The 57671-nt window shown below is 42.0% G+C and carries 51 protein-coding genes, 1 pseudogene and 1 riboswitch (2 of these 53 cut by a window edge); of the genes and pseudogenes, 36 read left to right on the top strand and 16 right to left on the bottom strand.

Annotation, left to right across the window (positions count from 1 at the left end; translation table 11 throughout):
- A protein-coding gene (locus tag IEW76_RS03000; protein ID WP_188650790.1) for a type 1 glutamine amidotransferase domain-containing protein crosses the window boundary here: on the bottom strand, positions 1-231 show its start. The gene continues 438 nt to the left of window position 1, outside the view; the window shows 231 of its 669 coding nt (coding positions 1-231); its start codon is at positions 229-231; the stop codon falls past the left edge of the window.
- Between the two features lie 216 nt (positions 232-447).
- Between IEW76_RS03000 and IEW76_RS02995 the strand changes: the two genes are divergently transcribed.
- Together IEW76_RS02995 and IEW76_RS02990 are read left to right on the top strand one after the other, a co-directional pair.
- On the top strand, positions 448-639 hold the full coding sequence (locus IEW76_RS02995; protein ID WP_188651116.1) for a YwbE family protein: 192 nt from the start codon (positions 448-450) through the stop codon (positions 637-639).
- 32 nt (positions 640-671) lie between these two features.
- Complete coding sequence (locus IEW76_RS02990) at positions 672-2573, top strand: ABC-F family ATP-binding cassette domain-containing protein (RefSeq protein ID WP_188650788.1); 1902 nt, start codon at positions 672-674, stop codon at positions 2571-2573.
- Positions 2574-3088: 515 nt separating this feature from the next.
- On the opposite strand, the gene IEW76_RS02985 is transcribed toward IEW76_RS02990, so the two are convergent.
- Entirely contained in the window at positions 3089-4252 is a 1164-nt protein-coding gene (locus tag IEW76_RS02985) for an ABC transporter permease (protein ID WP_188650786.1), read from the bottom strand.
- The gene (locus IEW76_RS02980; protein WP_188650784.1) at positions 4249-4992 is read right to left on the bottom strand and encodes an ABC transporter ATP-binding protein; all 744 of its coding nucleotides are present in this window, start codon (positions 4990-4992) and stop codon (positions 4249-4251) included. The genes IEW76_RS02985 and IEW76_RS02980 overlap by 4 nt, the downstream gene beginning before the upstream one ends.
- 162 nt (positions 4993-5154) lie before the next feature.
- On the opposite strand from IEW76_RS02980, the gene IEW76_RS02975 reads away from it, so the two are divergent.
- The 6 genes from IEW76_RS02975 to IEW76_RS02950 all read left to right on the top strand — a co-directional run bounded on the left by IEW76_RS02975 (position 5155) and on the right by IEW76_RS02950 (position 11023).
- Positions 5155-5856, top strand: coding sequence for a LytR/AlgR family response regulator transcription factor (locus tag IEW76_RS02975; protein WP_188650782.1), 702 nt, complete (start codon positions 5155-5157; stop codon positions 5854-5856).
- A gap of 11 nt (positions 5857-5867) precedes the next feature.
- On the top strand, positions 5868-6851 hold the full coding sequence (locus tag IEW76_RS02970) for a sensor histidine kinase (RefSeq protein WP_188650779.1): 984 nt from the start codon (positions 5868-5870) through the stop codon (positions 6849-6851).
- A gap of 73 nt (positions 6852-6924) precedes the next feature.
- Positions 6925-8196, top strand: coding sequence for a kynureninase (gene kynU / locus IEW76_RS02965; RefSeq protein WP_188650777.1), 1272 nt, complete (start codon positions 6925-6927; stop codon positions 8194-8196).
- Positions 8197-8238: 42 nt separating this feature from the next.
- Positions 8239-8943, top strand: coding sequence for a tryptophan 2,3-dioxygenase family protein (locus IEW76_RS02960; protein WP_188650775.1), 705 nt, complete (start codon positions 8239-8241; stop codon positions 8941-8943).
- A gap of 263 nt (positions 8944-9206) precedes the next feature.
- Complete coding sequence (locus IEW76_RS02955) at positions 9207-9725, top strand: acyl-CoA thioesterase (RefSeq protein ID WP_188650772.1); 519 nt, start codon at positions 9207-9209, stop codon at positions 9723-9725.
- Between the two features lie 650 nt (positions 9726-10375).
- On the top strand, positions 10376-11023 hold the full coding sequence (locus IEW76_RS02950) for a hypothetical protein (RefSeq protein WP_188650770.1): 648 nt from the start codon (positions 10376-10378) through the stop codon (positions 11021-11023).
- 92 nt (positions 11024-11115) lie between these two features.
- Here IEW76_RS02950 and recQ read toward each other — a convergent pair whose 3' ends face one another.
- A complete protein-coding gene (gene recQ, locus IEW76_RS02945) occupies positions 11116-12903 on the bottom strand; it encodes a DNA helicase RecQ (RefSeq protein WP_188650768.1) in 1788 nt (595 codons plus the stop codon).
- A gap of 357 nt (positions 12904-13260) precedes the next feature.
- Between recQ and IEW76_RS02940 the strand changes: the two are divergent.
- The 5 genes and pseudogenes from IEW76_RS02940 to IEW76_RS02920 form a co-directional block, all read left to right on the top strand.
- Positions 13261-14772 (top strand): annotated as a pseudogene (locus IEW76_RS02940) (BCCT family transporter); the annotation flags it as partial.
- A gap of 153 nt (positions 14773-14925) precedes the next feature.
- Positions 14926-15201: a hypothetical protein gene (locus IEW76_RS02935; protein ID WP_188650764.1), complete on the top strand. Its 276-nt coding sequence runs from the start codon at positions 14926-14928 to the stop codon at positions 15199-15201.
- 49 nt (positions 15202-15250) lie between these two features.
- Positions 15251-16198, top strand: a complete 948-nt coding sequence (locus IEW76_RS02930) for an NADP-dependent oxidoreductase (protein WP_188650762.1) — start codon at positions 15251-15253, stop codon at positions 16196-16198.
- 494 nt (positions 16199-16692) lie between these two features.
- A complete protein-coding gene (locus IEW76_RS02925; RefSeq protein WP_188650760.1) occupies positions 16693-18549 on the top strand; it encodes a cation:proton antiporter in 1857 nt (618 codons plus the stop codon).
- Positions 18550-18735: 186 nt separating this feature from the next.
- Positions 18736-18903: a hypothetical protein gene (locus IEW76_RS02920; RefSeq protein ID WP_188650758.1), complete on the top strand. Its 168-nt coding sequence runs from the start codon at positions 18736-18738 to the stop codon at positions 18901-18903.
- Between the two features lie 43 nt (positions 18904-18946).
- Here the strand turns inward: IEW76_RS02920 and brnQ are convergent, their stop codons facing one another.
- From brnQ to IEW76_RS02905, 3 genes are all read right to left on the bottom strand, one after another.
- Positions 18947-20305, bottom strand: coding sequence for a branched-chain amino acid transport system II carrier protein (brnQ, locus tag IEW76_RS02915; protein WP_188650756.1), 1359 nt, complete (start codon positions 20303-20305; stop codon positions 18947-18949).
- A gap of 344 nt (positions 20306-20649) precedes the next feature.
- Entirely contained in the window at positions 20650-21846 is a 1197-nt protein-coding gene (locus IEW76_RS02910) for an MFS transporter (RefSeq protein ID WP_188650754.1), read from the bottom strand.
- A gap of 139 nt (positions 21847-21985) precedes the next feature.
- A complete protein-coding gene (locus IEW76_RS02905; RefSeq protein WP_188650752.1) occupies positions 21986-23062 on the bottom strand; it encodes an AI-2E family transporter in 1077 nt (358 codons plus the stop codon).
- A 406-nt stretch (positions 23063-23468) separates the two neighbouring features.
- Here IEW76_RS02905 and IEW76_RS02900 point away from each other — a divergent pair, with 406 nt between their 5' ends.
- The 6 genes from IEW76_RS02900 to IEW76_RS02875 all read left to right on the top strand — a co-directional run bounded on the left by IEW76_RS02900 (position 23469) and on the right by IEW76_RS02875 (position 29691).
- Complete coding sequence (locus IEW76_RS02900; protein ID WP_188650750.1) at positions 23469-24728, top strand: EAL and HDOD domain-containing protein; 1260 nt, start codon at positions 23469-23471, stop codon at positions 24726-24728.
- Between the two features lie 137 nt (positions 24729-24865).
- Positions 24866-25615: a MurR/RpiR family transcriptional regulator gene (locus tag IEW76_RS02895; protein WP_188650748.1), complete on the top strand. Its 750-nt coding sequence runs from the start codon at positions 24866-24868 to the stop codon at positions 25613-25615.
- A 12-nt stretch (positions 25616-25627) separates the two neighbouring features.
- Positions 25628-27367 (top strand): phospho-sugar mutase, encoded by a 1740-nt coding sequence (locus IEW76_RS02890; protein ID WP_188650745.1) that lies wholly within the window; start codon positions 25628-25630, stop codon positions 27365-27367.
- Positions 27368-27852: 485 nt separating this feature from the next.
- Positions 27853-28635 carry a TerC family protein gene (locus tag IEW76_RS02885; RefSeq protein WP_188650743.1) on the top strand — a complete coding sequence of 261 codons (783 nt, stop codon included), beginning with the start codon at positions 27853-27855 and terminating at the stop codon, positions 28633-28635.
- 223 nt (positions 28636-28858) lie between these two features.
- Positions 28859-29053: an SE1561 family protein gene (locus IEW76_RS02880; protein ID WP_188650741.1), complete on the top strand. Its 195-nt coding sequence runs from the start codon at positions 28859-28861 to the stop codon at positions 29051-29053.
- Positions 29053-29691: a hypothetical protein gene (locus IEW76_RS02875; protein ID WP_188650739.1), complete on the top strand. Its 639-nt coding sequence runs from the start codon at positions 29053-29055 to the stop codon at positions 29689-29691. The genes IEW76_RS02880 and IEW76_RS02875 overlap by 1 nt, the downstream gene beginning before the upstream one ends.
- A 66-nt stretch (positions 29692-29757) precedes the next feature.
- On the opposite strand, the gene IEW76_RS02870 is transcribed toward IEW76_RS02875, so the two are convergent.
- Both IEW76_RS02870 and IEW76_RS02865 read right to left on the bottom strand, forming a co-directional pair.
- Positions 29758-30783: a cytochrome d ubiquinol oxidase subunit II gene (locus IEW76_RS02870; protein WP_188650737.1), complete on the bottom strand. Its 1026-nt coding sequence runs from the start codon at positions 30781-30783 to the stop codon at positions 29758-29760.
- A gap of 3 nt (positions 30784-30786) precedes the next feature.
- Positions 30787-32118, bottom strand: a complete 1332-nt coding sequence (locus IEW76_RS02865; RefSeq protein ID WP_036780747.1) for a cytochrome ubiquinol oxidase subunit I — start codon at positions 32116-32118, stop codon at positions 30787-30789.
- Positions 32119-32273: 155 nt separating this feature from the next.
- Between IEW76_RS02865 and IEW76_RS02860 the strand changes: the two genes are divergently transcribed.
- A complete protein-coding gene (locus tag IEW76_RS02860; protein ID WP_188650735.1) occupies positions 32274-32576 on the top strand; it encodes an EthD family reductase in 303 nt (100 codons plus the stop codon).
- Between the two features lie 168 nt (positions 32577-32744).
- Here the strand turns inward: IEW76_RS02860 and IEW76_RS02855 are convergent, their stop codons facing one another.
- Entirely contained in the window at positions 32745-33665 is a 921-nt protein-coding gene (locus tag IEW76_RS02855; protein WP_188650733.1) for a hypothetical protein, read from the bottom strand.
- 165 nt (positions 33666-33830) lie between these two features.
- Between IEW76_RS02855 and IEW76_RS02850 the strand changes: the two genes are divergently transcribed.
- A complete protein-coding gene (locus tag IEW76_RS02850) occupies positions 33831-35030 on the top strand; it encodes an MFS transporter (protein ID WP_188650731.1) in 1200 nt (399 codons plus the stop codon).
- Between the two features lie 21 nt (positions 35031-35051).
- Here IEW76_RS02850 and IEW76_RS02845 read toward each other — a convergent pair whose 3' ends face one another.
- Positions 35052-36521, bottom strand: a complete 1470-nt coding sequence (locus IEW76_RS02845) for a phytoene desaturase family protein (protein ID WP_188650729.1) — start codon at positions 36519-36521, stop codon at positions 35052-35054.
- A gap of 265 nt (positions 36522-36786) precedes the next feature.
- Between IEW76_RS02845 and IEW76_RS02840 the strand changes: the two genes are divergently transcribed.
- The 6 genes from IEW76_RS02840 (at position 36787) to IEW76_RS02815 (ending at position 42304) form a co-directional block, all read left to right on the top strand.
- The gene (locus tag IEW76_RS02840) at positions 36787-37233 is read left to right on the top strand and encodes an OsmC family protein (protein ID WP_188650727.1); all 447 of its coding nucleotides are present in this window, start codon (positions 36787-36789) and stop codon (positions 37231-37233) included.
- A 213-nt stretch (positions 37234-37446) separates the two neighbouring features.
- Positions 37447-37591: riboswitch (FMN riboswitch) on the top strand.
- 148 nt (positions 37592-37739) lie between these two features.
- On the top strand, positions 37740-38831 hold the full coding sequence (ribD, locus tag IEW76_RS02835; RefSeq protein ID WP_188650725.1) for a bifunctional diaminohydroxyphosphoribosylaminopyrimidine deaminase/5-amino-6-(5-phosphoribosylamino)uracil reductase RibD: 1092 nt from the start codon (positions 37740-37742) through the stop codon (positions 38829-38831).
- A 10-nt stretch (positions 38832-38841) separates the two neighbouring features.
- The gene (ribE, locus tag IEW76_RS02830; protein ID WP_188650722.1) at positions 38842-39492 is read left to right on the top strand and encodes a riboflavin synthase; all 651 of its coding nucleotides are present in this window, start codon (positions 38842-38844) and stop codon (positions 39490-39492) included.
- Positions 39493-39517: 25 nt separating this feature from the next.
- A complete protein-coding gene (locus tag IEW76_RS02825) occupies positions 39518-40711 on the top strand; it encodes a bifunctional 3,4-dihydroxy-2-butanone-4-phosphate synthase/GTP cyclohydrolase II (RefSeq protein WP_188650720.1) in 1194 nt (397 codons plus the stop codon).
- 18 nt (positions 40712-40729) lie between these two features.
- A complete protein-coding gene (ribH, locus tag IEW76_RS02820) occupies positions 40730-41200 on the top strand; it encodes a 6,7-dimethyl-8-ribityllumazine synthase (RefSeq protein WP_188650718.1) in 471 nt (156 codons plus the stop codon).
- A gap of 111 nt (positions 41201-41311) precedes the next feature.
- The gene (locus IEW76_RS02815) at positions 41312-42304 is read left to right on the top strand and encodes a DUF4003 family protein (RefSeq protein WP_188650716.1); all 993 of its coding nucleotides are present in this window, start codon (positions 41312-41314) and stop codon (positions 42302-42304) included.
- 46 nt (positions 42305-42350) lie between these two features.
- On the opposite strand, the gene IEW76_RS02810 is transcribed toward IEW76_RS02815, so the two are convergent.
- Both IEW76_RS02810 and IEW76_RS02805 read right to left on the bottom strand, forming a co-directional pair.
- Positions 42351-42452 carry a YjcZ family sporulation protein gene (locus IEW76_RS02810; protein ID WP_188650714.1) on the bottom strand — a complete coding sequence of 34 codons (102 nt, stop codon included), beginning with the start codon at positions 42450-42452 and terminating at the stop codon, positions 42351-42353.
- Positions 42453-42542: 90 nt separating this feature from the next.
- Positions 42543-43538 (bottom strand): YeiH family protein, encoded by a 996-nt coding sequence (locus IEW76_RS02805; RefSeq protein ID WP_188650712.1) that lies wholly within the window; start codon positions 43536-43538, stop codon positions 42543-42545.
- A 106-nt stretch (positions 43539-43644) separates the two neighbouring features.
- Here IEW76_RS02805 and IEW76_RS02800 point away from each other — a divergent pair, with 106 nt between their 5' ends.
- From IEW76_RS02800 to IEW76_RS02780, 5 genes are all read left to right on the top strand, one after another.
- Positions 43645-44523, top strand: a complete 879-nt coding sequence (locus IEW76_RS02800) for a LysR family transcriptional regulator (protein WP_229721105.1) — start codon at positions 43645-43647, stop codon at positions 44521-44523.
- 194 nt (positions 44524-44717) lie between these two features.
- The gene (locus tag IEW76_RS02795) at positions 44718-46160 is read left to right on the top strand and encodes a cryptochrome/photolyase family protein (RefSeq protein WP_188650708.1); all 1443 of its coding nucleotides are present in this window, start codon (positions 44718-44720) and stop codon (positions 46158-46160) included.
- Positions 46161-46295: 135 nt separating this feature from the next.
- Positions 46296-47537 (top strand): aminopeptidase, encoded by a 1242-nt coding sequence (locus IEW76_RS02790; RefSeq protein ID WP_188650705.1) that lies wholly within the window; start codon positions 46296-46298, stop codon positions 47535-47537.
- A gap of 392 nt (positions 47538-47929) precedes the next feature.
- Positions 47930-48373, top strand: a complete 444-nt coding sequence (locus IEW76_RS02785; RefSeq protein WP_188650703.1) for a YueI family protein — start codon at positions 47930-47932, stop codon at positions 48371-48373.
- Positions 48374-48437: 64 nt separating this feature from the next.
- Entirely contained in the window at positions 48438-49670 is a 1233-nt protein-coding gene (locus IEW76_RS02780; protein ID WP_229721104.1) for a Glu/Leu/Phe/Val family dehydrogenase, read from the top strand.
- Positions 49671-49754: 84 nt separating this feature from the next.
- Here IEW76_RS02780 and IEW76_RS02775 read toward each other — a convergent pair whose 3' ends face one another.
- Positions 49755-50513, bottom strand: coding sequence for a TrmB family transcriptional regulator (locus tag IEW76_RS02775; protein WP_188650700.1), 759 nt, complete (start codon positions 50511-50513; stop codon positions 49755-49757).
- Between the two features lie 206 nt (positions 50514-50719).
- Here IEW76_RS02775 and IEW76_RS02770 point away from each other — a divergent pair, with 206 nt between their 5' ends.
- On the top strand, positions 50720-51880 hold the full coding sequence (locus IEW76_RS02770; RefSeq protein ID WP_188651114.1) for an MFS transporter: 1161 nt from the start codon (positions 50720-50722) through the stop codon (positions 51878-51880).
- A 328-nt stretch (positions 51881-52208) separates the two neighbouring features.
- Here IEW76_RS02770 and IEW76_RS02765 read toward each other — a convergent pair whose 3' ends face one another.
- Positions 52209-53981, bottom strand: a complete 1773-nt coding sequence (locus tag IEW76_RS02765) for a DNA ligase D (protein WP_188651112.1) — start codon at positions 53979-53981, stop codon at positions 52209-52211.
- Between the two features lie 624 nt (positions 53982-54605).
- Here IEW76_RS02765 and ku point away from each other — a divergent pair.
- Entirely contained in the window at positions 54606-55460 is an 855-nt protein-coding gene (ku, locus tag IEW76_RS02760; RefSeq protein ID WP_188650698.1) for a non-homologous end joining protein Ku, read from the top strand.
- 111 nt (positions 55461-55571) lie between these two features.
- Positions 55572-56579, top strand: coding sequence for an acyltransferase family protein (locus IEW76_RS02755; RefSeq protein WP_188650696.1), 1008 nt, complete (start codon positions 55572-55574; stop codon positions 56577-56579).
- Between the two features lie 127 nt (positions 56580-56706).
- Here the strand turns inward: IEW76_RS02755 and IEW76_RS02750 are convergent, their stop codons facing one another.
- Positions 56707-56940 (bottom strand): hypothetical protein, encoded by a 234-nt coding sequence (locus tag IEW76_RS02750; protein ID WP_188650694.1) that lies wholly within the window; start codon positions 56938-56940, stop codon positions 56707-56709.
- Positions 56941-57136: 196 nt separating this feature from the next.
- Between IEW76_RS02750 and IEW76_RS02745 the strand changes: the two genes are divergently transcribed.
- Positions 57137-57671, top strand: partial view of a type 1 glutamine amidotransferase domain-containing protein gene (locus IEW76_RS02745; protein WP_188650692.1) — the 5' portion only. It continues 128 nt past the right edge of the window; only the first 535 of its 663 coding nucleotides appear in the window; it begins with the start codon at positions 57137-57139; its stop codon lies beyond the right edge, outside the window.

The raw sequence follows: 57671 nt of genomic DNA, 5'->3' as shown, positions 1-57671 counted from the left end.
ATCTTTTAGAAGCTCCTGAGCTTCTGCCCATTCGCTTACTTCTTCTTCTGGAATACTGTTAGGATCGAGAGGAACTTCTCCACCCTGAATACTTGTGACTTTCACGTCGTATCCGGCTTCTTTGAATGCATTGTAAGGAACGGCATACTCTTCAAGCCATAACCCTGTTTTATGATCATCAGTGATTTTCGTATGGTTTGTTACGACCATTAGAACCTTTTTATTACTCATTATAAAAACCTCCTTGAAGTAAATGCATCTTAGTTTAAGTTACTCTCATATATTTATGCGAGTCGTGGTTTGTTAAACCGTGAGTACAGTTATACCATGGTGATGACTTGTTCAAAAGAAAAGTGCTCACCTTGGTAGCTAAATGGCTCTTTGTGTTTTTTATCATTAAAATCCTTTATAATAGGTAGTACTAAAAAGATATGGGAGTTGCGAATGATGAACGGACAGAATCGAAAAGATATTCAACCAGGTAAAGAAGTGGATATAGTATTGAAGCAAGACCAACGTACAGGAAAGGTAACACACGGGATTGTGAAGGATTTATTGACTAAATCAAGTTCACATCCTCATGGTATTAAAGTAAGACTTGAAGACGGACAAGTAGGCCGTGTCAAAAAGGTTTATTAATCGGAAACGTCTAGTTAAAGGAAGGGCTACATATGAGCATTTTATCAGTAGAAAATTTATATAAGACGTACGGAGACAAAGATCTCTTTAACGAAATATCCTTTACGATCGGAGAGCGAGAGCGTATAGGATTAATTGGTGTGAACGGAACGGGTAAATCAACGCTTTTAAAAGTATTGGCTGGCGTAGACACTGCTGAGAAAGGGACTATGGATCATGCCAATGACTTTCATATTGAGTACTTGCCTCAAGAACCACAGCTAAATCACGATCTTACGGTGCTTGAGCAAATCTATTACGGTGAATCCACGATTATGAAAACGATGCGTCACTATGAACAAGCGTTACGTGAGTTAGAAGGAGAGCCTACGTCTGAACAGAAGCAAGAACACCTATACAAAGCTCAACAAAAGATGGATGAGCATGATGCATGGGAGGCGAACACGGTTGCGAAAACCATTCTTACAAAGCTTGGTATTCGTAACTTTGACCAATCTGTGAGTGCCTTATCAGGTGGACAAAAAAAGCGTGTAGCCATCGCAAAAGCGCTTATTCAACCAGCTGACTTGCTTATTCTTGATGAGCCGACTAACCATCTGGATAATGAAACGATTGAATGGATGGAAAGCTTCCTAACTCAATATAAGGGGTCTCTCTTAGTTGTGACACACGATCGTTATTTCTTAAATCGTGTAACAAATCGTATTTACGAATTGGATAAAGGTAATCTATATATTTACGACGGAAACTATGAAGTCTTTTTAGAAAAGAAGGCAGAGCGGGAAGAACTAGAAAGAGCGAATGAACAAAAACGACAAAACACGCTTCGCAGGGAGCTTGAGTGGTTGCGACGGGGGCCGAAAGCGCGTGGTACAAAGCAAAAAGCTAGGAAAGATCGCGCAGAAGCACTTCGTGATCAAAAAGTAGAGCGAGCGGGTGGAGAAGTTGATATCGCCATTGGTTCAACCAGGTTAGGGAATGATGTGTTTGAGCTTGAAGGTGTTAATAAATCTTATGAAGGCCGCACCGTTGTCGATGATTTTAGTTACCTGGTGGTCCCAGGAGAGCGTCTTGGTATTATTGGGCCAAACGGAAGCGGGAAGACGACATTACTGAATATGATTGCAGGAAAGGTCGAGCCAGATACTGGCGTGATCTCTACGGGGCAAACCGTCAAAGTCGGTTACTACACACAGGATCACCAAGAAATGGACGAATCTCTACGCGTAGTCGAGTACATTAAAGAAGAGGCAGAAGTCGTTCAAACCATTGAGGGCGATACGATTACGGCTGAACAGATGCTTGAGCGTTTCATGTTCCCTCGCTATATGCAGTGGACATATATCTCTAAGCTCTCAGGTGGAGAGCGACGTCGTTTGTATCTCTTGCGCGTTTTAATGCAAGAACCAAACGTCTTACTGCTGGATGAGCCAACAAATGATCTTGATACTCAAACGTTAACCATACTTGAGGAATACCTTGATTCGTTCCCTGGAGTAGTCATCACAGTCTCCCACGATCGCTACTTCCTTGATCGAGTGGTCGATCATTTAATTGCCTTCGAAGATACGCGTATCCGAAGATTTCAAGGGAACTACACAGAATATCTCGAGATTCGTAAACAAGAAGAAGGCGAAGCATTAGCGGCGGAACGTCAAAAGGCAAAAGAGGAAAAGAAAGCCTCTCCTCATCAGCGCCAAAAACGCCGCAAGCTTTCCTACCATGAACAGCAAGAATGGAATACCATTGAGGACCGAATTGAACAATTAGAACTTCGCTATGAAGAAGTCCAAAATGAAATTACCGAAACAGGTAGTGACGCGGTTCGTGCTCAAGAATTGATGAATGAAATGCAACAGTTAGAAGAGCAAATTGAGCAAGCAATGGAGCGTTGGGAAGAGTTATCGACAATTATTGAAGAATCGAAGCAATAAAGATAAAAAGCATGGATTTTCGTTATCGAAAATCCATGCTTTTTTAGTGTTTGTTTAGATTGGTCGGCGAGTAGTGAATGGCCAATCTCTTACCTTTTTCACTGATAGGGTGTCTAAAAGGTAAGAGAAACGGCGGATCTGTAACCTTTTTATATGAATGAACTTTAAAAAGGTAAGAGAATGCTTGTATCTCTGACTTTTTATTAGTAGAAAAACCTAGAAAGGTCACAGATACTGGGTTGCAGTTTGGTCCTCTGCGCAACCATCTTGCGCTTTTCTAGATCTAGCTCCGGCGGGGAGAGGCTAGCGAGATAAGTAAACTACCTGCAGTGGCTAATCGCCACTTCCGGCATTTTACTTATCCGTACGCCTCTGACCACCCCGCCTGCGCTTTTCTTCGATCTAGCTCCGGCGGGGAGGGCCTAGCGAGATAAGCAATCTACTTCCAGTTTGCTAGGCAGACTTGCAGCAGCTTGCTTATCCGTACGCCCCTGGGCGAGCCCCCTGCGCTTTTCTTATAACACCCACCGATCCTTCATAAAGAGCACTCTCGCTATAGCGAATAGGATCAGGATATAGATAGCGGTGCTTCCTAGGGTTAGGGCGATGTTTGTGATGTCGATGATGCCGTATAGGAGTTGTTTTAAAATCGCGTATAGGTTCATGAATGGCAAGATGAAGTCTATGAACGTAAATTCTTTTACTCCCATGCTTGTGATGAAGAACATCGGTGCGATGGTTAATAGTGAAACTGGTGTGCTGTAGCTTTGGGATTCTTTAATGGATTTGGCAATAATACTTATAAGCATGAGAAGAGCTGCGATAAATAGTGCGAATAGAAGGGTCATAGCTAATGTGATGATGATTACGATTGACATACCTTCATTAATGGAGAAGGCTGCCTTCATCTTCTCTGTGAAGAAAAGCGTTTCAATCACAATGAGCACGACGGCAAGAATGCCCGTCATGGCCCCGAATGTTGAGATGGTTAGCCATTTAGAGATCAGAATTTTATTTCGGTCGACAGGAGTCATAAGTAAAGACTCCATTGTCTTTCTCTCTTTTTCCCCTGCGAATAAGTCCATCGCAGCTGAAGTGGAGCCTGATGCAATGGCAATGGAGAAGACCATGGGGAGGAGCATAGAGATTAAAGCTAATGAATCTCCATTTTCATCATTATAGCTAGGTTCTACGCGCTCTACGGTGAAAGCTTCTAATATAGATTCTTCGACGTTTTTTTCTTCTAACCTGGAACTTACAATTCCCTGTTCCACTTGAGCGAATTTAGATTCAATCATGTTCATGACATACGAGGCGTTTTGGCTCATGGAGTCTCCGTATAAGGTGACTCCAGCCATCCCTTCTTCTCCAAGGGATTCAAAAAATCCATCCTCAGCTAAAAGAGCCACACTTGCTTCGCCTTCATCAACCACTTCTTTTGGTCGAGCGAAAACCTCCATTTCCAAATTGGGCATATCACTAAAGAATAACTGGCCTTCTTCACTTAATTCATTTGGAATGGCTACTGTATAGGTTTCTTCTTTATCATCGCTCATTAAGCTTTCGTAAAAGAATACAAGTCCACTTAGTAAAATAAGAGGAAGGAACACAACCATCAGGAGCGTACGTCGATCTCGAAACACATCTTTCATCTCTTTTACATACATGTTCCAGATCATGCCGTTTCACCTCGCGCTAGTTTAGACATGAAAATAAAATTCAGGTCTTGCGTATCTTCCTCATGATATAAGGCTTCAAGTTTTCCTTGATAAACGAGCTGTCCTTTATGAATCATGGCCACTGAATCACACAACGCTTGAACTTCTTCCATGATATGACTTGAGAACAGAATCGTTTTTCCTTGTTGTTTGAGTTGAAGGATCATTTGTCGAAAAACATTAGAAGACGTAATATCAAGGCCAGTCGTAGGTTCATCAAGAAGAATGATATCTGGATTGTGTATGATGGTCCTCGATATGGCAACTTTTTGTCGCATCCCTTTTGAAAACTCTCCTACTCTTCTATCAAGATATTCTCGCATTCCGAACTTCACAGCTAGCTCTTCTATGGCAACTTTTGTTTCATGCTTAGATAATCCATACAAGTTAGCGAAGTATGTGAGATTCTCACGTGCTGTCAGTCTGTCATAAAGACCTGTCTCACCCCCGAACAAAACTCCAATTTTTCGTTTAACTTGATTAGGTTCTTTTGTTGTTGAAAATCCATTTACCGTAATCGTCCCACTAGTAGGGGTGATTAACGTAGCGATACAGCGTAATAATGTTGTTTTACCTGCTCCGTTCTCACCTAATAATCCCACCACTTTGCCGGCTGGTACTGTAAAAGAGACATGGTTTAAGGCGGTGACGTTCGTCTTCTTTGTCGAAAACTTTTTCGTTACATCGTTCATTTCAATCATAATCGTCCTCCTCGTCATTAATCGTTATACTTATCATAAAAGATAGAGAGGACCATTTCTGTCATTATGTCGTGAAAGTGCCGTTTTCAGTCGTGAAACGTTCTATATGGTATGGGAAGATGTTACAATTAAGTTGTTATTTTCTTAAAGGAGAACATCCACATGATACGTATTGGCATAGTAGATGATCGGGCGATCGATTTAGAAAAAATACATAGCATTGTTGAACAAGTGGACGGCACGGAAATCGTATTCTCTGTTACATCGGCTGAAGAAGCGTATCGCCAGGTAAAGCAAGAAACGATTGATTTGCTGATAGCGGATATAGAGATGCCGGAATTATCTGGGTACGAGCTTGCAGACTTAATTCATACACACGCTCTTGATATTGATGTGATCTTCGTTACGGCTAATAGTGTGTACGCCGTGCATGCCTTTGAGTTGAACGTTCATGACTACATCATGAAGCCGTATAGGAAGGATCGGTTGGTGCAGTCGTTAGAACGTTATATACAGAAGACACGCTCTACAGAAATGAAAGGCCGTCTTTTTATTAAGCAAAAGTCTGAGATTCATATCTTACCGAAAAAGGAAATCATTTTTATAGAACGGACAGGTCGCTCTTCCACGATTTATACGAAGGGGCAAGCTGTTCAAACCTACCAAACGCTAGGAGATCTAGAAGGGGAACTAAGAGAAAGGGATTTTATTCGTTCTCATCGATCTTTTATCATCAATATTCATTTCGTGACCAACTTTTCGTTGTATGCCAAGAATTCGTATACGGTTTCGTTTGATGGAACTGATGAAAAGGCAATGATTACGAAGGACCAATTAGACTATATACAAAACTATTATTTTTAGGTGTGAAATACGTGAAGATATCTATAAACAGCCTGGTTGCTATTTGTCTAGGAATGGTTCATATGACTGTATCCTTTCAACTGTTACATGTCCTATGGATTCTCCCTCTTATTTTAGTGACGGCTATTCTACTAGTCTTGTACCAAAAGCCCCGCTCGTTCCGTGCTTATGTAGAGAAGGAAGAACCTGGAGGAGTATGGGGACTCACCCTGCTTTCTTTCATCCTCCTACTCTCATATCGTTTGTCTTTGTCATGGTTTGAGGTTTTAGGAGTGTTAGCAAGTGTGTCACTTATAGAGTACTGTCGTTTTTCTTGGAAGAAGAGTCACCTAGAGTGGCATGAAAAGCTAAGAACCAAGCATACAACAGTGGAGCAGACCAATCAGGTACTCCTTGATTTGCGACGTGAGCGTCATGATTACTTGAAGCATATTACAAGCTTACAGTATATGTTAGAACAAGGAGAGTATAAGGAAGCAACTCAATATATGGGGAAACTGGTTGGGGAATTTGAAAGGTTCAGTGCATCACTATCTGGTGAGAAGAGCGCGATCGCAGGTTTGTTGCACTGGCATAGTCGTGAGGCTGAGAAAGCTAATATTGAACTCACATACGAATTTGAAGTCCCTGTTTCCACACTTCCAATGCCGCAAGAAGAAATCGTTGTGCTTCTAGGTAACGCTTTATCAAATGCGTTAGAGGCAGCGGAACATTACAAAGACGAAGAGGGAGAAACAGGACATGTAACGGTTAAATTACAAAAGAAAAGTGCTTTTTATATATTGATTATACGTAATGACACACCACCTGTGCCAGATACTATATTAGATCGACTCTATAAGGTTCCGGCTACAACCACAAAAGCTGGAGAACGTGGGTTTGGCGCTACTTCTATACAATCGATTGTTCAAAAAAGGCAAGGGCATCTAGATTTCACTTATAAACAGAAGCACTATACTCTTAAAATAAAATGGCCAGCGATCCAAATAGAATAAAAGGGAATAGTAGAATTGACAGCGTTTTCATAAATCGATTAGGCTTATTATAATGAAAAAAGGAGATGGTTACATGGACACCTCAAAAGAATATGCCAAAAGCTTAGATCACCAAGATCCGTTATCACATTTTCGCGATGAATTTTACATACAAGAAGGCACACTGTACATGGACGGGAATTCTCTTGGTCTATTATCTAGACGTGCTGAACAGTCTGTCCTTCAAATACTAGATTCTTGGAAGCAACTAGGCATTGATGGCTGGACACAAGGAGAACACCCCTGGTACTACCTCTCTGAACAACTTGGTGAACAATCAGCAAGTTTGGTTGGAGGAAAGAAGGAAGAGGTCATTGTGACGGGTTCTACGACCGTCAACTTGCATCAACTTGTTGCTACCTTTTATAAACCAGAAAACGGTCGAACTAAAATACTAGCAGACCAATTGAATTTCCCTTCCGATATTTATGCACTGAAGAGTCAGCTTGAACTAAAAGGATATGACCCTGACGAACACCTCGTTCAAGTGAAAAGCCGTGACGGACGGGAAATAAAAGAAGACGATGTCATTGATGCAATGACAGAGGATATTGCGCTTATCGTTTTGCCAACCGTCCTTTATAGAAGCGGACAGCTCCTTGACATTAAGCGTTTAACAGATGAAGCGCATAAGAGGGGGATTTTAATTGGTTTTGATGGATGTCATTCTGTAGGGGTTGTTCCCCATCAATTCAACGACTGGGGTGTGGATTTCGCTTATTGGTGCCATTACAAATATGTAAACAGTGGGCCAGGCGGGGTGGGCGGCTTATTCGTACATGAGCGGCATCTCCATGAAACGCCTGGATTAAGTGGTTGGTTTGGATCTGATAAAGATAAGCAATTCGATATGGATCATACCTTTCAGCCTGCTCAGACAGCTGGGGCTTATCAAATCGGAACGCCACATTTATTAAGCGTTGCTCCTCTCATTGGTTCCCTTGAGTTGTTTAACGAAGCGGGTATTGAAGCGATTCGCCGTAAGTCTTTAAAGTCTACTCAGTACATGATGGATTTATTAAGCAATGAACTACAAGGATATGGTTTTACAATCGGAAACCCTCTAGAAGATGCTAGACGTGGCGGGCATGTTTGTCTCGAACACAAAGAAGCTGCGCGCATTTGTAAGGCTTTAAAAGATAAGGGGGTTATACCTGACTTTCGTTCCCCAAATGTTATTCGCTTAGCGCCAATCGCATTTTATACCTCCTATGTAGAAGTATGGGAAACCATGCAAGTGTTAAAAAATATTATGGAACAAAAGCTTTATGAGCAGTACGAGAATAAACGAGGTGTCATCGCTTAACAGACATTATGATCTTTCTATGTTGAGAAAGGGGATAGATGTATGAGTAACTCAAAAGGGAAAGTGGTAACGGATTACGAGAAATACATTCGCACAGAGGAATTATTAAACCTTCAAAAAACAGAAGATGATTTGGCTTGTCAGGACGAATTAACTTTTCAAATGATTCACCAAATCGCAGAACTTCATTTTAAATTGATGATTCAATATATACATGAAGCAGATGCTCAAATGAAACATCAGAAGATTGAAGAAGCCACCGCCCAGCTAAGAAGAGTAAATATGCACCTTGATCATTTACCGAATGTTTTTGACATGGTAAAAGTCATCAGTCCAAAAGATTATCATACCATTCGTTTAGCGTTAGGTCAGGGAAGTGGCCAGGATTCCCCAGGCTTTAATGAAGTGCTTCGTTTAGGTCCAACACTTTGGGAACCTTGTGAGCAGTTGTTAAAGACGAGAGGGCTTTCCCCGCTTGATGTTCATAAAGACCCAGATGCACACAAGGCTTTATTCGATCTCTTACAGGCACTGATCCGATTTGATGAGAACTTTCAATCCTTTAGGCATTCTCACATTCAACTTGTACGCCGCATGATCGGGTTAAACACCCAAAGCTTAAAAGGAATTCCTGCTCAAGCCTTGGAGCGGGGAGTTAAATATGAATTCTATCCAAAATTGTGGCAGACGATTTCTGATCTTACAGACTGGACGGGATCGAGTTATGATACGAAACCGCTTGAGTAACATCCGCTTCTAATAATAATTAAATGAATAGCTGAAGGACTGCGCTTAGAGTTACATGCTCTAAGCGTTTTTGGGTTAGAAAAGCTTTTACTACGTTAATCTTCTTAGGTGATTGGAAGCGTTTTATTGATAAAAAGGAGTGTGAACATGAGTCCGTCAGGGAACGTTCTCATATAAGTTATCTTCTTTACTTTTAAACACCTAAACATAGAACGAAATATTGTTGGTATACTATGAATGGAGATCTAGAGGAGGCAGTGGATATGGATAAAAAACCTTGTATTGAATCATTAGTAGTTAAAAATTCTCACGTATTACCTACAGACACGAATAATCACGGAACGCTGTTTGGTGGTCAGTTAATGGCTTACATCGATGACGTGGCTGCAATCGCAGCTACCCGTCATGCTCGATGTAACGTCGTGACCGCTTCCACCGATTCAGTTGATTTCTTATACCCTGTTAACGCAGGCGACGCCATTTGTTTAGAAGCATTTGTGACATGGACGAAAAACACATCTATGGAAGTGTTCGTAAAAGCCGTGAAAGAAGAGCTATTATCAGGTGAGCGAAGAGTGTGTGCGACGTCATTCTTAACAATGGTCGCTGTTGATGAGGATAATAATCCTTCTAAAGTACCTCAGGTTTACCCAGAAACGGAACAAGAGAAGTGGTTACACGATGGTGCAGCAGATCGCGCTACACAGCGTAAAGCACGTCGCGGTGTATCAAAAGAATTTGCAAATAAATTCGGCACAGACTTCCCTTGGGACCGCAGATAAATAAGACAATTGCGCTTAGAGTTCATCAACTCTAAGCGCTTTTATGTGTATGGGACCGTTACGTTTATGAGTGCTTGGGGTGGCTGGGGAACGACTCGCTTTCCGCGGGCGGCCCCACACGATGTGGGGTCGTTCGACGTTGTCACAGGACGTGACGGTTTTAGTCGAACTTCCCCTTTCTTTTTAGAGCCTCCTCCCTCACTGCGTTCAGTCCGGGGTCTCGTCGACCTCTTTCTCCCGCAGGAGTCTCCCCGTTCCCCAGCCACCCCTGGCTATAATTTTATGAACGTCCCCACATCTTAAGGGCGTGAGAGGTGCAATATTCCCACATATGGCATGTTTCCGTTACGCCTTATATGGCAAAGGTGGTTCGGGAAATTGCGAGACTCCTGCGGCAGTAGGAGCTTAGGGGAGACCCCGGAAAGCGCGTAGCGATTGAGGAGGCTCCCCAGCTCGCCGCGGAAAGCGAGTGATTTCCCGAACCACCTTAATCTCTAACAACGCATACGGAAACATTCTCTCTACATCGCGTCTCATATTTCCGCTCCTAAAGTAGTGGAGACTTTTTTTAAAGATGAAGAATTGTTAGAATAATCGGAGTATCTATAACAAACTAATTGCAGCTATCGCAGAAAAAAGGGGAAGGTTTAATGAGTAAACAAATGAACTACGTATGGTATGCCAGTTTCGGCTCGAATCTATTTGAAGATCGTTTTCGTTGTTATATTGAAGGGGGCCAGCCTCCTGGTTCGAATAGAAGAGAGGTAGGGAGTCGAGATTGTACACTTCCGATTAAGAATAGTCCGGTCAGTTTACCGTATAAGCTTTATTTCTCAGGATGGTCGGATCGCTGGGATGGAGCAGGCGCGTTTATTGATACAGTTAAAGATGAACAAGCTGAGACATGGGGCAGAATGTACTTGATTACTGAGGAGCAGTTCGAGGACGTTGTTCGTCAGGAAAATGGTGTTGAAGATATGACGGTAGATATTGAAGAAGTGAAGAAGGAAGGTTCTCTTGTTATTGATGAAGGGTCATACTACGGAAATCTTCTCTATGCAGGTGATGAAGAAGGGTATCCGATCTTCACTTTTACGAACCCAAAACCATTAAGCGAGATGACGATAACAAGACCATCAACACCTTACCTGGCCATGTTAATTCGTGGATTTATGGAAGCCTATACTCAGGATGTGGAGCGTATTACAAACTATTTATACGAAAAACCAGGCGTTCCAGAGAACTATTCTAGAAAAGAAATTCACAATTTCGTCCAAGAAGTAGCAGAACAAGCATAGCCCAATACTCACTCCGGTTCTCCAGTAGAATCGGAGTTTTTAAATTACTAAAAAAGCCTAGGAATGAATCCTAGGCTTTTTCGTTGAAACGTTTACGAATACTGATGAGTTTCCTCCTGCAGAGCTTCAAGGAAAAGCACTCCGTATTGCTCGTACTTCTTCTCACCCACACCTTTAACCTGTAACATCTCACTCTTTGTTTGAGGTTTTGCTTGGCAAAGTTCTTTCAACGTAGCATCAGAAAAGACAACATATGGAGGGATTTTGTGTTCCTCCGCGAGTCGTTTCCTTAACATACGCAAGTTTTCAAATAGATCCTCGTTCACATCTATTTCTTGATGGGCTTTTGATGCGCTTTCGATAATCATTTGAACGGTTTTTTCCCCTTTAAGAATAGCTAATGATTCTTGAGTCAGTCGAAGAAGGGGGAACTTTCCATCTTCAACAGCAAGATATCCTTCTGCCACAAGGAATTGAATCATCTGCGTGATATCCTTCTCTTTTAAATCAGAGAGGAGGCCATAAGTCGACAGCTTATGAAACCGGGTTTCCATCACTTTTTGACTTTTAGACCCTTTTACTACTTTAGCCACCATTCCTGACCCATAGCGCTCATGCATTCGTTTCACACAAGATAAGATAATTTGTGATTCTCTTGTAATGTCTCTTATTTCTCCTGTGTGTAAGCAATTGCTACACATTCCGCATGGTTCATGACGGAAGGGGTCTTTAAAATACGTCAGCATGTATTCCTGAAGACATTTGTCTGTGTGGCAGTAATTCACCATTTGTTGGAGCTTTTGGTATTCCTCTGTTTTCTTTTCTTCCTCCATTAACGATTGCTCAATGAGGAACTTCTGGAGCTGAATATCCCGAGCGGAGAAGAGCAAGATACAGTCACTGCGTTCTCCATCACGACCGGCACGACCTGCTTCCTGGTAGTACGATTCGATATTCATGGGGAGGGCGTAGTGGATAACGTAACGGACGTTTGATTTATCAATCCCCATTCCAAAAGCGTTCGTAGCCACCATGACGGTTACTTCATCTTTGATGAATTGATTTTGAGCGGATTTTCGCTCTTGTTCAGATAAACCGGCGTGATATTTGGCAACTTTCACACCTTCTCGACTGAGCCATTGGTGAAGACGATCGATATCTTTCCTTGTAGCTGCGTAGATAATTCCCGATTCTTTAGGACGGGTTTTAATATAATCTTGAATGAAATCGTGTTTCTCTTTCCCTTTTACAATTTGAAAATTTAAGTTGTCCCTTGAAAATCCTGTATTTACAACATGTTCGTTTTCAATAGAAAGAAGCTGCTGAATGTCTTTTGTTACTTCTTCAGTTGCTGTAGCGGTGAGTCCCATTACAACAGGCAGGTTCCCAAGCTTTTGGATCTGTCCGACCACTGAGCGGTAACTTGGTCTGAAGTCATGCCCCCACTGTGAGATACAGTGCGCTTCATCAAAGGCGATGAGGGATAACTTTGTGCGACGCAGAGAGCTGATAAACCCTTCAGAATCAAATCGCTCTGGTGCTACATAAACAAACTGATATCGACCTCGCTGTACGTCAAACATTCTCTGGGATTGCTCTTCATACGAGAGAGAACTGTTAATGTAAGTAGATGCTATACCATGAGAGTTTAAGGAATCGACTTGGTCTTTCATTAGAGATATAAGAGGGGAGATAATAACAGCGGTTCCGTCCAGAAGAAGGCCGGGAATTTGATAACAAAGCGACTTTCCACCGCCTGTAGGCATAATGCCAAGAGCGTTCTTTCTCTCTAATGCATGCCCGATTAATGGCTCCTGTCCAAAACGAAATGATGAGAAGCCGAAGTACTGTTCTAAAACGCGATGTGCGTTTTTCATCATAAGACAACCGTCCTTTATAGGTGTACTAAACGAATGCGAAATAATCTTGTACCATCTTACCATGAGAAAGAAGCTGCGGAAATAGATGAAAGTAGGGTAGGGAGCAGCATTAAGAAGAAAAAGGAAATGTACCATAAATTTACGTAAAAAAATGGGATATGAGGAGATTCCGTTTTGAGCTGTATGGTGACGGGGAGAGAAAGATGAATCGTCAATTCGTGTATAGGAGGGGAATGCCTTGCAAATACTATTCTTCAGAATGAACTGAGTTTCCTCCTTTACATGACCTATTTATGTATGAGATAGTATGTCATTGTGTTTGCAAGGTAAAAAAATTCAAAGGAGAAGGTACCCTAAATGAGTAAACAAGAGGAAAAAACCTCAAAAATAGACTGGCCCGTCTTTGGGATTAGTGGCGGACTACTAGTCGCATTCGTTATAGCCGGAATTATTAATCTGGATTTTGTGAAAACATTTGTAAACGAAGGGTTTGCCTGGTCTGTTAAGTACTTCGGTGCTTTCTGGCAAGTCTTAATGTTATTGAACTTTATTGTTGCACTTTATGTAGCATTTTCTAAATATGGTCAAGTAAAGCTAGGAAATATGGAGAAGCCTGAAATGAATACATTTAAGTGGCTATCCATAATTATGGCTACTTTATTAGCTGGTGGGGGCGTATTCTGGGCCGCTGCTGAACCTATGTATCACTTTATGACAGTACCACCAATTAACAGTGGCATTGAAGCGATGACACCTGAAGCGATTATGCCAGCATTGGCTCAAAGCTTTATGCACTGGGGCTTCCTAGCATGGGCGATCCTAGGTACATTAAGTGCCATTGTAATGATGTATGGGTATTACCATAAAGGAATGCCAATGAAGCCAAGAACGCTTCTTTACCCGTTATTCGGCGAGAAACTTCGTACTAGCGTTGTGGGTACAATTATTGATGCTGCAGCTATTATTGCCGTGGCAGCGGGAACAATCGGCCCAATCGGTTTCCTAGGTCTTCAAGCAAGCTATGGTCTTGAAGCACTATTCGGTATTCCCGATACGTACACAACACAACTTGCCATTATTATTGGTCTAGTCGTTGTTGCAACGATCTCAGCGATTACTGGAATCCATAAAGGGATCCAAGCGCTTAGTAGCTTTAACGTTCGTTTAGCTATTGGACTTATTTTATTCGTAGTTATCTTTGGTCCTGGTGGATTTATCATCGATAAATTTATTTCGTCCTTCGGTTTCTACGCAGAGAACTTTATTACGATGAGTACCTTCCGAGCAGATACTGGTTGGTTAGGTAGCTGGACAGTCTTCTTCTGGGGTTGGTTTATCGGGTATGCGCCAATGATGGCGATTCTTGTAAGCCGTATCTCAAGAGGTCGTACAATCCGTGAGATCATCCTAGCTGTTGGTGTGATTGCACCACTAGTAACAACGTTCTGGTTCACAGTTGTCGGAGGCGCTGGAATCTTTTACGAAATGGATGTAGCAGGATCGGTTTCAGAACAGTTAACTGAAGGCGGAATGCCAGCTGCGATGATTGCTATTACAGAACAGCTACCGCTTGCAAGCATTATCTCTCCGTTATTCTTATTACTAACTATTATCTTCGTTATTACAACTGGAGATTCAATGTCATATACAATCGCAATGGCCGTTTCCGGTGAAGGAGATCCGAAAGTTTCCCTACGCGTATTCTGGTCTATCCTAATGGGTGCGATTGCTGCGATCCTACTCTTCATTGGTGGCGGTGGAGATGGTGGTATTAACGCACTACAATCATTCATTGTAGTAACAGCCGTACCTGTATCCATCTTCCTCTTCCCGATCATTTGGTTAGCACCTAAGGTATCGAAAGAACTATATCAAGATGAAAAACTTCGCTAAGTTTTGAGAAAGATCGCCTTCGGGCGATCTTTTTTTATGAGGTAATGGTGTTTGAGTTGGGGGATCAAGTTTTGGGAGAGCGGCTGGTGACGTGGAGAACCGGCTCAAGTTCTGGGGGAGCGGCTGAAGATGTGGAGAACCGGCTCAAGTTCTGGGGGAATGGCTCAAGTTAAGTCAACAACGGCTCAAAAATTCTTCAGAACGGCTCAAGTACAAAAAATAACGACTCAAGATGAGCCAAGCCAGCTTAAGTCAAGTCATATTGGCTCAAATACGGAGGTAATGGCTCAAGTTAACCGAAAACCGGCTCAAGCCATTGCTCTCGATTACCCTCAATACAAGAGGATCTCGGGGAGTGGCACAAGCATAACCGTTCAATATTCTCTTTCATGCGTACATCCGTGAATATCCGGGTACAGTAAATAAGATATTCTTGAAAGGAGCATCACTTATCATGAAAGCAGTTGTTATTGAACAATACGGTGGAAAAGAACAGTTAAATGAAATAGAGGTGCCTACACCTGAAATAAATCAAGAACAAGTTTTAATTGAGATCCATTCAACTTCTATTAATCCAATTGATTGGAAAGTTCGTGAAGGATATTTAAAAGAAATGTTGGATTGGAATTTCCCGATTATCTTGGGCTGGGATGTATCCGGTACAATTAAAGAAGTTGGTGACCAAGTTGAAGGTTATCAAGTTGGTGATCGTGTATTTGCACGACCGGCTACCACGCCAAATGGTACTTATGCAGAATATGTTGCTGTTGAACAAGATCTGTTAGCGCATATGCCTGAGCGTCTTAGCTTTGAGGATGCTGCTGCAGTTCCTTTAGCAGGTTTAACAGCATGGCAGTGTTTGTTTGATGCAGCCAACGTCGAAGAAGGAGACAAGGTTCTTATTCATGCCGGTTCAGGCGGTGTAGGAAGCTATGCTATACAACTTGCTAAGTGGGCAGGTGCTTATGTCGCCACCACCGCAAGTGGAAAAAATGGAGAATTAGTGAAAGCTTTAGGCGCTGATCACTTCATTAATTATAAGGAAGAAAACTTCTACGACGTCCTGGATGAATTTGATGTCGTGCTTGATACCCTTGGAGGAGACATTCAAGAACAAAGTTATCAAGTTTTACGAAAAGGTGGTAAACTAGTCTCCATTACAGATGTGCCGGATGAAGATCAGGCAAAAGAGTATGGAGTTGAAGCAGAGCACGTCTTTTTAAATCCTAAAGGAGAGCAACTTCAACAAATTGCTCACTTGATTTCTGAAGGGAAAGTAAAATCTATTGTCGGTCATAAATTCCCATTTAGTGAACAAGGGTTAAAGGATGCACATGAATTAAGTGAAACCCACCATGCTCAAGGCAAAATTGTGATACAGATGAAGCCTTCTGCTTGTTAAATTGTAAAAGAAGTATCCCCGTTTCCATTTGAACAAGATTGTTTCAGATGGAAACGGGGTTTTTTATGTAATCTTATCTAATTTTGACCTCGAAACCTGCCCCTTAAGCCTATCATAATTTCTTGATCTCATTCCGGTTCAGTCCAGTCTATACGTTGCTAAACGGGCACTTATGCTTTTGTTCATCTAGCTCCAGTGCCCAGCAACTAGTAGACTTCCCTCACCTCCAGTCGATCAGTCAACATCGATTCGCAAGCTCTTCGTGTTTCTTTGATCTCACTCCGGTTCAGTCCAGTCTATACGTTGCTAAATGGGCACTTATGCTATTGTTCCATTTTTGTCATAATAATTTTACAAACCAAATCATTTACAGATGAACGTTGCGCGTATAGAATATTTTTATATCTGTGTTTTTTGAATCGTCCGTATGAAAGAATGGGAAAGATAACGAAATCTATATATGTACTTCAACAAGATCATAAAGGAGCGAACTTATGTTTCACTCGATATTATTTGACTTTATGCTAATAGGCGCCCTTGGCGTCGGTTCACAGTGGTTAGGTTGGAGGTTCCGAATTCCTGCTATTGTGGTTATGTCTATCGTTGGACTGTTAGTAGGCCCGATATTTGGAGTGCTTCAGCCAGCAGATGACTTTGGTGAATTATTTAAGCCAATTGTTTCAATAGCAGTTGCAATCATTTTGTTTGAGGGCAGCTTAGGCCTTGATTTCCGAGAGGTGAAAGGTCTCCAGAGGCCTGTTTTTCGAATTGTAACGATTGGAGCTTTCTTGGCTTGGTTGTTAGGTTCATTAGCAGCTCACTATGTTGCAGGTCTTTCTTGGGCTGTAGCATTTGTTATTGGTGGCCTATTTATCGTGACGGGGCCAACGGTAATCTTGCCACTTCTGAGGCAAGCAAAATTAAAGCCTCGTCCAGCGGCTATTCTGAAATGGGAAGGAATTATTGTAGATCCATTTGGAGCTTTGCTCGCTGTATTTGCCTTTGAAATTATTGATTTTCTTATGGCGGATGACGTAACCGGAAATGCGTTACTCATGTTCTTCGCAGCCTCCGCATTTGCTGGTGTTATTGGTTATGTGCTCGGAAAAGGATTAGGGTGGATGTTTGAACATGGACACGTGCCTGAGTTTCTGAAGTCCCCAGTGATGTTCACTGTCGTCATCTTTTGTTTTACGATAGCAGATGAAATAGCTCACGAAACAGGTTTATTAGCTGTAACGGCTATGGGGATGACACTAGCTAATATGCACATATCCTCAATAGAAGATATGAGGAACTTCAAGGAGAACATTTCCGTTCTTCTCGTATCGGCTATATTTGTCATGTTAACAGCCTCACTAACAGTTGAAACGTTAATGGAAATCTTCAATATTCAAATTATTGCATTCGTTCTACTAATGTTATTTGTAGTTCGACCGATATCGATCTGGCTTTCAACGATTGGAACGGATCTTTCATTTGGTGAACGCGCTCTTGTTGGGTGGATTGCACCAAGAGGAATTGTCGCTCTAACTGTGGCAGGCTACTTCGCAAACGTTCTTTTAGAAGCTGGATTTGAGGATGCTCAAATCCTGACATCTCTAACGTTCGCTTTAGTATTTGCGACCGTTTGTGCCCATGGTTTCTCTATAGGATGGCTAGCGAAGAAACTAGACTTATCTATAGATGGACAGCCTGGAGTGCTTCTAGTAGGCGCCTCAAGCTTCACAACTGGACTTGCGAAATCTCTTCAAGACCTGAAAGTGCCTGTCTTAATTACAGACTCTTCATGGCATCGTCTCGTTACGGCAAGAAAAGAGGGCATTCCGTTTATGAAAGAAGAAATTCTTTCAGAGCAAACCGAGTACCATCTTGATATGACGCCATATGAATATATGGTTGCCGCGTCAGAACTTGATTCTTATAACGCACTTGTATGTAATACATTTGTACCTGAGATTGGACGCAGTAACTTATTCCAATTAACACTTCATAATAGTCGTGGAGACGACCTTGAGGATATGGGGAACACCATTGGAGGCCGTTTGCTCTTTAACCAAAGAGCAACCTGGGAGCGTCTTAATGAAAAGATTGATGGTGGCTTCGTGTTTAGAAAAACAAATATTACGGAGCAATACACCTATGCTAAATATTTAGAAGAACGACATCCTGAGACATTGCTTCTCTATATTCTGAAGCCTTCTGGCAAGATTGTTTTCTATACTCACAAGTCTCAGCCTAAAGGCGAGAATGGAGATGTTTTAGTGAGTCTTATGCCACCTAGCAAAGAATTTAAGAGGATCCAGAGTAAGTTAAATGAACAACAAACTGAAAATGAGGCTAAAAAGTAAATCTGTCTTTAGTCATAATGAAGCGAAGAGCATGGAATGATGAATCTATTCCATGCTCTTTTTTTACTCCCATCTTTCCTCTTGTATCAAGATTATGGACAACGAACTCGTTATAGAAAAATGGTATTAGATAAGCCCATATCTACATATGATAAATGGATGTAGAAAGGATGAGGAGGAGAGGCTATGCAGGATCTTGATTTTCATTCAAGGCAGGCTATTATATTTGAACAGCTGGCAAGACAATATCAACATCTGGATCAGCCGCTATTTGATCACTTTTATAAGCTGCTTCAGTACCATAGACAACAAATATGGGCACTCACAAACACAGATATAGATCATGAACAATAAAAAAGAGCCTCAACTCCAGTAGCGGAATTGAGGCTCTTCCTTTTTAAGAAGAAGCTTTATAGCTTGCGTCTTTTATAGTTACGTTACGTTTTTTTTTAGCAAAGACCGTGTAGATCTCGATAACTCCTCCAATAAGGGCACCTACAATAGCTGGCACAACCCAACCTAGACCTTCAGAGAAGAGAGGTAGGAAGTCGAGAGCGTTTGTAAAGGCTTGAACTTGATCTGCCCCTAGGAAGGCCTTAAGTCCATCATAAATGGCGATCACACTTGTTAGGATCAGTGCTCCACGGTAAACATGTTTCGATCCATTAAATAGTCTGTGGAAGAACGATAGCGCGATTAATACGATTGCTAACGGATAAATGAATACCAAAGCCGGCACAGAGTAGGCGATAATCTGGCTTAGCCCCATGTTCGTAAACCCAAAGCTAATTAATGTGAATACAATCGCTACGTGCGTGTACTTTACACTCTTAAATGTGTTAGAGAAGAACTGAGAGCAAGCAACAGTCAGACCGATACACGTTGTAAAACAAGCTAGAGCTACGATGGTACCTAATAACAAACCGCCGAATGAGCCAAATAGAATGTTAGCTCCATCCGCTAAGATTTCACCGCCGTTGCTATAGGAACCCATAGAAGCCATCTTAGCTCCCATCCAACCGATTGATCCATAAACGACAATTAAGCCAATGGCAGTAACACTGCCAGCTTTAATGGTTTGTTTAATCGTGGTCTTGCGATCGGTTACGCCGCGTTCTTTCAACGCAGTCACTACAATAATTCCAAAAGCAAGCCCAGCAATAGCATCCATAGTCAGGTATCCATTTAAGAACCCGCTAAAGAAAGGAGTCGAACTGTAATCTCCTGTTGGTTGTTGCATAGGAGCGTCAAACGTAAGGAAACTTGCAATACTTAAAGCGACCATAGCGATCAATAGAATCGGTGTTAACCATTGACCAATTCGGTCTACAATTTTAGAAGGATTCAAGCTAATCCAGAATACTAAAGCAAAGAAAATAACTGAGAATATCAGTAATGCAGAAGATCCTTGCCCTGCTGAGCCAACTACCGGCTTAATCCCAGTTTCGAATGCTACGTTAGCAGCACGAGGGATTGCGAAGAAAGGACCAATTGCTAAATAAATCAAAGAAGTAAACAGTAATCCAAACCATGGATGTACGCGACTTCCAAGAGCTTTTGCATCATCGTTTACAAATGCAATGGCTGTTACAGCTAATATCGGAAGGCCTACGCCTGTAATAATAAATCCTGCGATGGCGGACCAGTAAGAAGATCCGGCTTCTGTACCAAGCTGCGGGGGATAAATGAGATTCCCAGCACCAAAGAAAAGAGCAAAAAGCATAAAACCTATGGTTACGGTATCTTTTTTCGTCATATATGGTTCTCCTCTCATGTAGGTGTCGATTGTAATCTCGTTGAGACGTCCAACGAGTCAGAAAACCGTTACAGTTTCCATATGACAAAATTTTTCGAAAATTTAGACCAATACGTAGAAATAAGCAATTTGCTTAAGGTAACGGCAAAAACATTACAAAGTTTACTACATATGCGTTATGTGATGCAACCGTTAGAATGAAAGTTTCGACAAATTTTTATGAACTGTCACAACACTCTACAAAATCTGATGTTATCGTAACAACACCTCTATAAACCTGTCAATTTGAAATTGTTAAAAAATTTAGAAATAAAAGATAAAAAGTACAAAGAATGGAGATGTGTCTACGTTTGTTCACTTTCCCATTCCACATCTTTGTTCTTCTGATAATCTAAAAAGGTTAAAATCAATACAATGACAAAAGACGCACTAGAGATCTTAAAAAGGGTTGCTGTTTCAACATAATTTGAAATGACACCAAGAAGAAGGGCGCTTAAGCCGATTCCAAGATCAATTGTGGAATAGTACATGCCATTAGCGATGCCGCTTCGCTCTTGTGTGGTTTTAGAAATAACCCAGGCTTGAAAGGCGGGCATCATAGAACCAAACCCAGCTCCAAACAGGATACCTGCTGCAATAATATAATAGAAATTGTCTGCAAGGGCAATTGTCCACATACCAGCGAAGGCAAGGACAGAACAAGCCATAATGAGTAGCCAAGGTCCTTTACGATCAAACCATTTACCAGTAATGGGACGCATGATTGTAGCTAAAGCAGCATTAAAAAGGTAAAACAAATAGATCTGTTCGATCCCTTGCTCCTGACCAAATATAACAATAAACGTAACAATAGAGCCATAACCAAATGTGTTAAAGAACGAGATCATGGCTGGGTACCAGCTTCGTTTCTCAATCATCGAGCCCCAAAACGTAAAGCGTTCGTCTTTAAGCGTTTTGTTTTTAATATTGTCAGGGGTTTTAAACTTGGTTAGAGAAAATAAAACAAATGCAATCGTGCCTAAACTAACGGAAGTATAGATGAGTGCTGAAAATGAAAAATTTTGATAGAGATAAATACCAAGACTAGGAGCTATAATCATGCCGATTGTGACACTCAGTCCGAAATACCCCATGCCTTCTCCGATACGTTTCTTAGGTACTAAATCAACTGCGGCTGTTCCATTCGTCGTAGACGACCATCCCCATGCTAAGCCATGAATGAAACGGAAGGCCAAAAAGATCAGCACAGCTGTGGTGAAAGAATACAATAACGTAATGATTAGTAAGGAAACGGATCCAAAGAGAACGAGCCGTTTTCTAGATTGCGTCTGCAATAAATGGCCAATAAACGGTCTGCTAAGGATTGCACCAATGGAGAAGAGTGTAGTCACAAGACCTACTTGGAATTTTGAACCACCTAGCTCTTCCATATAAGGAGGTAAAGTAGGGATGAGCATTTGAAAACTCATAAAAGTAAACCAATTGGCTAGAATTAAAAAGATAAACGATGAGTTCCATAACTTCTCTGGCTGATTCGTCATTTAACCCCTTCTTTCCTCGGTCAGTAGTATGTGTAAAACATGTCTATTTTAACAAAGGTAACGGAAAAGAGCTCATAAAAAACCCTAACAACTTTCTAGAAGGTGTTAGGGCTTTTCCATAATCTCATACGTAATGTGTTTAAATCTCTCTACCATCAAAGGCTTCTTCATAAAAGTGACCAATAATCGTTTTTATAACCGCATAGAACGGGATTACGAATAATAGACCAAGAAACCCTGCGATGCTTCCGGCAGCTAATATTAACGTGATAATTGTAAGCGGGTGAATGCTAAGGGCTTTACCCATTACATTCGGCGAGATTAAATTCCCTTCGATTTGCTGAGCTACAACCATAATAATAATCACATACCAAATCATGAATGGATCTTGGAAAAAGGCAGCCAAAATTGCTGGAATGACTGCTAAATATGGGCCTGCAAAAGGAATGACGTTGGTAGCCATTCCGAATAAGGCCAATGATAATGAATACTGAAGTCCAATAATTGTGTAACCGATAAACAATAGTATACCTACACAGAAACTGACTGTTAGCTGTCCTTGAATAAAGGAAGATAAGGTATGGTCAATGCGTTTAAACAATCGGGTTAAACTTGCGGCTCTTTTATCCTTTAAGAACTTAGCCAAGAAAGGCTGCAGCTTTTCTCCGTCTTTCAACATGTAGAAAAGGAAGAACGGAACTAGAATGAGCAAGAATAGGAATTGCACCAGTGATGTGACCATTCCTATTACAAAGGTTGTAAGAGCTCCAGTTATTTCTTGCGCTCTCGAGAATACTTCATTTTGAGCATCTGTAATCGCTGCAGAGAACTGGTCTGGAATAATTTCTTGGTTACTTTGCCAATAGTTAATAATACTTTCTACTTCACGAATCATGGCAGGTAAATTATCAACAAAGCGTGTAAATTGTTCTTGTGCAATTGGAGCGATAAACGTCACAATTAAATAGACAGTAATGACGAATAAAATAAACACGCAGAAAATCGCCAAGATTCTATGTACCCGGTACCTTTCTAAAAGGTGAACAATGGGTCTTGAGATATAATAGAGAACCCCTGCTGTAATAAGAGGAAAGGCGATTGCTCCTACATATGTAAAAATCGGTTGATATACATATTCAATGTGTTTTAAAAGCCAAAAAAGCAAACAAACCAAAATGATCCCCACTAAGGTTTGAAACCACTTCTTATGGTACATTCGTGACCACTACTTTCTTATTTAAGTCTTATCCTAATTATAGAATGTTCGATACAAAATGGAAATTCCCTTTTTCGCATTTAGGTATTCGTGGAATTGCTACCTCTTTTGTCTGTCAGACGCGAAGTTGAGAGAATGCTTCCGTTTGCTCAGATTGAGGGTAAGGTGGTTCGGGAAATCACTCGCTTTCCGCGGCGAGCTGGGAAGCCTCCTCGTTCGCTACGCTCTCTGTGGGGTCTCCCCCAGACACCCCCACCCCTCAATAAACATAACGGACCTATCCTTATCTAGTTGTCTCATTCTCAGAGCCTCTTGCTAAAATGAAAGCAATTATTCCTATATGGTTCCTATTTTGTAAAATATGGGATATATTTGAGTATATAGTATGTAAGAAGAGGGTGCTTCTGTGGAGGTATATGTAGCGCGACAGCCTATACTTAATAATGAATGTAATGTAATGGCTTATGAACTTTTATATAGGGGTTCTAAGTCAGGTCAAAGTTTTGCGGGGATTGATGGGGATCAGGCTACTGCTGAGGTTGTTATGAACAGTTTTTATAATATGGGGTTTAAACACATATCGGGTCAGAAGAAATGCTTTGTGAATTTTACGGAGAACCTTTTAAAAAGTGAACTACCCTTTTGCTTTCCTCAGAGTCAACTTGTCATTGAATTACTAGAAAACATTCCGCTCACAAAGGAACTTGTTGATACGTGCAGAATGTTGAAGAATAAAGGGTATCAAATTGCTCTAGACGACTATGTGTTTCAAGTACATAATCCATATACAGAAGATTTGCTTCGGTATGCAGATATAGTGAAGGTAGATATTCGTCAGTATTCTCTAGAAGAAATGAAGGGACTCATAGAACAAATAGCTCCTTATACGCTTGAACTTTTAGCGGAAAAGGTAGAGACATACGATGAGTTCGTACAATGCCAATCACTGGGGTTTGAATACTACCAGGGATACTTTTTTAGCAAACCTGTCATTATGACTTCTTATGATACATCATTCCAATCGTTTCAACATATTGAGTTAATGAAAGAATTGGCTCGTCCTCAACCAGATGTTTCAATTGTTGCTGAAAAAATAGAGAACGATGTTTCCCTATCCTATAAATTATTGAAACTAATAAACTCGGTAGCGTACAGACGCATTGAACCTATAAAATCTATAGCCCAAGCCATTATGTTACTCGGGTTTGATGAAGTGAAAAAGTGGTCATATGTACTAATGTTGAAAGAGATGGGAGCAAAAGCTGATACTGCTCCATATGAAGTGATGAAGTTATGTTACATACGGGCAAGGTTATGTGAGAGGATTTCCTTTTTAGTAGGAGAGGAAAGAGAGGCTTCTAGTTTTTTCTTAACAGGGATGCTATCGTTTATTGATGTATTTTTACAACGGTCAATGGAGGAAAGCATAGAGGACCTACCTCTTCATCGTGATATTAAAGAAGCTCTTAACGGGGTTTTTAATCGTTATGGACATGCTCTGGAATTATGTAGATCGATTGAAATTGCAGACTGGCAAGGCATTCGTGACCTTTCTCTTTCACTAGGTGTAGATCAAGGGGCGTTGTTTATGGAGTATCGTAATGCTATTGAATGGGCCCAGGATTTATTAATGATTTACGAGGAGTATAGCTATACAAGATCATAGTTTTTACATTGTGCATAAGAAAAGAAAGGTATCAGGTATCCATAAGATTTTTGTCGTGATCTGTCACCAAGATATGCGCGATTACTTATCTGAATTATGTTATAATTTAACACGAATGCCCACAGAGGAGCCTGAATATGAAGACACCAGTTGATTTATTTACAGACAAAGTACATTTGCTTACACATGCTGAGCGTCACGTTCTAGCCTATATTGAAGCCCACTTAACGAATGCAAAGCGCATGTCTTTGACAGAAATGGCGGAAGAAAACAATGTGAGTACGACTACGGTTGTGCGAATGTGTCATCATCTGGGACTGAACGGATTTGCTGAGCTAAAATATGTACTCAGAGACCATCATTCTTCTTCTGTTAGAAGAGCTGATAATATAGTAGACCAATATAAGTACGTTTTGGAGCACGCGTTAGGCGCAATTGATACTAATGCCATTGAAGAAGTCACTGATGCAATGAAGAAGTCGGCAAGGATTGTTGTCGTGGCCATTGGATTAACCAAACCGCTTGGAGAGTACGTAAGTAAGAAACTTATGCAGATGAATAAGACCTCGACGTATCTGTACGAGCTACATATGATTCACCTTTTACCGAGCTGGATTGAAGAAGACGATTTAGTGCTATGCATCTCTTCGAGTGGTGAAGTAGAGTTATTGATTGATTTAATTGAGCAGTTGAATGCTCGTCGAATCCATTCTGTGGCTATTACCAATGCGAATTCTAGTTCCCTAGCCCAGCTTACTTCCCAATCCCTTAATGCCAGGGTGCCTAAGACCTCATTTGCAGGCTTTGACATAACGACAAGATCAACGCTAACACTCCTTTTAGATATGATATTTGAATCCTACATTCGTAAGACATTAAAACCATGAGGGGGAATCCATGTGACTTGGAAAACAACATTTGAACAATGGAAGCAATATGAGGATTTAGAAACAGATCTTAGAACGAAGCTTGAAGAAGTAGAAGACAATCCTTCAGAACTAGAAGATGCTTTCTATAAAACACTTGAGTTTGGAACAGGTGGAATGCGTGGCCTGCTGGGTCCTGGTACGAACCGAATGAACACATATACCATTCGAAAAGCTGTAGAAGGACTTGCTTTATACATGCTTGATCATATTGAGGGAGCTCGTGATAAGGGAGTGGCTGTCGCTTATGACTCTCGCTACAAGTCAAAAGAATTTAGTATTGAAGCGGCCCGAGTTTTAGGAGCCCATGGTATCAAAGCATACGTATATGAGTCGCTTCGCCCTACCCCTTATCTTTCGTTTGCTGTTCGTCACCTTCAAACAGCAGCCGGAATTATGATTACAGCTAGTCATAATCCACCAGAATATAATGGATTTAAAGTATATAATGAGCAAGGGGCACAAATGCCTCCTGAAGAAGCAAATACATTAATATCCTATGTGAATGACGTAGAGAGTGAATTGACTGTACAGGTACGTGAGCAGGAAGAAATCGAACAATCCGATTTGCTGACATGGATCGGGGCAGATGTAGACAAAGCCTACACGGATCGTTTGCTTGGAATTATTCGTAATCCACAAATGATTAAAGAGCAATCGGATATTTCGATCGTCTTCACACCTCTTCATGGAACGGCGTATCAACCTGTATTGGAAGGACTAGAGCAAGCTGGTTTTAAGAATGTTCATGTTGTTGAAGAGCAAGCTAAGCCAGACCCAGAATTCTCTACAGTCTCTTCTCCAAATCCTGAAGAACACCAAGCTTTTGCGAAAGCAATTGAACTAGGAAAAGAAAAAGGGGCAGACCTTCTGATTGCTACAGACCCTGATGCCGATCGCTTAGGGGTAGCCGTTCAGAACGAAGAAGGGGAGTATGTAGTGTTAACGGGTAATCAGCTCGGTACACTAACGATTGACTACCTTCTTTCAGAGACGCAGCCTCTTCCTGAAGATGCTACGGTCATCAAGACAATTGTTACGACTGAAATGGGGCGTAAAGTTGCGGAGTATTACAATGCTCGTATGATTGAAACATTAACAGGCTTTAAATATATTGCAGAACAAATTGAATCCTTTAACCAAAACGGAACCGGAACGTTCTTGTATGGTTTTGAAGAAAGTTATGGATATTTAGTGGACGAGTATGTTCGTGATAAAGATGCGGTTCAAGCAGCGATCACAGCAAGTGAATTAGCTGCACACTGGCGCGGGCAAGGTAAGACGCTTTATGAAGCATTAACAGGTCTATATGAGCAGCACGGCTATTACTTGGAAGGTTTGCATTCTCTTACGTTAAAAGGGAAAGAGGGCACAGAAAAGATTCAGCAAATCATGGACCGCTTCCGTCAAGATCAGCCCACTCAGTTTGGTTCCTATCGTGTGGTGGCTGTAGAAGATTATTCGGATCAAACCCGTACATTTTTAGACGGAAGTGAATCTGAAGTGATTCAACTACCTCAGGAAAATGTAGTAAAATACGTCTTAGAAGAAGACGCCTGGTGTTGTCTCCGCCCATCTGGAACAGAACCGAAGATCAAGTGTTATTTCGGTGTGAAAACAGATGCTTACGAAACAAGCTTGGAGCGTTTGGATGAGTTGAAAGAAGCAATGGTTTCTAAAATGGAAGGTGTCATTGAAGGCTCAGTGAAGTAATAGGTGAGACACTTGTTTTCCTAAGTGGAAAACAGGTGTCTTTTTTATGTCTGTTTTTAGGATACCTGCTTCTGAGTCGGGAAAACTGATATCTATAATGAACTCTTTTTGCAATAAGGGATAATGGATGCGTAGTAAAAACAAGTAAGGTAAAGGGTAAGATTGTGCTCTTCTTCGCACGAAGAGTGGTCAATCACAGCTGATTGTAAAGGTGTATGCTAACAAACAACAAGTGAAGACTATTATGTTATTGACAAAACTGCGAGGGCAGAATATGATAAAGGTAATTAAATAGTCGTTTCCTTCCTAAAGGGGAGTAGCTGTACAATAAAGTCGTCATTGCGAGAGAGATCTCCGGCTTTATTGGCAACGTTCACGTTGTTAGCAAGACCTTTACACAATCCTGTGTAAAGGTCTTTTTTGATGGCCTTTACCACATGTGGTAAAGGCTATTTTTTTATACTGTGAGATAAAGGAGAAAAGACATGGAACTTCAGTTGTTATTTGAGTATGGATGGGTATTGCTTGTATTGGTACTATTAGAGGGCATTTTGGCAGCGGATAATGCTCTTGTGCTAGCGGTAATGGTAAAGCATTTACCTGAAGAGCAGCGAAAGAAAGCATTATTTTACGGGTTAGCAGGAGCGTTTATTTTACGAACTGGGTCGTTATTTATTATTTCGTTTCTTATTGATGTATGGCAAGTTCAAGCAATTGGAGCAGCATACCTCATCTTCATCTCAATCAACCATCTTTGGAAACAGAAGGTGAAGCGGAAGAAGTTAGATGAGGGCACGGAGGAAACAGAAGGAAAGAAGAGCGGTTTTTGGATGACGGTTTTCAAAGTAGAGTTAGCAGACATGGCCTTCGCGGTTGATTCTATTTTAGCAGCTGTTGCTCTTGCCGTTTCTTTACCTGAAACGCCTCTTCCAGTCATCGGCAGTCTTGATGGTGGGAAGTTTCTTGTTGTCTTAGCGGGTGGAATGATCGGGATTATCATAATGCGGTTTGCAGCGAACAAGTTTGTAGATTTACTGAAGCGTAAGCCAGGGTTAGAAACCGCTGCCTTCGTAATTGTTGGTTGGGTTGGCGTGAAACTTGTCGTGACCGTCCTAGCTCATCCATCATTACACGTTCTTTCGCATGATTTTGCCCATTCCGTATTGTGGAAGGCTATTTTCTATAGCGTGTTGGTACTCATTGCATTAGGTGGGTGGTTCTTATCAAGTTCTGAAGAAGCAGAGGAATCCTCAACCCAACATTCATAGTTCCTTCAAAAGGGAAGTTCGTTTTAGGACTTCTCTTTTCTTTTTATAAGTTCGGCCCACATTTTTATGAAATAAGAGGAACTAACTTGTGAACATATTTCACATTGTCCATTTATGTAATAAACTTTAAATGAACAGGATCAGGGATATGAGTTGGAGCAAAGATTTAGTAAAAGGTTTACTCTGATAGGGTTTAGAGAAAAGAATAGGGAGGAGGGATTCTATGGGCAAATCAGTACAAGATAAAGCATCACAGCTTCAATATTTAACAAACCGATTTCAAATATTGTCTCAAGTCGTTGAATCGATAGACTCAACGGATGCAGAAGCCGAAGATTTGGATCGTCTTTTACAAATGATGAAGGATCTTGAAGGCAAAGTCGAACGGTTTAAGAAAGACTGGGAGGCTGAAGGCTAATGAGACAACTAAAATCAATTATGTTAGCGATCTGGCTTCTATTTATTGTGTATGCCTTCTTCTTAGCTCCTATAGATGATGGAGAGGTGAACTATCTCAAGCAAATCATTACAATGGATTCACCTGACCCGCTACTAGTAGCCGTATTTAGTCTGTTAGGAGTTTGGCCAATGGTGTTTGGAATTCTTCTACTCTCAAAAGACAAAGCGACCATTTCAGCGTGGCCGTTTGTACTTGGTTCATTCGCTTTAGGAGCTTTTGCTCTATTTCCATATTTCATATTTCACTACGAGAAGCGAAATCGAACGAACCGAACGTCACAAAGGCTTTATCAAATCGTAACGAATACCTCTTTTCCGCTCACCCTTTTGTTAATAACTATATTATTAATGCTATATGGCCTGGTTTATGGAAGCTTTTTAGACTATCAACAAGCCTTTTGGGAATCGCGTTTTGTACATACAATGACCATTGATTTTATGATGCTGACGCTCCTTTCTCTACTCGGTATCTCCCATCATGCGTATTATCAAAATGATCGCTCATTAAGAAGCTACTGGCCACTAGGGTTTATTCCGTTGTTAGGACCGCTTATCTATATTTTAATTGCCGGGGAAAGGAACGTGGAAACAGAATAAATGCATTGCTAAAGTAAAAGCAGTACTAGTGCGGATGAGGCCATCTGCACTAGTACTGCTTTTTAGCTAATCTTGCTTTAAATATCGTTTATCTTTCAGGAACAGCTTCCAGTGGAGAATGAAAGCCGGGACCAGGATGCAAAGACCAATGATATAGGCGATCAGCAGCTGGTTAAACATCGTTGGATTTGTGAACCCTTCCTCAATGGTTAGGTGTGGATATACCATATAAGGCAAGTGGGCAGAGCCGTATGCATAAATCGCAAATCCATACTGAAGCACAACGAACACGACAGATAATCGTGAATATCCAATTTGCCCATTTGGTCGCTTCACAAACAGTAACACGTATCCGATTAAAAATAGGGTAACAGACATGCCGAAGCCATAAAGATTTTCTCGGAAATTATCAACGATCCAGGATGCTTCTGGTGGCATGGTGAAGATGGTTAAAACAGCAATGATTAATGACAAAGGACCAAGCCAAATGGCGTGCCGTCTGTACGTTTGATAGGCCGACTCATCTCCAGCCTCACTTGCGTAGTCGGCAAGAAATAACGCTGACAAAAACAAGGCTGTACTGAGTCCAAAGGCAATATGCATATATACCGTTACGCTTGATAAGAGCTTTCCGTATAAGAGCTGAGGATACCCTTCTTCAAAAGCAATAAATCCTCCGAGTGTAATCGGCAAGATACTTACAAGTAAAGAGGGAAGTAACACTCCTGTTACTCCAGATGTGATACGTAGAAGATCTTTAAATCGCTCTGTTTTTCCTTCAAAGACCATAAACGTTGTACGAATGGTCAGTAAAATGAGACCCAAACCAACTGGAAGCAAAAGAACAGTTGCTAACATTCCGGCTGCAAAAGGGAAGAAAGCAACCAGAGTAACAACAAATAAGACGAGAAATACATTGGTTACTTCCCATGTCGGGGATAGGAATCGGTTGGCGATTTTAGAAGCCGTGGAATCTTTTTTCTTTCCATAAACCATCCCCCAAAAACCAGCTCCAAAGTCCATGGATCCCGTTATGGAGTAAAGGAAAAGAATGCTCCAAAGAATGGCGACTGCAAGTAAGGATTCTTCCATTTCTTATACCCCTTTCTCGACAAGTTCTGTTTCAACAGGATGACGCTTAAAATAGGAGACCATCACAGCTACAGTAACGACAAGGAGAATCGCATATAATATTACGAATAAAGCGAAAAGGATTCCGACATTGTTAGCTTGTGTGGCTGCGTCACTAGTCTTTAAGACGTTGACAATCGTGTATGGCTGTCTGCCAATACAGCTGAAACACCACCCAGCCTCAATTCCAATAATCGCTAAAGGTCCTCCGCCTACAAATAGCGCAAGCATCCATCCAGGGAGCTCTTTTTTTAAAATCCATCTCCAAAAGATTGCCAGGAAAGATAGGCCGATTAGCATGGTACCAATCCCGACCATGACGTTAAATAACGTATGGACGAATAGAGGGGGCCACAGTTCTTCAGGATACTCATTAAGTCCTTTCACTTCGGTGTCGAATCGATCTCCGGCGAGGAAGCTTAAGGCGTAAGGAATCTCGATCGCATACTTTACTTCCTGATCTTCACGCGACGTCCAGCCTCCAACAGAGAGGGGGGCGTGTGTAGTAGTTTCAAATAACCCCTCAGCTGCAGCTAATTTTCTAGGGTTGTATTCATGAAGCATTTGAGCTGTTTCATGTCCATTAATTGCAGTAGAAAGGGACATGATTGCGCCGATATAAATCGCAAGTGTAATGCTTTTCTTATGATAATGGCGTTCCTGATCTGAAATGTTGCTCTTTAAAAGACGAGCTGCAGCAATAGATCCAACCAAGAAGGCAACCGTCATATAAGCAGAAACCGTGACGTGGATAGCGGTCACGACAAAGCTTGGGTTGAAGAAGGCTCTCCAAGGATCAACATTGATTACTTCTCCATTGGCATTCATTTCAAATCCAGTTGGTGTGTTCATCCACGCGTGCGCATCTGTAATTAAAATAGCAGACGCAGCAGCGCCAATCGCAACGGAAGTAATACTAATTAAACGTAGCCATGTTGGCAGACGATCCGCTGCATAAAGGTAAATGGACATAAACACAGCTTCAATTAAGAAGGCAAAGATTTCAATTTGGAAAGGCAGTGCAATAACCTGGCCAACAATTTGCATAAAACCAGGGAATAATAGCGAAATTAAAACCCCGACAATCGTGCCAGAGGCAATGGAAACGGCTAAGAGTATGGCAAAGCCCTTCGTCCATCGTTTCGACATAATTTTGTAGTCTTCATCTTTGGTTATAACATACATGATTTCAGCCACAATGATCATCAGGGGAACGCCAACCCCGATGGTGGCATAAATAATGTGAAAGCCCATCGACGTGCCAAATAAAGCACGTGCAAGCATAACTGTATCCACCACTACTCACCTCATTATTCGTTTCATATCTGTTTTTAGTTATGCCGTGCCCGATTGGAAATTATGCATGGATTTGGGGATGGTCCCAATATGGTTTACTAGTCGTTTGTCGATTCGTTTAATTGGGAATGTAAGATGGCAGGAGGGATTTAACAATGGCCAAAATATTAGTCATGTACCCACATCCAACGGATAAACAGGGATTTAAAGATCAACACGAAGAAGTTCACATGCCTTTAGTGAATGCTGTGGAGGGTGTAAAGAATGTAGTGATTCATTCTGTTGGAGAAACGATTAATGTAAAGCAAAATGTTTACTTAGTCGTAGAAATTGAATTTGATAACCAAGAAATATTACAACAAGCCTTATCTTCCGAACAGTGGCAAAAGGTCCAAGCAGATGTAGATAATCTTATGGAATACCTTACAGAAGCCCCGAGCATGATCATTACACAATAAAGAAAACCCGGTTTCGCCACTAAGGCAAAACCGGGCTTTTCTATGAGGTTGGATGGTAATCGTGAGAACTGAGATTATGTATGCATATGCTTGAGCATAAGCGGTTCGATCGTATACGTAGCACTTCAACACGATCATGCTTAAGCTACGGTGCCGTTTACAAACTTCTTAGTTTGAAAGTCGATCAAAACGATTCAGAGCACTAAGAGTGCCTTCTGTAAGGATGCCGCTCCACTCCTGCTTTGCTTTTTCCCAAGCTTCAGGGTAATCATTCCACTCCCAAGTCGGGGTTAACTTCCCATCTTCTTCAATCTTCTCTACAAAGAAATCTAGATTGTCTTCAAGTTTAAAGTCCGGAATCCCGAATTTTGGTGAGTCCGGTGACGGGATGAATTTAAGCGGGAAAGGTACATACTTCTCCCAGTTCTCCCTGTCTAATTTCACAAGAGATTGTACGGCTTTCGTTAATTGTCGTTCTACTTTTTCTGTGCGCTGGGACGGGATCATGGCGAATAGGCGTAAATAACAGTAGATCTCGTGCTCCGATTTAAACGAATCTAATTGTAGGAAGTGTTGCATGGCCTGATCAATAAGCTTTGGAATAGGTAAGGCCGTTACGTACTCCTCGAATAAATATAAGTATCCAATTAATTCAGCGCTTGGATTCCCCCAATTTTCATCAATCCATGACATTCCATTCTTGTGAACGGTCCACCAGAATGCGTGGGGATAGTCATTGCTTTTTTCAGGTACGGCCAGCCATCCCTGTCTTTCCTCTAAGAACGAATATTCTAAGTATCTAATGGCTTCACGGATCATCGTGTCTGCTTTAGGTTCATCTGCAAATCGAACTAGGTGTTGTAGTGCAACAGAAGTGGCGATAGGAGATGAGTCCCGAAGCTGGATGTCTGGTTCAAGTCCCTGACCAAAGCCGCCGTCTACATTTTGATAGGCGTGTAAAGCGTTTAAGACATCATCCGCTGTTCCATCTTCAAATTCGTAGGCAAAAAGCGCCTGTTCAAGGGGGCGTCCTTTCATCATGATCCAGTTACGAGCTCTTTTGAATGCTTCGTGTGTTAATTGTTTCAAGCAAATCCTCTCCTTTTCCTCCATTGTATCATCTCTCTAGTTTGTTCGCCTTGTGAATAGCGTTACACAAAATCGAGAACTTCCAATAAATGATGGGTATTGAACCCATTGCCTTTTACACAAATTAGCTGTAAGGACAATTTCTTAATAGTAGGAGTAATGTGTATGAAGGACAAACGGTGGGACTTATTGGCTCTAGCATCGATTCCCCTTATGATGACCCTGGGTAATTCTATGTTAATTCCTGTTCTTCCTCTTATGGAGCGCGAGATGAATATTACTTCGTTTCAGTCTAGCTTAGTGATCACAATTTATTCAGTCATCGCCATTCCGCTTATTCCTGTGTTCGGATATTTCTCCGATAAATGGGGGAGGAAAAAAGTGATTATTCCGAGTCTTATTACGGTAGCGATAGGAGGCGGAATTGCAACATTTGCCGCGTGGTCGTTACCGAATCCGTATTGGCTGATCTTAGTAGGTAGGTTCATACAAGGGATTGGAGCTTCTGGAGCGTTTCCTGTTGTCATCCCGACGGTTGGAGATATGTTCAAAGATCAAAAAGAGATAAGTAAAGGGCTTGGGATCATTGAAACCGCCAATACATTCGGCAAAGTTCTTAGTCCTGTTTTAGGGGCTTTTTTGGCTGTTGTTGTGTGGTACCTTCCGTTCTTGTTTATACCGATTCTGTCTTTGGTTTCCATTTTACTAGTCATTTTCCTTGTTAAGGTTCCAAAAGAAGAGGAAAAAGAACATGAGTCAACGCTGCGCAAGTTTATAAAGAATACGAAAGATTTAATTATGGAAAATAAGCACTGGATCTTTTCCGTTTTCGCTACGGGTGGCGTTCTTATGTTTATATTATTTGGGTTGCTTTTTCATTTCTCAAGTGTTTTGGAAGATGATTTTAAGAAGCTGGGATATGCAAAAGGTCTATACTTAGCCGTTCCTCTTCTGTTTCTCTGCATTGCATCTTACACGTCAGGATGTAAAATCGGAGAAAACAAAGTCATGATGAAGTGGTTGATTGTAGCGGGCAATAGCATCGCTGCGCTGAGTTTCTTATTCGTTGGTGACAACACCGGGTTAGCTCTATTTTTAGTTATTTTGTCAGTAGCGGGGGCTGGGATCGGGATTGCTTTACCATGTATGGATGCTTTCATTACAGAGGGTGTCCCTAAGGAGGAAAGGGGCACGATTACATCAATTTATAGTAGTATTCGTTTTGTTGGGGTAGCTGCTGGACCTCCTATAATTGCTGTGATGATGAAAGAAATGCCAGGAGTTATTTATTATAGTTTTTCTGCTTTATGTATTCTCCTTGTTCTCGTGAACTGGTTATCCTTAGATACAAGTAAAAAGGGCTAACACTTGTGCTTTTAGCAAGTGTTAGCCTTTTTGAATTTCCTCAGCTACCATCCATCCAGATAGAGAAGTTCCAAGCGTTCCTGCTCCTGGAAAAACGGTATCTCCGCATGCATAAATGCCTGTAAGACCTGTATAAACAGATTGGTGTTGTAACCAACTGAACCTTCCATTCGGGATATAGCCTCCCACACGACCTTTATCTCGTTTAACAAATCTTTCAAATGTTACAGGTGTGCCTGGCATTAAGACATTAATGTGAGATCTAAAGTCAGGAAAGTGGGTTTCAATGCCATCTAGTATTCGTTCGGTATACCGCTCTTTTAAATCTTCATAGTCATCTCGCTTCCACCACTGAGCAACTTCTGTGTGAGTGGAGATCGTGATCGCCCTTTTATTGTGAGGAGCCATTTGAGTGTCACCTTTACCTGATAGGGAGAGAAGAAACTGGTTTCCTTCTGACAGTGGCTTCGTTTTATCCTGAATGATTTGGTGATATAACACGTCCTCTGGAAAGACGTCATCTACTCCTATATAAAGCATAAACGCTCCCCAGGAAGATGTAAGGTCATCTTTTTTGATGGCAGATTGCTTATGAACCTCTTGGTCGAATAGTTGGTGGAAGTTATGAAGAGAGTTATTCAACACGACTTTAGAGGCTTCATATTGGCGGTCTCTGCGACTTTTGACCACCCAGCGGCCATCTTGTGGAGCAATATGGATAGCGGGTCTTCTAAGTAAAACCTCCCCGCCGTTGGCCTTGATTGATTCTGCTAACCTCTCAGCTATAGTAGCAAGTCCGCCTCGTACAGAAAAAGCGCCTTTATGAAACGTTTGTAGGGCTGCATATCCAAGGAAAGCCGGACATTGGTCTGCAGTCGTTTGAACACTGTCCATCAGCTGCCCATTCAAGAAGGACAAAAATGTTTCATCTTGATGAAGGTTATAAGATTTAAGCCGATCCATCACCGTTTGAGTCATGTATGGAGTAAGTGCGATTGAATTGGAGTTTACGTACTTGAGAAGCTTTGGCCAGTCTTTCCAATGGTTTGGTGGGAATACAGGTAGATCTAAGAGGAGCTGGTCAATGCGAGAGCCGACTTTAAAGACCTCTTCATAGAAACGTTTCACTTGTTGGCTGTTTGAGCGGAATACTCTGTCGACTTCTTGATACCAACGGCTTGTTTCCTGGTAGTAGTGAATCGTGTCATTTGATGTGTAAATGTTCATGATCGTTTCTAAGGATGTCATAGGAGGTAAATCCATTTCAAGCTCGTCGAATACTCGCTTTAATACACCATCCTTTTCAAAGCCCATTCCAACTGTCGCACCAGCACCGAATCGGTACCCATGACGATCGAATTTACCAGCACAACCTCCAAGCTCATTAGAGGCTTCAAGCACAGCAACTGAATACCCCTTTTTAGCAAGCATTGCAGCTGACGTTAATCCCCCAAATCCAGCGCCAACCACAATCACATCATACCGATTCATAACCACACACCCTCTCCAAACATAGTACCACCATTATACAGCACCCTCCCCCCACTGTCTTACAGTAGTAGGCTAAAGCGTGCCAGACACCCGTTGATGCTTTAGAGAACTGCAGGGTGCCAGACACCCGTTAGTGCTTTAGAGAACTGCATGGTGTCTGGCACCCTGCGGTTCACTACTGTAGTAAAGCGGGTGGCTTTGTTTTGAGGGGGAGGTGTGGTACGTTGGGTGTAGATAGGATTTACTTGTTAAAGGAGGCATTATCTTGCCAAAGCATCATTTCAACCTTACAGCAGAATGGCCCGGTGGGCGCAATTCTGTTGGTCAAATAGAGACAGATCGTCTGAAAACCGAGATTTCGATTCCGCCAGAGATGGATGGACCAGGAGTCGGTACGAACCCTGATGAAATGCTTCTTGGAGCGGCAGCGACATGCTATATCATTACACTTGGTGCAATGATTGAACGTGCAGAACTTCCTCTTCATGACATGAGCATGACTTCAGAAGGTATTGTAGATGTAACAAAAGGTGTCATTTCATACGACGAAATCATTCACCGTCCTGTCGTTTCTTTGAAAAATGAAGCGACAGAGGCTCAGTTTGAGAAGCTCAAGAAGCTTGTTGAAAAGGCTGAATCAAGCTGCATGATCTCAAGAGCGGTACAAGGCAATGTGAAGATCTCTCTGGATCCAACACTATCAATCCAATAAAAAGCACTTTAGTCGAGTGAAGCGTGCCAGGCACCCTGTAAGACTTTACAGAGCGAAAGCGTGCCAGACACTCTGTAAGGCTTTACAGTATGAAAGGGTGTCTGGCACGCTCTATAACTTTAGTGTGATAAAGCATAGGTGAGTGTTTTTTCGTTGCGTGAGATTCTAAAATAAATTATAGTGTAAGTGTACAATAGAATTTTGATAATCGAATAATTCCTTCGGGGTCGGGTGAAAATCCCAACCGGCGGTGATCAAGCTTCGTCTTGCTAGCCCGCGACCCGCAGAGTATGCTCTTGCGGTTGATTTGGTGAGAAACCAGAGCCGACGGTTAAAGTCCGGATGGGAGAAGGAATAGGAGTAGACTTTACTGGTGCAAAGTGTAAAACCAGCAGTAGTCAGAAAATTCTGGACGTGCGTCCGTTTTTTTAACACTCAATTGAGACCCTGGGGTAAGTGTATCTTCCTCAGGGTTTTTTATATGGAATGAGACAGGAGGTGGAAATGTGAATCAGGATGAGAGGTATATGAGAACAGCTATTGAAATGGCTCAAGCGACCGAAGGCCAGACTTCACCAAATCCAGCCGTTGGAGCTGTTGTCGTTAAGGATGGAGAGGTGCTTGGTATGGGGGCTCACTTAAAAGCAGGCCATGCCCATGCTGAAGTCCATGCATTAAATATGGCCGGTAGCCATGCCGAGGGCGCGACGATTTATGTCACACTTGAGCCATGCAGTCACCACGGGAAAACACCACCATGTGCAGACCGTATTGTAGAAGCAGGCATTAAACGAGCTGTGATTGCCACCCTTGACCCGAATCCGCAGGTAGCTGGGCGTGGTGTGGAGAAGCTGAAGCAAGCAGGCATTGAGGTCGTCACCAATGTTTTAAAAGAACAAGCTGACGATTTGAATGAAGTCTTTTACCACTATATTTCAACGAAAATTCCTTACGTAACTCTTAAGAACGCAATGTCTTTAGATGGGAAGATTGCAACGGTTACGGGTGAGAGCCAGTGGATAACAGGTGAGAAGGCAAGAGCCGATGTCCATCAAGATCGTCATAAACATGATGCCATTTTAGTAGGTGTGAACACAGTGATAAAAGACCAGCCTCGGCTAACCACGCGTTTACCTGATGGAGGAAAGAACCCTGTTCGTATTGTGCTGGATACGCATTTGCGCACTCCTGTTGAAACACCCCTCATTCAAAACCCCGATGCGCCAACTTGGCTAGTAGCAGGGAATAACGTTTCAGAAGAACAGAGAGAAAAATATAAAGCTTTTCCACATGTGGATATCCTCACTGTAGCAAGCTCACATGTCACTGTTGAAGAGGCTCTCCACCTGCTTGGAGAAAAGGGGATTACCTCCATTTATGTAGAAGGAGGAGCGACAGTGAATGATGCATTCTTGAGATCCGGTTCTGTACAGCAGGTCATTACCTATATCGCCCCTAAAATGATCGGAGGTCAAGACGCTCCGACTCCAGTTGGCGGTCAAGGAATAAAGGCGCTCAAAGAAGCTCTGAACCTTCACATAAAAGAGGTTGTTCATATTGGCAACGACTTGAAAATCGTATCTAAACCTAACCGTTAGAGGTGAAACGATGTTTACTGGAATTATAGAAGAAATGGGTTCTGTAAAAGGGATCAAACAAGGACAAGAAGCAATGGAAATCACGGTAACAGCTCAGACCGTCTTAGAAGATGTCCATCTTGGGGATAGCATCTCCGTTAACGGCGTATGCTTAACGGTAACGGAGTTTACTTCCCAAGAAGCGCGGTTTGATGTAATGCCTGAGACGTTTCACGCAACGAATTTGCGTGAGATTAGTACGGGAAGCAAGGTGAACCTGGAACGCTCAATGAAAGCAGATGGACGTTTTGGCGGTCATATGGTTTCAGGGCACGTAGATGGTGTGGGAACAATTACGAGTAAAAAACAAGACTCTAATGCTATTTATTATACGATTGAGCTTCCTGAAGATTTAATGGACTATTTTGTTTATAAAGGCTCAGTTGCTGTTGATGGTACAAGTTTGACGGTATTTGGTGTAGATCAAAACACCATCACCATCTCACTCATCCCTCACACTGTAGAGCACACAGTTCTTGGTGATAAAGGCAAAGGCGACCGTGTAAACATTGAAATTGACATGCTTGGTAAATACGTTGTTAATTTCTTATCCAAGCAACAGCAACAAGCGAAATCCTCATCCATTACAGAAGGATTTCTAGCAGAAAACGGATTTAAATAATCCATAAAAAATGGAGTGAACGAATATGTTCGATTCAATACAAGATGCGCTAAACGATTTGAAACAAGGTAAAGTCGTCATTGTTTGTGACGACGAAGATCGTGAGAATGAGGGCGACTTGATTGCCCTTGCTGAACATGCAACACCTGAAGTGATCAACTTTATGATTACGTATGGGAAGGGGCTTGTTTGTACTCCTGTAACAGAAGAACTGGCTGACCGCTTAGAGCTTTTCCCGATGGTTGAACGAAACACCGATCCACATGGAACAGCTTTTACAGTAAGCATTGACCATAAAACAACATCAACAGGAATCTCAGCCGCAGAGCGTTCTGTTACGGTTCAACAGCTCTTAAATCCAGAAGCAAAATCTCAAGATTTCAAGCGACCGGGACACGTCTTCCCTCTCCTTGCAAAAGAAGGAGGCGTTCTTCGCCGAGCTGGTCATACAGAAGCGGCAGTAGATCTGGCTAAATTGGCAGGCGGAGAGCCCGCTGGTGTGATTTGTGAAATTATTAAAGACGACGGCGAAATGGCACGTGTACCAGATCTTCGTCAGATGGCCGATGAGCATAATTTAAAGATGATTACCATTCAAGATCTTATCCAATATCGAAATCGTGAAGACAAGCTCGTTCAACGAGAAGTTGAAATTAACCTCCCGACGGAATATGGTGAGTTTAGAGCTGTTGGGTATTCAAATGAGATCGACGGAAAAGAACACGTTGCTCTTGTAAAAGGGGACATTAAGCCCGGCGAGCCTACCTTGGTTCGCGTACACTCAGAGTGCCTTACCGGTGATGTATTTGGTTCTTACCGATGTGACTGTGGTCCACAGTTACATGCTGCCTTAAAGCAAATTGATGAAGCTGGCCAAGGTGTATTGCTATACATGCGTCAGGAAGGCCGGGGAATTGGGCTTCTTAACAAGATGCATGCCTATAAGCTCCAAGAGCAAGGCCTTGATACAGTTGAGGCAAATGAAAAATTAGGATTTGCTGCTGACCTCCGTGATTACGGGATAGGAGCCCAAATTTTAAAAGATCTTGGCATTACCAAATTAAATCTACTCACGAACAACCCTAAGAAAATTACAGGGTTAAAAGGGTATGGTATAGAAGTAGTTGACCGGGTTCCAATTCAAATGGACCGACGCTTAGAAAATGAACGCTATTTAAGCACAAAGCAATCTAAATTAGGGCATTTATTTCACTATTAATTCGAGGAGGAATCATACATGGGACAAACATTTGAAGGACATTTAGTAGGAACAGGATTAAAAATTGGGATTGTTGTTGGTCGATTCAACGACTTCATCACAAGTAAACTAAACGAAGGTGCTCAAGATGCACTAAAACGTCATGGTGTGGCAGAAAGTGACGTGGACATAGCGTATGTACCAGGAGCATATGAAATTCCAATGATCGCTAAACGCATGGCTGACACAGGTAAGTACGATGCAGTGATTACGTTAGGGGCTGTTATTCGAGGGTCCACTCCTCACTTTGATTATGTGTGCGGAGAAGCTGCAAAAGGCGTTTCGCAAGCCTCTATGCAAACAGGAGTCCCGGTTATCTTTGGTGTAATCACCACAGAAACCATCGAGCAAGCCATTGAACGTGCTGGCACAAAGGCTGGTAATAAAGGATGGGAAGCTGCAACTGCGGCCATTGAAATGGCAACATTAAATAAGGCTTTTGAACAATAAATCGAACAGAATAAAGGAGGCCTATAGGCCTCCTTTTTCTATTTTTTGAAACAAAATCCAGAATACGCTCGTACATTATAGTAGTAACCGAACGGTAAGGAGCGTGTTTGAATGGATCAGCAACGTTTAGAGCGCAAAATGGAGAGATACATAGAGATCGTGAATCAGTTGAAGAGGAAGCTAAAGTGGTCTGTTTCAAACAATCAAACCTATATGATGATTGCATCCATGTACGTCGTGAATGAGAAAGAGTTTAATATGGATCGATTCTTAGAGGTGAGTGAGTATATTAAAGGCGAAGTAGGGTTGTTTTCGACCTTGAAATCTCAGGCTAGGTTTACAACTGCTGCGATGCTTGATATTCATTTTGATGCGCCTAAAGAAATGTTTCATAACTATTTAGAAGTGTATGAGGCTTTCGTGGATCAGAGATTCCAGCGAGGGGTATTCACATATATTGCAGCTATGGTTCATTTTTTAAAACATAGGGAACTTAATCTTCCGCTTGTTCAGCGTGCGAGGTCGATCTATAAAGGAATGCGCGTAGAACACCCTTTTCTTACAACGAATATGGATTACCCGCTGTCTGTTCTGTTAGGAGAAGTAGATAAAGAGGAAGACGCCTTAATTAATTACGTGGAGGCCTTTTATGCACATTTGGATGATAATGGGTTTACGAAAGGGAATCAACTGCAATTTCTAAGTCATATCCTTGCCCTGCCTTCAGAAGAGTCTGAGAAAGCTATAGTGGAGCGGGTTCAAAAGGTGAAATCCACTTTTGTTGATCTACGTTTAAAAGGGAAGCAAGCGTATTATCCGGAAATGGGGATGCTTTCGTTAATAGAAAATGGAGAAAAGCATGTGAATACGGTCAAACAGCTTTCTAGTCAGCTTGATGAAAGGAAGTTGTTTAAATGGTATCCGGATATGAACGTAAAGATCACAACGAATATAGTTGTCAGTGAGATTACAGGAAATACAAATGTAACGGAGACGAGTTTATTTACAGCATTAGAAGCGATCGTTCAAGCTCAACAGGCTGCTATGGTTGCTGTTCTTGCAAGTAGCTCAGCCGTGGTAGCTGGCGGTGGAGACGGATCATAAGGAAAGCGGGCTCTCCTTTAGTAAGGGGCGCCCGCTTTTTTTCATTTTAGTATCCGTATCCGCCGCTAAATGCGCCAGCACCGATGATGATAAGAAGAATAAATAACACTACAACTAAAGCGAATCCTCCACCATAATTTTGAGACATGTGTTCCACCTCTTTAAATTGAAATATAGTACTCTTTCATACCATATGCGTTTTCATCAAAAGAGGAAGGGCGAATGTCCCGGTTCCATTTTATAAAGCAAAATAAGTCATGAAGGATAAAAGTACGGATGTAATAAGCATCGCCGCAAGCGGTCGCATCGCCTTTGATTTAATACTAGCCATACTAACATTTAATCCTAAGCCACTCATCGCCATGGCTAACAAGAAAGTAGTGACGTTTGAGACACCTGTTAAGAAAGCGTCAGAAGTCGGGATCACATCACCTAACACGTACGTTCCCACTACACTCATAATGATAAAACCTATTAAGAACCATGGGAAGCTGACCTGTGCTTGAGTCTCATCGTGCCGCTTTTGTCGCATCCAAAATACAAGAATGAAGGAAAGAGGGATCAGAAGGAGAACCCGTCCTAACTTTGCAAGTAGCGCCATACCAAGCGCATCTTCACCAGCCGGTTCTGCGGCAAGGGCCACGTGTGCGATTTCATGTAAGCTCAACCCTGACCAAATACCGTATTGTTCAGCTGTAATCGGAAGAAAAGGCCCGACAATCGTGTAGGCAATACCAAACACTGTTCCTACAAGAGCAATAATTCCAACGCTCAATGCGGTATCTTCTTCTTTTGATTTTAATATGGGTGATACAGCAGCAATAGCTGCAGCACCGCACACCCCGGTACCAACTGCAAGTAACATAGCAATCATCCAGTTTGCTTTAAGCCATCTAGATAACACCATCGTTACGACAATAGCGAAAATAATCGTGCCAGCTCCTTTGGCAAGTAAACCCAGTCCCTCATTTAACACAACATCTATATTGAGCTTTAAGCCAAATAAAATAATGGCAACACGAAGCAACTTCTTCGTTGAGAATTGTAGACCAGAGTGGATGGCAGTGGGATAGCCAAATGCCTGGCGAAACACAATGGCCAAAAGAATGGACGTAGCTAAAGCTCCTATATATTGAAACCCTGGAAGCCCTGCAAGAAGAACGCATATTGTAGCTAATATGAAAGTAAATCCGATTCCACCGAAGAATGGATAACGGGATAAGAATGTATACATAACGTGCACCTCCGTTCATTTATGTTACGCTCCTTATAGGTATAAGTTAAATAAATCATGTTAATATAGGTTATAAGTAAACACTTATAATATGGAGGTGATGAAAGTGAATGATACGTTTAAAGTTTTTATTACTGTAGTAGAGCAAGGAGGTTTCTCCAAAGCGGCTGAATCCTTATATATGACACAACCTGCAGTGAGCCAGTACATTAAGTCCCTTGAATCTAAAATGGGTGTACAGTTATTAGACCGCACGTATAAAAGAATTGTTCCGACAAAAGCAGGGGAGATCGTGTATGAGCACGCTAAGCAAATTATTGGTCATCAGGACACGATGCACCATTTAATTCATGAATTGTTTAATGAACCAAAAGGTGAACTATCGATTGGGGCGAGCTACACGTTTGGAGAATATGTTCTACCTCGTATTATTGCAAAAATGCGCAAAGAGTATCCTTCTATTCACCCAAGGGTTAATATCGGGAACACGCAAGATATCGCAAAGCAAGTAGCAAACAGGGAGCTTGATATCGGAATAGTTGAGGGTGACGTGGATGAGCCTTCTATTGATACTCGTCCCTTTGCTGAGGATGAAATGAAAATCGTAGCCTCAAACGATCATCCTTTGGCGCAGAAAGAGCATGTAACGTTGAGTGAGGTAGAAGAAGCTATATGGATTACGAGGGAAATCGGTTCAGGAACGCGTGAAGCAACAGAACGAATGTTTCATAATCTCTCCATATCACCAAGTGAGCGTATGGAGTTTGGTAGCACCCAAATTATTAAAGAATCTGTTGAAGCAGGACTGGGTGTAACCTTCTTATCGTTATGGACCATACGGAAAGAGATTGCTATGGATAGCCTAGCGATCATCAACATACCAGAAGCCACGCTAAAACGAAGCTTCTCCATTCTAGTACGCCAAAAACCTATGCACACCAAAGCCACCACCATCTTTCAACAACTCATCCAATCCAACACCTAAAACCCTTCACCACACTACAGAACAACAGCGTGCCAGACACCCTTTATTGATTTAGTAAGGTAAAGGGTGCCTGGCACGCTTTACTGCTTTAAAGGGAATTGGTATGGCTGTTGTGCTAGGAGACGCATTGAGAGTTTATGAGGGGGATATGGATTGGTTAGGATGAGGGTATAGATTGGTATAGGAGGTGCCTTATGAATAAGGTAAATGTGGTATGGTTTCGACAGGATTTACGTTTAAGTGATCATAAGGCGTTATATTATGCACTTAAAGACGCTGAACAATCTGGGGCAGAAGTGATGGGGTTGTTTCATATACATCCATCTCTAAACGATTCATTTACAGTTCGGCATGATTATTTCTTCCGAACATTAGAAGATCTTGTGAACCAGGCTGCTGAGCAACAGTTTCCCATTCATTTTATTTCAGGAGAAGTTGAGGAAGCGTTTCAACACTTGCTCGATCAAGACTTTACGGTTCAATCCGTATTTTATAATAAAGATGAAGTAGGTTTCGGCCGAGAGCGTGATCAATCGGTTACGAAGTGGCTTGAAGCCCAGGACATACCGGTCGAAAGCTTTGTAGATGCTCACATTCATGGAGCTGAAGGAGTTCATAAGAAGGATGGTGGCTATTACAAAGTATTCACGCCGTATTACCGAATGTGGTCCTCTTTAGATAAGCCTGCTGTGTATTCTATTGATAAGAAAAAGCTTTCAGAGCTAGGTACGGATTTCACAGATCAATTTCAAAAAGGAGAGAAAGCTTTCCGAGACTTACTCTCAAACTGCACGAAAGAATGGAATCATATCGGAGAACGCTCAGCCATTCAGAGGTTGGCCCACTTTCTCCACAATAAGGTGCACCATTATGAAGAAAATCGGGACTTCCCTGCAAAGAACGCTACGAGTATGATCTCGCCATATTTAAAAAATGGCGTTCTATCTCCCCGCACGGTCTATCATAAAGCGATGGAAGTGATAGAAGAAAATGGAGGAGAATCGAAAGGGCTGGAAACATACATCTCTGAAATTGCCTGGCGTGATTTCTATAATATGATTCACTACATTTATCCAAACAGTAAGCATGAGGAAGTAAGTGAGCAGTATCAAGGCATCGATTGGAATCAGGATGAAGATTACTTTGAGAAATGGAAAGAGGGAGAGACAGGTTATCCGATCGTAGATGCAGCCATGAAGCAATTGAATACAATTGGCTGGATGCACAATCGTCTACGGATGGTCGTAGCTTCCTTCTTGACGAAAGACTATCTAGTGGATTGGCGAAAAGGGGAACGCTATTTTGAAGAACGTCTTATTGATTATGATGCTTCATCAAATATCGGGGGATGGCAATGGGCGGCATCTACAGGAACAGACGCTGTGCCGTACTTTCGCGTTTTTAATCCAACCCGTCAATCTGAACGTTTCGACCCAGAAGGAGAATTCATTAAATCCTATCTTCCTCAACTAAAAGATGTGCCTAAGAAGTATATCCATGAACCTTCTAAGATGTCAGCCGAAGAGCAGGAGCAATACAATTGCAAAATAGGAGAAGACTATCCTGAACCAAGTGTCGACCATAAAACAATGCGCAAACGGGCAATCGAAGTCTTTGAAAAGCAAAAAGATTCCTAACGTATCAGAAGCTACGATGATAGTTAAAACTGTTTAACTAGAGAACCCCTTGCCTAAGTCCCCTTGACTAGGCAAGGTTTTGAAAATATGAAATAATAAGAAAAAAGAAAAAGCGATCATGGAGGGAATAAAACGATGAAGCCAACAGAACAACAATTTCAAAAATATGCTGATCTCGCGATACATACTGGTGTTAATTTACAAGAAGGACAAGCACTAGTGATTAATTCTAGCGTGGAGAATGCTGAATTCGTTCGTATTGTAGCCAAGCGAGCGTATGAAGCAGGAGCGAAAGATGTACACGTTCGTTGGTCTGATGAGGACCTAACATACTTGAAAATGAAGAATGCTCCAATGGAAGTATTAGAAAATGTACCAGGATGGAAAGTAGATGAAGTAATGAGTTATGCAAAAGACGGTGCTTCAGTTCTTTCGATTTATGCTCCTAACCCTGACCTGTTAAAAGACATCGACCCAGCTCGTGTTGCTGCAGCTAATAAAGCTGGTGGACAGGCAATGAAAGAATACCAGCAGTATGTGATGAACGATAAGATTACGTGGTCCATAGTATCTGTTCCTACTGTAAACTGGGCGAAGAAGGTTTATCCTAATGCTACTCAAGAAGAAGCAATGGATCAGTTGTGGGATCAAATCTTTAAGATTACAAGAATCGACCAGGAAGACCCAATCGCAGCTTGGGAAGAGCATAACGCGACGTTACGTAAAGCACGTGCTTACTTAAATGAAAAGCAGTACAAAAAGCTTGTCTACAAAGCTCCTGGCACAGATCTATCTGTACAGCTCGTTGATAACCACATTTGGCATGGAGGAGACACAAAGTCTCAGGACGGAGTGAAGTTTAATCCGAATATGCCTACTGAAGAAGTATTTACAATGCCGCACAAAGACGGCATAAATGGTACCGTAACGAGCACGAAACCATTAAATTATGCAGGAAATCTCATTGAAAACTTCACCCTTACATTTGATAATGGAAAAGTTGTAGACTTTAAGGCAGAAGAGGGAGAAGAGACGCTAAAACTACTTCTCGACACAGACGAAGGAGCCCGTCGCTTAGGGGAAGTAGCACTAGTACCCCACCGCTCTCCAATATCACAATCAGAACTGATCTTCTTTAACACGTTATATGATGAGAATGCGTCATGCCACTTAGCCCTAGGCGGCGCCTACCCTACAAACGTAGAAGGCGGATCTAACATGAGCGAAGACGAGAAAGCCAAACATGGCGTAAACGAAAGCATGGTACACGAAGACTTTATGATGGGTTCATCCGACATGGATATCGACGGTGTCTATGAAGACGGCACCACCGAGCCAATCTTCCGCAACGGAAACTGGGCCATCGATTTTGAATAAAGAATAAACGAAAAAGCCCAAGCCCCGCGTTTGGGCTTTTCTTCTTCTCTTCATTTCCTTAGGCTCTGTTAAAGTTAAGTGTTAATTTTATACTAGATTCGTTTCAGAACAGGACAGATATGACATGCTTCCGTTACTACTAATATGGAAAAGGTGGTTGGGGAAATTGCGAGACTCCTGCGGCAGTAGGAGCCTAGGGGAGACCCCACAGAGAGCGTTAGCGAACGAGGAGGCTTCCCAGCTCGCCGCGGAAAGCGAGTGATTTCCCCAACCACCTTAAGCTCAATTAAGCAAACGGAAGCATACTCTCAACTTATATAGTGACAGGTCTCACATGGTTCCCGAATATTCGGGGAATCTAAATACCAGAACAGAAACAAAGGATGAGGAACATGAGTGATAAACAAGTAGAAGATTATCTGCAAAATGGAATCTATGGCACACCTGACACGAAGCCATCGGAGAGAAAGCGTTTTTTAGGAACGATTCGCGAACGTGTGGTATTCGCCCTTACGAAAGGTCAGGTTATGAAGAAAAAAGGTGTACAAGATATGGAAGAGAAGATAGCAAACAACAAAGGTGCACATCTTTTGATAAACGGTAAGATCAGTTCACGATACTATAAGAATTACCGTGACGTAGCTTTGAAACATGGGCTGGAGTATACAGTTGTTAATAACAGAGAGGCAGATTCAGATTTGGGAGCAGTCCTTACTTACGAGCATGCCGTCGATCATGAAGAAATTTTTTTACAAGAAGACAAACCTCAACAGAAGCCAGCGCCGAAGGGGAATGTAGTGAAGCGTTTTCTTAATTTCTTAAGAAGAACACCATAATTTGGTTTTAGGGGACTCTCCTTTGGGAAGAGGTCTTATAGACTAAGACGAAGGAGTGACCTCTGTGAGTACATTAGATTGGTTAAACAAACAGATCAACGAGGTAGTAGAAGAGCTGGATTTATCCTCTTCTGTCTACCAAATCTTGAAAGAACCGAAGCACTGCATTAAAGTATCGATTCCCCTTGAGAAGGATGACGGTACTGTAGAAACCTACACAGGCTTTCGCTCTGTTCATAGCGATCTACTTGGGCCAGGTAAGGGTGGCATTCGCTTTCACGAGAATGTAAGTGAGGAGGAAGTTGTTGCCCTTTCAATGTGGATGACAATGAAAACAGCTATTCTAAAACTTCCTTTTGGAGGAGCAAAAGGTGGCGTTCAAATTGATCCTAGTACACTCTCTAAACGCGAGCTCCAACAACTAAGCCGCCAATACATCCAGCAGATTGAACCTGTTATAGGTCCACAGAAAGACATCCCAGCACCTGATGTCAATACAAATGGACGTGTCATGGGCTGGATGATGGATGAGTTCTTTAAATTAAGAGGACGTAATATACCTGGATTTATTACAGGGAAACCCCCCGTCATAGGTGGGTCTGAAGGGCGTGTAGAAGCGACCGGAAAAGGTGTCGTTATTAATATATTAGAAGCCTTGAAGAAGTTAGATATGGACGCTGATCAGGCTAAAGTCGCCATTCAAGGATTCGGCAATGTAGGTTCCGTTACAGCAAAATCACTCTCAGAAAAGGGCATGAAGGTCACCGCCGTAGCTGACGTGGATACCCTTGTTTATGACGAAAATGGACTTGATATCCCTGACATGCTTGAATATATGGAAAACAACCAGTCTCTAAAAGGGTACGCAGAAGAAAAGGACCCGAAAGAGATCTTTGATATAGATTGTGATATATTCATTCCTGCAGCGCTTGAAAACCAGATTACGGAAGAAACAGCGCCAAAGATAAAAGCAAAGGTAGTGGCCGAAGCAGCAAATGGACCGACTACAGAAAAAGGGGACGATATTTTAGCCGAAAATGGCGTGTTTGTTATCCCTGACATTCTTTGTAACGCAGGAGGCGTCATGGTCTCTGCGTTTGAATGGATGCAAAACGATATGCACGACCATTGGGCAAAAGAGGTCGTCAATGAACGGTTAGAGAAAGACATGTCCATCGCCTTCCAAGAAGTGTATGACATGAAGGAAGACATTGATAAAAGCATGCGCCACGCTGCTTTCTACTTAGCGGTGAAGCGTTTAGGTGATGCCATGTACGCACGCGGTTGGGTTGATTAAGTTTTAGTAGAATGATCGCTTCAAGAAAATAGTAAAGCAGATATAAAAGCTCCGTCCATTAGAAAATGGACGGAGCTTTTTTGGTTAATAGCGCAATTTTAATAGTAATTCTCGAATAGAAGGGTCCTCTAGGATGGTATCACTATATTTTTTAGTGATCTCTGTTAAAGCAACATCATGATAGAAAAATTCTTTGAAGAAGGTCACAAGAGGGCGAGATTGAGTCTGTATAGCCTGCCATGCGTTTTGTTCAATACCAGCAAACATCATTTCCTGATTATCGATAATAAGAATACGACTTCTTTCTAATGCTTCGTGCATAGAGTTTGGAACCAGGATCGATACATTAGCAATGCTTGTATCCAATTCACCAATCGTATGGATTTCAACCTGTCCTCCATTTCGGTCAAATTGCTCAAGAATCGGGAGGTGAATACGCAAATCATCTGCCCAGCCTGAAATGATAATGGAATCCTTTGCTCCTTGAATCATTTCTTTTTGAACAGCTTGAATGGATTGGTCATCCTTCAACGTCCATACTCGATCATCCGAGGGAGCCTCTGTTATAGGAATATTTCTTAAATGCTCGACGTTGGCTTCAAAGTCAGATTTTAGTTTGTCGATTGTGGATTCAATAGGTAAGGCAGTGTATTGTCTTTTCTTATCAACAGTTGACTCTAAAATCATTCCTTTTTCACTCATGCGATGAAGCACTTCATATACCTTTGAGCGAGGAATGCCTGACCGCTTCACAATGCCAGTGGCGTCCAAGGGCTCATTCACAGATATGAGTGCCTCATATACTTTGCTTTCATACTGTGTAAATCCAAATGGTTGAAGCATAATTCATTAGCTCCTTACGTTCTAGTCGTTAGTTCTATCTTAGCATACCAAGCGCAAGATTTCGTTTTACACGAGAAGCTGTGGTATAAATCGACCTTTTCTGTCTACAAAATTTTAAATCATAGGTGGGGAGATTTGGGTCTTGTGCTTTCATGATTTTAAAGTTACCATTATGGTGGTAACTTTAACGGAAAGGACGAGACATGATGGATAAGCGTGTATATCTGTTGACGATCGTAGCCTTTGTCGTAGGCATGGTCGAACTTATTATAGGTGGTATTTTAGATTTAGTAGCAGGAGACCTTGGAGTTACAGTAGGGAAAGCAGGCCTTTTAATTTCCATTTTTTCAGTTGTATTTGCTATTGCTGGCCCGATTCTGTTAGCCTTAACTTCTCAAATTGAACGGAAGAAACTAACCTTGTGGACGCTCGTTGTCTTCTTGGTAGGGAATTTAATCGCTGTTTTTGCACCGTCTTATTCAATTTTGATGGCAGCTAGAATGATTTCAGCTGCTAGTGGTGCATTGCTTGTCGTCCTGTGTGTGACGCTTGCATCGAATATTGTAAGTGAAGCTTACCGTGCCCGAGCCATCGGGATTGTATTTATGGGAATTAGCGGTTCGCTCGTATTAGGTGTTCCTTTTGGATTAATGCTTGGGAACGCGTTTGGATGGCGTGCCCCTTTTATCCTGATTACAGGTTTAACATTGCTTTCAATGGCCGGAGTTTATTTCTTTATGGAACGGATCGCACCTAAACCCTCTATCCCGATGAAAGATCAATTGAAAACGTTGAAAGATAACAAAATCTTATTTGCGCAAATGACCTCTTTTCTGTTTCTTGCAGGTCACTTGACGCTGTATGGGTATTTAACCCCTTTCTTAAAAACAACAATGGGTCTGAATGGAACATGGGTAAGTATCGTTTACCTTATATTTGGTGTAGCAGCCGTGCTAGGTGGGGGCGTCGGTGGTATGCTAGCTGATCGCTTTGGCACGAAGCCTTCTGTACTAGGGATCATTGCCGTATTTGCTGTTTCGATTTTCTTAATTCCTTATACAACATTCTCGTTCCCGCTCTTCTTAATCGTAATGGTCATATGGAGTATGCTCAGCTGGGCGGTAACACCAGCGCAACAAAGCTATCTAATCGAATCAGCTCCTGAATCATCCGACATTCAACAGAGCTTAAACAACTCAGCACTTCACCTAGGGATTGCCCTTGGATCGTTCATTGGTAGTATTGTCATTGAAAGATCATCCGTAGAACACAATGCAACAGTCGGCGGGATCTTCATCGTAATCGCTCTAGCCACAGCCGTATTTTCAATGACCAGAACCCGGAGTGAAGTAGCCGTAAGTGAATAAAAGTAGAAAGACCTCGTTCATTCCAACACGAGGTCTTTTTTTGAGTGAGATAGAGACGTATCCGTCAGCTTTAATGGAGCGTAAGGTGGGCCTGGAAACCACTCGCTTTCCGCGGGCGGCCCCACACGAGGTGGGGTCGTTCGACGTTGTCACAGGACGTGACGGTTTTAGTCGAACTCCCTCTTTCTTTTTAGAGCCTCCTCGTTCGCTTGCGCTCTCTGTGGGGTCTCGTCGACCTCTTTCTCCCGCAGGAGTCTCCCCGTTCCCCAACCACCTTTCGCTACTATAACGTAAACGGAAACATTGTCTCAGTTTGGATGAAAGGAGGTTAATCTTCCTCGATGAGTTCTTTCACCAATTGTAAATCCTGCGTTTCACGCACTTCTTGATAAGAGGCAAATGGGCACCCTCTAGTTTCCACTCGTTCCAAAACGTTTCCAATGTGAAAGTCTGAAGGGTCTAATGATTCATTCACTTCTGACCAGTAGAGAGGTGTTGCTACGCTTGCGCCTTCACGGCCACGTGGTGAGTAGGGGGAAACGATGGTCTTCCCTTCTGCGTGTTGGACGTAATCAATGTAAAGTCGGTTTCCTCGCTTTTTCTTTAACCGTTCTACTGTAAAAAGGTCTGGCTCTTGGCTAATGAGTAGTTGTGCCACATGCTCAGTAAATAAGCGAGTTTCTTCATATGTTAAACTTCCTGATTGAATCGGAATATGGATTTGCATTCCCTTTCCACCGCTCGTCTTCACAAAAGCCTTAAGATTAAGTCGATCAAAGATCATTTTAAGAAGGGTGGCAGCCTTTATAGCCAGAGAAAAGGATTCGCGTTCAGGAGGATCAAGGTCAAATACAATCTCATTTGGGGCTGATGCTTGTGAAGTCTCAAATGGGATGTGATATTCAATCGCTCCTTGGTTACCATGCCAGAGGATCGTGTTCAAATCGTTGCAAACCATGTAAGTTTCTTTAGATCCTTCTATACGGTTTACATAGTCTGGGGCATAGTCTGGCAAGTGCTTCTGGAAGAAAGACTCTTGGTCAATCCCATCAGGAAATCGAATGACCGTTAACTTCTTGTCCTTTAAAAATGGAAGCATGTAAGGAGCAATCTTTCTTAAATACAAGAGCAGATGTCTTTTTTTGAAATGGGATTCTTTCCACAATACTTTTTCCGTATTTGTATAATCCACATGTGGAAAAAGAGCTAAATCCCACTCAGCTTGATCCCCCGTACAATCTCCTGGGGATAACTCAAGTAAAAATGAAGAAAACATGGGTTCCCGTAAATCGTCCTTCTGTGCATGAAGACAGTGAATCCCTACACAGACACTCGGATCAAGCGTATAAACACCCTCGGATTTCTCCCCTTTATTTGTAAAGAAAGTTTGAAGAGTTTGTTGATCCTCTGTGGACAGACCATGCTTAACAGATCCTATATCCACAATTGTATCCCCACTATACACAGAAGCTGTAAAATACCCATTCTCCGACTTATAAGCTGTGAGGAAAGCTTGAATTGTTCTCCAATTTTTGATTTTAATCCAATCATTACTTCTTTCACCAGGTTTGTATAAGCTCTTTTTATTTTTAGCGACCAATCCCTCTCCCCTATGTAAAAAGACAAGATCTTGTACTTCTCGAGCGTTCGAATAACTGTCCACAACATGTACACAACGCTTCCACTTCTCAAGCATTTCTCGCCTTTCATGATAAGGAGAGTTCGTATAGGATTTTCCTTTTTCCTTGAGGAGGTCAAATGCTAAAAAAGTCGCAGGACGTTCCTCAGCCGCTTGTGCAATGGACTGCTCACTCCTCATTCGATTTCGCTTCTGCAACAAGGGAAAATGACTTTGAAAAGGTGTATTTAGTATACAAATCTCTCCATCTAATAAAAGCGGAAGGCTCTCCCTCACAGAAGAAGTCTGACTTGAAAACTCACGAATAACCTCTGGGAAACGCTCAGACAAATCATTCCCATTCCGACTCATCAACCTCACACCACCCTCCGTCCAATGAAGCAATGCTCTGAATCCATCATATTTCACCTCATAAACCCAATTGGCACCTGTAGGTATGTCATCTAAAAGCGTAGGAAGCATTGGCTGCAAAATAAGAACCTCCTTTTTATATGGTTTTGCGGCTTTGCTAAAGCAGTGGCAGGGCTGAGTCCGTTATCGTATGGGGACTAGGGCAGGCTTGGGGACAACTCGCTTTCCTGCGGGGAGCTGGCAAGCCTCCTCCTTCGCTGACGCTGCGTCCGGGGTCTTACCTAGGCTCCTTATCCCGCGGGAGTCTCGCAGTCCCCAAGCCTGCCCTGGCGTTAATTGGATGAACGGACCTCCTTAGATATGAGAATCTCAATACCCATATGTGGCGCGTTTTCGTTACGCCTGATATGGAAAAGGTGGGCCGGGAAACTGCGAGACTCCTGTGGGAAGAAGAGTTAGACGAGACCCCGCAGGGCACGGTTTTTGCCCGAGGAGGCTTCAAAAGGAAAGGAGAAGTTCGACTAAGATCGTCACGTCCTGTGACAACGTCAAACGACCCCACGTCGTGTGGGGCCACGGAAAGCGAGTAGTTTCCCGGCCCACCTTACTCTCAGCAAAATCAACGAAAACGTACCTCCATCTATAGTAGTGTACGTAAGCCAAGATGATTTACTCACACTCAACATAAAACCCATCCCATTAGCAAACGCTAAAAGAAAAAGGAGAGTGAAGCGTGTGCACACAATGTGGAAAGGAACCATTAGCTTTGGACTTGTGAACATCCCAGTCAAATTACACTCCGCAACAGAAAACAAAGATATTAGTCTACGTCAGCTCCATGAAGAGTGTAAATCACCTATTGAATATGAACGTACGTGCCCGGTATGCGAACGGGAAGTTGAGAAAGAAGAGATTGTGAAGGCGTATGAATATGCAAAGAATAAGTTTGTTGTGTTAGATGATGAAGAACTAGAGGAGTTAAGGAAGGAACAGACAGATAAGGCTGTTGAAATTATGGACTTTGTAAAACTATCTGACATTGATCCCATCTATTTTGAAAAGAGTTATTACCTTTCTCCAGACGAAGGTGGAACGAAGGCGTACTCACTTCTGAGACAGACCCTCTTAGATACAGAGAAAATCGGAGTGGCTAAGATCATCATTCGTTCCAAAGAACAGTTAGCCATGGTCAGAGTGTATGAGAACACATTGGTCATGGAGACCATCCATTATCCGGATGAGGTAAGAGATGTGAAAGAAGTTCCGAATGTCCCCGAAGAAACAGAGTTAGGGAAAAAGGAATTAGAAACGGCTAAAACCCTCGTCGAACAGCTAACAAGTGACTTTGATCCTGAGCAGTATAAGGACGATTATCGACAAGCATTATTAGATCTTATAGAAGCGAAGAAGAATAATGAAGATATATCGACTGCTGAACCAAAACCAACACCAGACAATGTAACCGATTTAATGGAGGCGTTAGAGAAGTCACTTGATAAGAATCAGAAGAAGACAAAAAAGAAGGCAACGAAAAAGAAATCCACTAAAACAGGAAACGAAAAGAAATCAACTTCAAAGAAAACCTCCTGATTATAAACATTACGTTTTTATGTTCTGCATTTTACAATTTGGTAACATCCTCCTTAAAACCCCCACCTTTGACGAACGTCTATAGTAACCGTTCTGAAGGAGGGGGTTACATTGAAAAGGGAAGCCTATTTCGACAATGCGAAATGGATTTTAATGTTCCTTGTGGTATTCGGCCATGTCATTCAGCCGTTTAAGGATCAACATGTATATAGTGTTCTTTATCAATGGGTTTACACATTTCATATGCCTGCATTTATTATAGTTTCAGGTTATTTCGCTCAAGCAAAGCTGAACAAAGCGTATGTAGGGAAATTATTTAAAAAACTCCTGCTTCCATATTTAAGTTTTCAAGCTATTTATACTATCTATTATGCTCTAATTGGAAAGTCGGGATGGTGGAAACCACCGTTTGAACCACAGTGGGCGCTTTGGTTCTTAGTCAGCCTGTTTTGTTGGCATATTATGCTTTATTGGTATAGAAGCTTACCTAAGCATGTAGCGATATTTATTTCTATTCAAATCGGGGTTTTGGTTGGATATATGAGTGGGATTGATCATTCGTTCAGCCTTTCAAGGACATTTGTGTTCTTCCCGTTCTTCCTTATTGGTCATTGGATAAGCACAGAGGAGTTACAGTGGCTTCGTGAAACAAGGACCAAGGTGCTAGCTCTTGGTGTCATGGTTTCTGTAGCGTTAGCTATTATATTTGGACCATCATATGAAACTGAGTGGTTCTTTGGATCAAAATCGTATGTAACCCTTGGAATGCCAGAGTGGGGAGGTTTCGTTCGATTTGGAAGTTATATTGTAAGTGTTCTAATGGCATTAAGTGTACTATCATGGATCCCCACAAAAACGTACACATGGACAAAGTACGGAGCTTATACTCTCTATGTCTATTTATTACATGGCTTCGTCATTCAGGTTATTCGTGAGCATGATTTAATTTCCGTCTATTCCCCTTTTGACTTAGTGTATTTAGCAACGTTTTCCCTTTTATTAATGGGCCTCTTCGTTTCTAGACCTGTCGTATCCTTGGTTTCTCCCATTATTCAATGGAAATCAGTAGGTTGGAAGGTGAAGAAATACCCAATGAAGATGCATTCAGGCTCTTCATAGAGAATGTGCTGCTTATATATGCTGAAAAAAAGAGGCGTCTCTAAATAGAGATGCCTCTTTTCTATGCCTGCCTGTCATGTAAAGGACTTCCTTAAAAGGGATCAGACAGTTACCCAGCAACCACCTATTACACGATTGTTTTCCTTTTTACGTAGTGTCGGAATTCTGGCCCTCTTTCAATTAAAGAAGGATGGCCAAATTCCATCGATTCAATAATACTTTCCTCAGAATATCCAGTGAAAAGGGAAAGGGTCTGGATACTTGGCTTTCTGGCACCACGCCAATTTTTCACCAATTCTTGAGTCTGAAAAAATATGATTAAATGCCTGCGATGAACAGAATACGGACGTGTTTGTTTCAACTGTTCAACTCTCCTTTTCTTTTGTTATAGAAAGAGGTGTAGTAGGTTGCTGGGTGGTTATGTGTTACCTTCCCAAAGTCAATAGTCTTAAACATGTATACGATATGCAACATGACGTTTAGAAATTTTTATTTAGTGTAAATTATGTAAGTAGAGACGAAGATAAAAGCGTGTTCAATTAAAGGAGTGTGTAAAAGTGGCAAATAAAATGTTAATGATCGTAACGAATGCAGGTGTGCTTGACGATGATCATCAAACAGGCTTATGGCTCTCAGAGTTTGCTGAACCCTATATGGAATTTACACAAGCAGGATATGACGTTACCGTAGCAAGCGTGGCAGGTGGCGAAATTCCGATTGATCCAAACAGCATTTCAGGTGAGGAGCCTGATGAATGGGAAGGGGTAATGGAACCTCTAAAGGATACCGTAGTCCTTAGCGACGTGAATCCTGATGAATATTCTGGGGTATTCCTGCCAGGTGGACATGGTACGATGGTAGACTTCCCTGATAACGAAGCCATTAAAAACGCCTTGCAACCTTTCTTTGAACAAAACAAAGTAATTGGTTCCGTATGTCACGGCCCAGCAGCATTTGTAGGCGTGACGGATCAAAATGGTAAGTCATTTATTGATGGGAAACGCCTGACAGCCTTCACAGATGCAGAAGAGAAGGACCAAGGTCTAGACAGCAAGGTACCATTCCTTCTAGAGACTCGACTTACAGAGCTTG

It is taken from the genome of Pontibacillus salipaludis (genome assembly GCF_014642405.1).
Taxonomy (GTDB): domain Bacteria; phylum Bacillota; class Bacilli; order Bacillales; family BH030062; genus Pontibacillus; species Pontibacillus salipaludis.
This window is presented reverse-complemented; position numbering and strand designations above follow the sequence as displayed.

Coding starts and splice junctions, on each gene's coding strand:
- IEW76_RS02825 (WP_188650720.1), top strand. CDS start 39,518: ATGTTCGATTCAATACAAGATGCGCTAAACGATTTGAAACAAGGTAAA.
- IEW76_RS02870 (WP_188650737.1), bottom strand. CDS start 30,783: ATGGAAGAATCCTTACTTGCAGTCGCCATTCTTTGGAGCATTCTTTTC.
- IEW76_RS02885 (WP_188650743.1), top strand. CDS start 27,853: ATGGAACTTCAGTTGTTATTTGAGTATGGATGGGTATTGCTTGTATTG.
- IEW76_RS02995 (WP_188651116.1), top strand. CDS start 448: ATGAACGGACAGAATCGAAAAGATATTCAACCAGGTAAAGAAGTGGAT.
- ribH (WP_188650718.1), top strand. CDS start 40,730: ATGGGACAAACATTTGAAGGACATTTAGTAGGAACAGGATTAAAAATT.
- IEW76_RS02770 (WP_188651114.1), top strand. CDS start 50,720: ATGGATAAGCGTGTATATCTGTTGACGATCGTAGCCTTTGTCGTAGGC.
- IEW76_RS02920 (WP_188650758.1), top strand. CDS start 18,736: ATGCAGGATCTTGATTTTCATTCAAGGCAGGCTATTATATTTGAACAG.
- IEW76_RS02785 (WP_188650703.1), top strand. CDS start 47,930: ATGAGTGATAAACAAGTAGAAGATTATCTGCAAAATGGAATCTATGGC.
- IEW76_RS02905 (WP_188650752.1), bottom strand. CDS start 23,062: ATGTACCATAAGAAGTGGTTTCAAACCTTAGTGGGGATCATTTTGGTT.
- IEW76_RS02950 (WP_188650770.1), top strand. CDS start 10,376: ATGAGTAAACAAATGAACTACGTATGGTATGCCAGTTTCGGCTCGAAT.
- IEW76_RS02805 (WP_188650712.1), bottom strand. CDS start 43,538: ATGTATACATTCTTATCCCGTTATCCATTCTTCGGTGGAATCGGATTT.
- IEW76_RS02775 (WP_188650700.1), bottom strand. CDS start 50,513: ATGCTTCAACCATTTGGATTTACACAGTATGAAAGCAAAGTATATGAG.
- recQ (WP_188650768.1), bottom strand. CDS start 12,903: ATGATGAAAAACGCACATCGCGTTTTAGAACAGTACTTCGGCTTCTCA.
- IEW76_RS02810 (WP_188650714.1), bottom strand. CDS start 42,452: ATGTCTCAAAATTATGGTGGAGGATTCGCTTTAGTTGTAGTGTTATTT.
- ribE (WP_188650722.1), top strand. CDS start 38,842: ATGTTTACTGGAATTATAGAAGAAATGGGTTCTGTAAAAGGGATCAAA.
- IEW76_RS02795 (WP_188650708.1), top strand. CDS start 44,718: ATGAATAAGGTAAATGTGGTATGGTTTCGACAGGATTTACGTTTAAGT.
- IEW76_RS02765 (WP_188651112.1), bottom strand. CDS start 53,981: ATGCTTCCTACGCTTTTAGATGACATACCTACAGGTGCCAATTGGGTT.
- IEW76_RS02910 (WP_188650754.1), bottom strand. CDS start 21,846: ATGACGAATCAGCCAGAGAAGTTATGGAACTCATCGTTTATCTTTTTA.
- IEW76_RS02845 (WP_188650729.1), bottom strand. CDS start 36,521: ATGAATCGGTATGATGTGATTGTGGTTGGCGCTGGATTTGGGGGATTA.
- IEW76_RS02935 (WP_188650764.1), top strand. CDS start 14,926: ATGTGGAGAACCGGCTCAAGTTCTGGGGGAATGGCTCAAGTTAAGTCA.
- IEW76_RS02850 (WP_188650731.1), top strand. CDS start 33,831: ATGAAGGACAAACGGTGGGACTTATTGGCTCTAGCATCGATTCCCCTT.
- IEW76_RS02860 (WP_188650735.1), top strand. CDS start 32,274: ATGGCCAAAATATTAGTCATGTACCCACATCCAACGGATAAACAGGGA.
- IEW76_RS02930 (WP_188650762.1), top strand. CDS start 15,251: ATGAAAGCAGTTGTTATTGAACAATACGGTGGAAAAGAACAGTTAAAT.
- IEW76_RS02880 (WP_188650741.1), top strand. CDS start 28,859: ATGGGCAAATCAGTACAAGATAAAGCATCACAGCTTCAATATTTAACA.
- IEW76_RS02985 (WP_188650786.1), bottom strand. CDS start 4,252: ATGATCTGGAACATGTATGTAAAAGAGATGAAAGATGTGTTTCGAGAT.
- IEW76_RS02875 (WP_188650739.1), top strand. CDS start 29,053: ATGAGACAACTAAAATCAATTATGTTAGCGATCTGGCTTCTATTTATT.
- IEW76_RS02790 (WP_188650705.1), top strand. CDS start 46,296: ATGAAGCCAACAGAACAACAATTTCAAAAATATGCTGATCTCGCGATA.
- IEW76_RS02955 (WP_188650772.1), top strand. CDS start 9,207: ATGGATAAAAAACCTTGTATTGAATCATTAGTAGTTAAAAATTCTCAC.
- IEW76_RS02925 (WP_188650760.1), top strand. CDS start 16,693: ATGTTTCACTCGATATTATTTGACTTTATGCTAATAGGCGCCCTTGGC.
- IEW76_RS02975 (WP_188650782.1), top strand. CDS start 5,155: ATGATACGTATTGGCATAGTAGATGATCGGGCGATCGATTTAGAAAAA.
- IEW76_RS02960 (WP_188650775.1), top strand. CDS start 8,239: ATGAGTAACTCAAAAGGGAAAGTGGTAACGGATTACGAGAAATACATT.
- IEW76_RS02980 (WP_188650784.1), bottom strand. CDS start 4,992: ATGATTGAAATGAACGATGTAACGAAAAAGTTTTCGACAAAGAAGACG.
- brnQ (WP_188650756.1), bottom strand. CDS start 20,305: ATGACGAAAAAAGATACCGTAACCATAGGTTTTATGCTTTTTGCTCTT.
- IEW76_RS02895 (WP_188650748.1), top strand. CDS start 24,866: ATGAAGACACCAGTTGATTTATTTACAGACAAAGTACATTTGCTTACA.
- IEW76_RS02990 (WP_188650788.1), top strand. CDS start 672: ATGAGCATTTTATCAGTAGAAAATTTATATAAGACGTACGGAGACAAA.
- kynU (WP_188650777.1), top strand. CDS start 6,925: ATGGACACCTCAAAAGAATATGCCAAAAGCTTAGATCACCAAGATCCG.
- IEW76_RS02815 (WP_188650716.1), top strand. CDS start 41,312: ATGGATCAGCAACGTTTAGAGCGCAAAATGGAGAGATACATAGAGATC.